Genomic DNA, 55506 nt, shown 5'->3' with positions numbered 1-55506 from the left:
GCCCCGCAGACCGACATCGACAAGATCCGTCTGTGGAAAGAGAAAGTCATCAACCAGCTGACCGGCGGTCTGGCTGGCATGGCCAAGATGCGTAAAGTACAGGTTGTTAACGGCTTCGGTAAGTTTACCGGCCCGAACACGCTCGAAGTGACCGGGGAAGACGGTAAGACCACCGTTACCTTCGACAACGCCATCATCGCTGCCGGTTCCCGTCCGGTGAAGCTGCCGTTCATCCCGCATGACGACCCGCGCGTATGGGACTCTACCGATGCGCTGGAGCTGACTACCGTTCCTGGCAAACTGCTGGTTATCGGTGGCGGCATCATCGGCCTGGAGATGGGTACCGTGTACTCCTCCCTGGGTTCCGAGATCGATGTGGTTGAATTTGCCGACCAGCTGGTACCGGCTGCCGACAAAGACATCGTCAAGATCTACACCAAGCGCGTGGCCAAGAAGTTCAACATCATGCTGGAGACCAAGGTCACCGCAGTTGAAGCCCGTGAAGACGGCCTGTACGTCTCCTACGAAGGCAAGCACGCCCCGGCCGAGCCGGTGCGTTACGACAACGTGCTGGTTGCCGTAGGTCGTGTGCCGAACGGCAAGATGCTGGATGCCGAGAAGGCCGGCGTTGCCGTGACCGAGCGCGGTTTCATCGAGGTGGACAAGCAGCTGCGTACCAACGTGGCTCACATCCACGCCATCGGTGACATCGTTGGTCAGCCGATGCTGGCTCACAAGGGTGTGCACGAAGGCCACGTGGCTGCCGAAGTCATCGCCGGCAAGAAGCACTACTTCGACCCGAAAGTGATCCCGTCCATCGCCTACACCGAGCCAGAGATGGCCTGGGTTGGTCTGACCGAGAAGGAAGCCAAGCAACAAGGGCTGAACTTCGAAGTGGCCACCTTCCCGTGGGCGGCTTCCGGTCGCGCCATCGCGTCCGACTGCTCCGACGGCATGACCAAGCTGATCTTCGACAAGGAGAGCGGCCGCGTCATCGGTGGTGCCATTGTGGGTACCAACGGTGGTGAACTGCTGGGTGAAATCGGTCTGGCCATCGAGATGGGTGCCGACGCCGAAGACATCGCGCTGACCATCCACGCTCACCCGACTCTGCACGAGTCTGTGGGTCTGGCTGCCGAAGTGTTCGAAGGCTCCATCACCGACCTGCCGAACGCCAAGGCCAAGAAGAAGAAGTAATTCGCTTCTGCCTGTAAAAAAGCCGCTCAATCGAGCGGCTTTTTTGTTTTTGTATATAGCTGAGATTTGTTCGGGGCTGATTGCTATGCTAATGACTTCCATATCACTTGCTGGAGTCAGCCATGCAAACACCGGCTATCCCTGACAATGAAAGATTGCGCCTCGACGCATTGCGCCAGATCTCCATTCTCGACAGTTCCGCCGAAGAGCGTTTCGATCGGATCACCAGGATGGCGCGCAGCATGTTTGATGTGCCCATCTCGTTGGTGTCGCTGGTGGATGAAAACCGGCAGTGGTTCAAATCCTGTTGTGGTTTGCCGGTGCAGGAGACACCGCGCGACGTCTCTTTCTGTGGGCATGCCATTCTCGGTGATGGTCTGTTCGTGGTGGAGGATACCAGGCAGGATCTGCGCTTTGCCGATAATCCACTGGTATCCGGTGAACCCCATATCCGCTTCTATGCCGGCTGCCCGTTACAGATTGGCGAAGGCTACAAGCTGGGTACTCTGTGCATCATTGATCGCAAGCCGCGACTGCTGGATTCCCGCCAACAGGACTTGCTGACGGATCTGGCCGGCATGGTGGAGCGCGAGCTGGCCGCGATCCAGCTGGCTACGCTCGATGAACTGACCGGTATTACCAATCGACGCGGCTTCATGCTGCTGGCGCAAAAATGTCTGCAACTGGCTCACCGGCAGGAGCGGGAGGCTACCCTGCTGTTCATCGATCTCAACCGTTTCAAGGAGATCAACGACCGGCTTGGGCACGATGTGGGTGATGATGCCTTGCAACAGATGGCCGGTCTGATGTGCCGGGTTTTTCGGGAGGCGGATATTTTTGCCCGGCTGGGAGGTGATGAATTTGCGGTGCTGCTGCTGGGTTCAGGCCCTCTTGAGATAACAAGGGTATTGGCCCGTTTTGCCGAGGCTCTGGCCGTCTTCAATCAGGAGGGTGGCAAACCCTATCAGCTGACCTGCTCGATCGGCGTGGGACATTATGACGGACGCTCGCCGCCTGCGCTGGAACAGCTGCTGCAGCAGGCGGACCAGAAGATGTATGACTGTAAAAAAGGGCGCTAGCAGCGCCCTTTCTTGGCCTGCCCCGGCGGACAGAAGGTACCATAACCCCCCCGATCCCCGTCGCTGACCCGTATCCGGGTATCGTCCACGCTCACGTCGGCGCCGTGTACCCGTACCGGCCCGCTGCTGCAGGCGCTGAGCAGACCGCTCAACAAGATCATCACTACCAGCTTGCCCATAACTCCTCCTCTCATTTTCCTGATTATGGGGCATTTTCAGAGGCGGGTGGAGGCGGCGCAAAGCCCCTGCGTCACGGCCTGCCGTGGTGGCGACAGAGGGCGCCGCAGCGCCCTCTGGCAAGTCGTGCCGAGGCAGCCAAAAGCTACAGACGGAAGTTGCCGACCAGCTTGTCCAGCTCGCCGGAGAGCTGCTGCAGGCCGCGACTGGCATCGGTCAGCTGGTGGGCAATGTCGGCGGTTTCCATGGTGAGCTGGTTGATGTCCTCCACGTTGCGGTTGAGTTCGCCGACCACGCTCGACTGCTCTTCGGTGGCGGTGGCGACCTGGATGTTCATGTCGTTTATCTGGGTGATGTGGGCGGTGATCTGGCCGAGCGCGCCGTTGGCCTCGTCAGCCTGGGTCACGACGGCCAGGCTCTGGCTGCGGCCCTGGGTCATGGCGCTGACGGCGCGGGCACTCTGCTCCTGCAGCCGGTTGATCATGCCCTGGATCTCGGCGGTGGAGGCGGCGGAGCGGTTGGCAAGGTTGCGCACCTCATCCGCCACCACGGCGAAACCACGACCCTGCTCCCCGGCGCGGGCGGCCTCGATGGCGGCGTTCAGTGCCAGCAGGTTGGTCTGCTCCGAGATGCTGCGGATGGTTTCCAGAATGCTGCCGATGGAGTCGGTCTGGGTCGCCAGCGACTCGATCACCCCGGCGACCTGTGCAATCTCGTCGGAGAGACCGACGATGCCGTGGCGCGCCTGGGCGACCACGCCGGCACCCGCATCCGCCTGCTCGTTGGCCTGTCTCGCCACTTCTGCGGCGAGGGAGGCGTTGCCGGCGATCTCGGTGACGGTGGCGCCCATCTGGTGGATGGCGGTAGCCACCTGCACGGTGCGATCGCGCTGGGCGGTACAGTTCTGCTGGGTCAGCTGGGCCTTGGCGGCCACCTCGTCGGCCGTGGCGGCCAGTTGGTGGGAGTTACGGGCCACCTGCTCGATGGCGCTGTGGATCTTGCTGACGAAGTGATTGAAGCTCACCGTGATCTCCGCCAGCTCGTCATTGCCGTTCAGCTGGGCACGGGAATCCAGCGCCAGGTGTTCGGCGGCATAGCCGATGTACTGCTGCAGGAAGCCGACCCGGCGCTTGAGGTTCATCAGGATGAGTACCGAGACCAGCAGCGAGATGAGGATGGCGCCGGTGATGATGCTGATCATCTGCAGCCGCCCGCTGGCATAGCTCTGTTCACCGAGCTGATGACGCTGCTGGGCCTGCTGGATCAGGCCGTCGAGCAGGGCGTTGGCATCCTTGCGCATGGTGCCGTAGGTGACGGTATAGCGATCCCGATAGATGCCCCTTGCCGCTTCCATGTCGCCCTGTTCCAGCGCCTGCAGCATGGGAGCCAGCTCGTTGCTCGCCATTCCCTCGAACTGGCTGAGCAACTGCTGGGCATTGGCTTTGGCGGCGGGGTCGGTCTGGGCGGTGACGGCCTGTTGCATGGCCTGACGCATCTCGGGAATGTCCTCCTCCCGGCTCTCCTTGACCCGGGTGATCACCCCCTTCGCATCCTTGAGAGAGGTATCCTGCAGCAGCATCATGTCGATGCCGACCCGCATGCGGGGAATGCGCGACACCACCTCCGCCATGGCGCGCATGGGGGTGGCGGTGTTCTGGTAAAGCTCGGTGGATTGCTGCTGGATGGTGCCCATGCTCTTGAGGCTGGCACCGCCCACCAGCAGCAGGGCGAGACAGGGCACGGTGACAGCCAGGATCAGCTGCAATTTGAGCGTCAGTTTACCTTCTAGCATGGGTTTTCCTCGCTGATCATGACGATGTGAATTGTCAGAGTATAAATCGACGGATTTGGCGCCAACTTGAGTTGTTGTTAACAAACAACCAACAAAAAGGGGCGCCATAGCGCCCCTCATGATGCCAGAAGTCTTAAAGCCGGAAGTTGCCGACCAGCTTGTCCAGCTCGCCGGAGAGGTGCTGCAGGCTGCGGCTCGACTCGGTCAGCTGGTGGGCGATGTCGGCGGTCTCCATGGTGAGCTGGTTAATGTCTTCCACGTTGCGGTTGATCTCGCCCACCACGCTGGACTGCTCTTCGGTGGCGGTGGCGACCTGGATGTTCATGTCGCTGATCTGGGTGATGTGGGCGGTGATCTGGCCGAGGGCGCCGTTGGCCTCATCAGCCTGGGTCACCACGTCCAGGCTCTGGTTGCGGCCCTGGGCCATGGCGCTGACGGCGCGGGCGCTCTGCTCCTGCAGCCGGTTGATCATGCCCTGGATCTCGGCGGTGGAGGCGGCGGATCGGCTGGCGAGGTTGCGCACCTCGTCGGCCACCACCGCGAAGCCGCGGCCCTGTTCCCCGGCGCGGGCGGCCTCGATGGCGGCGTTGAGCGCCAGCAGGTTGGTCTGCTCCGAGATGCTGCGGATGGTGTCGAGGATGCTGCCGATGGAGTCGGTCTGGCTGGCCAGCGACTCGATCACCCCGGCCACCTGCTCAATCTCGCCGGAGAGGCCGACGATGCCGTGACGGGCCTGGGCTACCACCAGGGCGCCGGCGTCGGCCTGTTCGTTGGCCTGCTTGGCCACATCGGCCGCCAGCGAGGCATTGCCGGCGATTTCACTCACGGTGGCGCCCATCTCGTGGATGGCGGTGGCCACCTGCACGGTGCGATCGCGCTGGGCGGTACAGTTGTGCTGAGTCAGCTGGGCCTTGGCGGCCACTTCGTTGGCGGTGGCGGCGAGCTGGCGGGAGTTGCTCGCCACCTGCTCGATGGAGCCGTGGATCTTGGCGACGAAGTTGTTGAAGCCGGTGGCCACCTGGGCCAGTTCATCCCGCCCCTCCACCTTGAGGCGCTGGGTCAGATCGCCGTCGCCGCTGCCGAGTTCGCGGAACAGACGGGCCAGCTGGTTGAGCGGGCGGCTCACCGAGCCGGCCAGCAGCATGCCGAGCAGCCCCATGCCGGCGGCGATGGCCAGGCTCACCAGCAGGATGTGCAGGCGGGCACGGTCCAGTTCGGCATAGATCTCCGCTTCCGGCACCTGGGCCACCAGATACCAGTCGAGCAGCGGAATGTAGCTGCTGGCCAGCACCACCGGCTGGCCGTCGATCTCGGCGTGGGTGGCGGCAAAGGGCTGCTTGTTCAGCAGGTTGCCGCTGCCGCTTGCCAGCTGGGCCAGGCTGTCACGGTCGATGCGGCTGGCGTCTGGGTGCAGTTTCACCTTGCCGCTGCCGTCGGTCATGAACACGAAGCCGCTGTCGCCGATGCGGAAGTTGGCGAGCATGCTGACCATGCTGTCGAGGGACTTGGCGAGGCCAGCGAGGCCGCGGCCATTGAGCTGCTGGAAGTTGACGAACAGCTTCACCTCGCCGTTGCTCTCGCGAAAGATGCTGAGCATTAGGTCTTGCTGGCTCTTGGTGTAGCCATAGAACCAAGCATCCTGCTCCGGGGTGAGGTTGCGCAGGAAGCCATCCTGGTTGTAGTAGGCGGCGCTCTGGCGATCGGCGAATGAGGCGGTGACCAGCCCGTACTGGGCTGCCATGTCCTTGAGCTGGTCGATCAGGATCGACTCCTGCTCCTTGGGCATGCCGCGGGCCACCCAGTCCAGCACGAAGCGATCGTTGGCCAGCTGTCTGGCGGCGCCGGCGACCGAGGTGAGATCCTTCTCGATCTCCTTGCCGATGCGCTGGGTCAGGTTGGGCAGCTCCTGCTCGAACATACGGCTTTCGATCAGCTGCTGCGCCGAGCGCTGGCTGAAGTAGCCAACCAGCAGGCAGGAGAGCACCACGGCCAGGGTGACCGTGGCCAGAATTTTCTGTTTGAGTGTCAGGCTTGCAAGCATAGGAGTGACTCGGGTGTGTGAACACGGGATTGAGGACATATTAGCGGCAGCCCGGCGTCACCCTTGATAGGCCGACCCACTTTATTGACGGATTACGTTTGCGCTCACATCGCCGCATGGGCGGCCAGCATCGCAATGCGTGCCGATATCCCCTGCCAACTGTTGCGGTTCGCCGGCCGCCCCTTATAGTAGGCTTCACTGCCTAGCTGGCTCGCCCTGGATTCAATGGAAAATCATATGCGCATCTTTCGTCGAGGATGGAACCCCCTGTTCCTGATATTGCTGGCCTGTCTGCCGCTGATGGCGGCGGCCCAGTCCGAGCGGCCCAAAATTGCCCTGGTGCTCAGCGGCGGTGGTGCCAAGGGGGCAGCCCACATCGGCATCCTCAAGGTGCTGGAAGAGAAGCGCATCCCGGTCGACATCATAGTGGGCACCAGCATGGGCTCCTACGTGGCGGGCATGTACGCCATGGGGCTCAGCGCCGAAGAGGTGGAGCGCACCACCCTGGCCATCGACTGGAACAAGGGCTATCAGGACAAGGTGGGGCGTGACGAGCTCTCCCTGCGCAAGAAGCAGCAGAGCGAGCAGTATCAGCTGCGCACTGACATCGGCGTCAATGGCGACTCGGTCCAGTTCCCCGACGGCTTCTTCCAGGGCCAGTCCATGGCCAGCCTGCTGCGCCACGCCACCTCCAACCTGCCGGTGCAGAAGAGCTTCGACGATCTGCCCATTCCCTATCGCGCCATGGCCACCGACATGGAGACGGTGACCCCCTTCGTGCTGGACCACGGCAGCCTCGCCAAGGCGATGCAGGCGTCCATGTCCATTCCCGGCGCTCTCAAGCCGGTGGAGTGGGAGGGCCACATCCTGGCCGATGGCGGCACCGTCAACAACATGCCGGTGGACGTGGCCAAGGCGATGGGGGCCGACGTGGTGATCGCGGTGGACATCAGCGCCAAGCTGCGCACCCGCGAGTCCTTGAAGTCGGGGCTGGCCATGATCGATCAGCTCACCACCTACATGACCCAGGTCGGCACCGAGAAACAGAAGGCGCTGATGGGGCCCAGAGACGTATTGCTGACGCCTGAGTTCGGCAACATGGGTATCGCCGACTTCGCCCTGATGCCGGAGGGGATCAAGCTCGGGGAGCAGGTGGCCAACCGTGCCTCGGCCCAGCTGGATGCGCTCTCTCTGTCGCCCGCCGCCTATGCCGCCTATCGCAACCAGAAGCTGAGCCGGCGCGCCGAGCGCAGCGGCCAGCCCGCCTACTACATCGACAAGGTGGAGATCATCAACAAGTCCCGTCTCTCCGACGAGACGGTGCATGCCATGCTGAAGGTGCGGCCTGACAAGATCCAGACCAACGAGAGCCTGGAGGCGGGCATTCGCCGGCTCTATGCGCTGGAGTCGTTCGATCGCATCACCTACGAGGTGGAGGAGCGGGGCGGCGAGAACGTGCTGGTGGTGGACGCCAGCGAGAAGAACTGGGGGCCGGGCTACCTCAACTTCCAGTTCGGCTTCTCCGATGACTTCGAGAGCAGCTCCAACTACAACGTGGGCATGTCCTACACCCTCACCAACGTCAACGACTGGGGGGCCGAGTGGCTGACCGAGGCATCGCTCGGCACCGCCAAGCACTTCAAGACTGACTTCTACACCCCGCTGGAGCCCTCCCAGACCTTTTTTGGCGAGGCGAGCCTGGCCTATGACAAGACCCAGCGTCGTATCTTCATCCCCGAGGAGACGCGGGCGGCGAATGAGGTGAGCTATGTCGACGCCGAGTACAACTTCACCAACGTCGATCTGGCGGTGGGCTGGAATCGCCAGCCCTGGAGCCGCCTCTCGCTCGGGTTGGAGGGGAAGGTGGGCGACATCGATGTGCGCAACGTGGCGGATGCCAAGGTGGATGCCTCCTCCTGGGGCCCCTATGTCCGCTTCGAGCACGATACCCTCGACAGCCGCTACTTCCCCTATCAGGGCGCCTACTGGGACATCAAGGGGGGGTACTCCGCCGTCCGGCTGGATAATAACAGTGACATAGATGATCGCTATGAGGGGGTCAACTATCACCTGGCGATGGTCAAGCCCTGGTCCTGGGACAGACACAGCCTGAACCTGTTGCTGGAGGGTGGGGGCTCTACCTCCCAGGAAGAGCTGCCGCTGTTCGTGCAGGATCTGGGCGGGTTGTTCCGCATGTCCGGCTTCCAGCGCTATCAGCTGAGCGGCCGTTACAGCCTGTTTGGCGGGCTGCGCTACATCTACCGGGTGGCGGACAACGACTTCGGCGCGCTGCGGGCGCCGCTCTATCTGGGCGGCTCCCTCGAGCAGGGCGGGGTGTGGGACAAGGGCGAAGACATCAGCATGGAGAGCTCCTTCACCGCCGGCTCCGTCTACGTGGGGGTGGAGAGCTTCCTCGGCCCCATCTTCCTCGGCTACGGCATGGCGGAGGGGGGCAACGACATGTTCTATCTGCAATTGGGCAGCACATTCGAATAGCGGTCAAATGCTGCCTTTTTGTTAACTTATTTCTGGTGTGCCATTTATCTGTTTGTAAAACACCAGCAACTTTAGATGGTTATGTTGTTTTGATGAATATCTGTACAGGCTTTGGATTTTAATTAGTCGTTAAAACTTATATAGTGGGGGGCACCCTACGGGTGTCCCGCAAGGACGATCGCCGCGAGCGTGGGCGAACCCCAAAAAAAGACCAAAGAGGAATTAGTCGTGCTTGAAACATACCGTAAACACGTCGCAGAACGTGCCGCCGAAGGCGTGGTTGCCAAACCTCTGGACGCAGAGCAGGTCGCCGCCCTGGTCGAGCTGCTGAAGAACCCGCCCGCCGGCGAACAAGACTTTCTGAAAGAGCTGTTGTCCTCCCGTATTCCCCCTGGTGTTGATGAAGCGGCCTATGTCAAAGCCGGCTTCCTCACCGCCGTCGCCAAGGGCGAAGCCCACTCTCCCATCCTGAGCGCTGCCGAGGCCGTCGAGCTGCTGGGCACCATGCAGGGTGGTTACAACATTCAGCCGCTGATCGACCTGCTGGACCACGGGACCCTGGCTCCTCTTGCCGCCAAGGGCCTCTCCCACACCCTGCTGATGTTCGATTCCTTCCACGACGTGGAAGAGAAGGCCAAGGCGGGCAATGCCCACGCCAAGCAGGTGATGCAATCCTGGGCCGACGCCGAGTGGTTCCTCTCCCGCCCTGAACTGGCCGAGAAGATCACCGTCACCGTGTTCAAGGTGACCGGCGAAACCAACACCGACGACCTGTCGCCGGCGCCGGACGCCTGGTCCCGCCCGGACATTCCGCTGCACGCGCTGGCCATGCTGAAGAACGCCCGTCCCGGCATCACCCCGGACAAGGATGGCGTCATTGGCCCCATCAAGACCATCGATGCCCTGAAAGAGAAAGGTTTCCCGCTGGCTTACGTGGGTGACGTGGTCGGTACCGGTTCTTCCCGTAAATCCGCCACCAACTCGGTGCTCTGGTTCATGGGCGACGACATTCCGCACGTGCCGAACAAGCGCGCCGGCGGTGTCTGCCTCGGTGGCAAGATTGCCCCGATCTTCTTCAACACCATGGAAGATGCCGGCGCTCTGCCCATCGAGGTGGATGTCTCCAAACTGGAGATGGGCGATGTCATCGACATCTACCCGTTTGCCGGCAAGATCTGCAAGCACGGCACCGACCAGGTGCTGGCGCAGTTTGAACTGAAAACCGACGTGCTGATCGACGAAGTGCGCGCCGGTGGCCGTATCCCGCTGATCATCGGCCGCGGCCTGACCGACAAGGCCCGCGAAGCGCTGGGTCTGCCGTTCTCCACCGTGTTCCGTCGTCCGCAGCCTGTCGCCGACACCGGCAAGGGCTTCACCCTGGCCCAGAAGATGGTGGGCAAGGCGTGCGGCGTGAAGGGCATCCGCCCGGGCACCTACTGCGAACCCAAGATGACCACGGTCGGTTCCCAGGACACCACGGGCCCGATGACCCGCGACGAGCTCAAAGATCTGGCCTGCCTCGGCTTCTCCGCCGATCTGACCATGCAGTCCTTCTGCCACACCGCGGCCTATCCCAAGCCCATCGACGTACAGACCCACCACACCCTGCCGGACTTCATCATGAACCGTGGCGGCGTGAGCTTGCGTCCGGGTGACGGCGTCATCCACTCCTGGCTGAACCGCATGCTGCTGCCGGATACCGTGGGTACCGGTGGTGACTCCCACACCCGTTTCCCCATCGGCATCTCCTTCCCGGCGGGCTCCGGTCTGGTGGCCTTCGCCGCCGCCACCGGCGTGATGCCGCTGGATATGCCGGAATCCGTGCTGGTGCGCTTCAAGGGCGAGTTGCAGCCGGGCATCACCTTGCGTGACCTGGTCCATGCCATCCCCTACGCCGCCATCCAGAAAGGGCTGCTGACCGTCGAGAAAGCGGGTAAGAAGAACATCTTCTCCGGCCGCATCCTCGAGATCGAAGGTCTGCCGACCCTGAAGGTGGAGCAGGCGTTCGAACTGGCCGACGCCAGCGCCGAGCGTTCCGCCGCCGGTTGCACCATCAAGCTGGATAAAGAGCCGATCATCGAGTATCTGAAGTCCAACATCGTGATGCTGAAGTGGATGCTGTCCGAAGGCTACGGCGATGTACGCACCATCACTCGCCGCATCAAGGGGATGGAAGAGTGGTTGGCCAACCCGGTGCTGATGGAAGCGGACAAGGATGCCGAGTACGCCGAAATCATCGAGATCGATCTGGCCACCATCAAGGAGCCGATCCTGTGCGCGCCGAACGATCCGGACGATGCCCGTCTGCTGAGCGACGTGGCTGGCGACCAGATCGACGAGGTGTTCATCGGTTCCTGCATGACCAACATCGGTCACTTCCGCGCCGCCGGCAAACTGCTCGAGAAGTATCAGGGCGAGCTGCCGACCCGCATGTGGATCGCCCCGCCCACCAAGATGGACAAGGATCAGCTGACCGAAGAGGGCTACTACGGCATCTTCGGCCGGGTCGGTGCCCGCATCGAGATCCCGGGCTGCTCCCTCTGCATGGGCAACCAGGCGCGGGTAGCGGAAGGGGCCTCCGTGGTTTCCACCTCCACCCGCAACTTCCCGAACCGTCTGGGCAAGGGTGCCAACGTCTATCTGGCCTCTGCCGAGCTGGCTGCGGTTGCCGCCATCATCGGCAAGATCCCGACCGTGGCCGAGTACCTGCAGTACGCCAAGACCCTGGACGCCACTGCGGCCGACACCTATCGCTACCTCAACTTCAACGAGATCGCCTCCTACACCAAGAAGGCCGATGCGGTGATCCTGCAGCAAGCGGTGTAAGGGTCGGCGCCGTCATGGCGCTCCCGTGCTGATGCAAAGCCCCGGTCCGTGCCGGGGCTTTTGTTTTTGTTCTGGGCATGCTTGGTTGTTTTTTGCACACATTAGGGCTGGGTTCAGCATCGGCTGTTAAGGTGGGCTGCCATGTTTGCTGTCTGGTCCCGCTATGTCGATGTCGCTGCCCAATCTGGATTTCTCCCGTCCCTGGCTCCGTCTTGGCTGCACCCTGTTGCTGTTCAGCCTGCCTTTCTCGCTCGGCGGCTGGGCCATCTACAACAGTCATATGCACGCTCTGGATCGTCAGTCCGAGCACTCCGCCAGACAGGCGGTGACCCTGATGGAAACCATGCTGGCCCACGCCGAGAGTGCGAACCGCTCGCTCTTTCCCTTCATCGATCAGCCGTGCGAGCAGGCCCTGTTCACCCTGCGCCAGCAGGTGGCGTTGGTGCCCTTCGTGCGCACCGTCAACCTGGTGGGGGAGAACGGGATCTACTGCAACTCGCTGTTCGGTGCCATCCAGTGGCCGGATCGGCTCGAGCGCTACAGCGGTGGACGGCTGCTGCTGTTGGCGGGCAACCAGGTGCGGGCCCACCACCCCCTGCTGGCCCTGCGCGACAGCCATGGCAAGGGGGCCGCTTTCAGCACCATAGACGGCGAGTACCTGCGCTTCATGCTGGTGCTGAGCGGACGGCCCTGCACCCTGCTGCTGCACGTGGGGCAGCAGTGGCTGGATGAGCGGGGCGTGCTGAGCGAAGGGGGACAGCCGCAGCCGATGCTGGCCAGCCATGAGATCCACTCCAGCCGCTATCCGCTCTCGATCTATGCCGGGCACGAGGTGCCCTCGTTCTGGAACTCCCTGTGGCAGGCCAGGCGCTGGGCCATTTTGCTGTTGCTGGGGATCTCCCTCGGCTTCGCCCTGCTCATCTGGTGGCTGCTGGGACGGCCCCGTTCACCGGAGGTCGAGCTGGCGCGAGCCCTGCGCAATCGGGAGTTTGTGCCCTATTTGCAACCGCTGGTGGCGGCGGGGAGCGAGCGGGTGATCGGGGCCGAGGTGTTGATGCGCTGGCAGCACCCGACGGCCGGGCTGATCCGCCCGGATTTCTTCATCCCCCAGGCGGAGGCGAGCGGTCTGATCGTGCCGATGACCAGCCTGCTGATGGAGGAGGTGGCCCGCGAGCTGAGCATGGAGCGCGACCTGGTGCCCGACGGGTTTCACATCAGCTTCAACATCAGTGCCGCCCACTGTCGCGACATGGCGCTGCTTGCCGAGTGCCGGCGCTTCCTCGATCACTTCGCGCCGGGCCAGGTAGTACTGGTGCTGGAGCTGACCGAGCGGGAGCTTCTGGTGGCGGATCCCCAGACCCTGATGCTGTTTCGCCAGCTCGACCAGATGGGGGTCAGGCTGGCCATGGACGATTTTGGCACTGGCCACTCCAGCCTGCACTACCTGCAGCAGTTCCATGTGGACTATCTCAAGATAGATCAGTCATTTATCGGCAGGATCGGCACCGAATCCCTGTCCGAGCACATAGTCGACAACGTGATCGATCTGGGGACCCGGCTCGGCCTCGCGCTGGTTGCCGAGGGGGTGGAGACGCGCCAGCAGGCCGACTACCTGAAACGCAAAGGCGTCGACTACCTGCAGGGCTATCTGTTTGGCCGTCCGCTGCCGCTGCGCGACTTTCAGGCTGCATTGGCCCAGCCTCAGGTCGACCGCACGGCGCAGCTGGCTTCTGCCTGAGCCATCAGGTGAGGGATTGCAGCCACTCCGCCAGCCTGGCGTGGGCGCTGCCGGGAGCGGGCGGGGCGGGGGCGAGCAGGTGGTAGCCGGTGCCGTCGGGACAAAAGCCGAGCGGCGCCACCAGCAGGCCGGCCTCGATGTCGTCGCACACCTGCCGGTAGGGGCCGATGGCGACCCCCAACCCGGCGACGGCCGCCTGCAGGCTGAAGTAGAAATGCTCGAAGGTCTGCCCCGGCGCCTCCTCGCCGGCGGACTGGCCGGCGTGCTGCAACCACTCCTGCCAGGCTCCCGGCCGGGTCTTGGTGTGCAGGCGGGGGGCTGCAGGGCGCAGGGCCGGGCCGTTGGCCCCCGTCTCGAAGAACTGTGCCACCTTGCCCGGCTGGCAGACCGGCCCGGTCAGCTCCTCGAACAGCGGCTGGCTGTAGAGCTCGGCCGGCCACTGGAAGTCGTTGCGCCGGATGGCGAGATCGATGCCGCTGCCGAAGCTGAGGGCACCGCCACCGGCCATCAGGTGCACGTCCAGCTCGGGATGCAGGGCCTGGAAGGCGGGCCAGCGCGGGATCAGCCAGCGCATCAGCAGGGTTGGCTCGCAGGAGATGACCAGCGACGTCGGCCGCCCCTGCCGGCGCAGCGCCTGCGCCGTCTGGCGGATGCCGCCCAGCCCCTCCCTGACCGCCTGATAGAGCCGATCCCCCGCCTCGGTCAGAAAGACCCGGCGCTGGCGCCGCTCGAACAGCATGACCCCGAGATCCTCTTCCAGCAGGCGTACCGCCCGGCTGACCGCGCCGTGGGTGAGGTGCAGCTCGTCGGCGGCGCGGCTGAAGTGTTCGGTACGGGCCGCCACCTCGAAACAGCGCAGCGCGGTCAGGGCCGGCAGCGACAGGCTTTTCTGTGAATCATTCTCACCGTTCATGTCAGAAGTTATCGTTCGTTATTGGTGCTATGGCCAAATAAAATAGCCGATATTCCATGTGATCAGGACTATTTTCATGACCGAATTGTTAGCCGTAGTAGCCATTACCTTCTTTGCCGTCATCAGCCCGGGGCCCGACTTCGCCATGGTGTCGCGCAACAGCCTGCTGCTCTCGCGTCGCAGCGGGGTGCTGACGGCGCTCGGCATCGGCGCCGGGGTCTGCGTGCACGTCACCTACACCCTGCTCGGGGTGGGGCTGCTGATCCAGCAGTCGCTCTGGCTGTTCAGTCTCATCAAGCTGGCGGGGGCTGCCTACCTCATCTTCCTTGGCATCAAGATGCTGCGGGCCAAACCGGTGACCGCCGAGGTGCTGGCCGAGCAGCCCGCCCTCTCCAGCCTAGGGGCGCTGCGCACCGGTTTTCTGACCAATGTGCTCAACCCCAAGACCACCATCTTCATCGTCAGTCTGTTCATGCAGGTGGTGCAGCCGCAGACGCCGCTGGCGGTCCAGCTCGGTTACGGCGCCTTCATCGTGCTGGCCCACGCCGTCTGGTTCAGTGCGGTGGCGATCTTCTTCTCCACCGACTCGGTGCGGGGTCGGCTGCTGGCGGTGCGCCACTGGATTGATCGGGTGTTTGGCGGGCTGCTGGTGGGATTCGGCATGCTGCTGGCACTGACTCAGCAGACGCGCTGAGGCGAGGGGAGAGGCGCTCTCCCCTATCCACCCCCGACTGTAGGGGCTTGTTTTTCATGCCTTGCGCCCCGCTTTTCGGTAGAATTGGCGCTCATTTTGACGTCAATAAAGATGAGGGGCGGTATGACGGTCAGGTTCCAGGCATTTCACAGCATCAAGGCGATAGGTCAGCGGGAGGTGCTGTTCAACTGGTCCAGGACCAATCCGCTCGGCGCACTGGAGCAGGTGTGGCGTCCGAAGAATCGCGACGAACTGCAGCAACTGCTGCGGGAAAACCCCGAGCGCAAGCTGCGCCTCATCGGCTCCGGCCTCTCCTTCGAACCCATCCACAGCGTCTATGCCGAGGGCAGCCAGGCGCTGCTGGTGGACTTGCACCACCTGCGTGGCCAGCTAGGGCAGACCGCCGACACCGTCATCTATCAGGCGGGCACCCCGCTCGACACCGTCTACGCCGATCTCATCGCCATGGAGCGGATGCTGCCCGCATCCCCCGGCGTCATCGGCATCCAGACCCTGGGCGGCGCCCTCAGCACCGGCACTCACGGCCAGGGGCTGCACCAGTCCGCACTGTGCGATGCGGTAGAGGCGATGACGGTGATGCTGGCGAGTGGCGACATCATCCGGGTGGACCGCAGCGATCCACGCTTCGGCGCCTTCGTGATGGGCATGGGCATGCTCGGCATTTTGCTCGACGTCACCCTGCAGACCGTGCCCAACCGCATCATGCGCTGCACCAAGTTCACCACCGACTATCCCTTCCTGCTGGCGCACAACGAGCGGCTCAACCGCGAGCACGCCTTCGTGAAGAGCTGGTGGTTCGCCTGGACCGGCGAGAGCCACATCTGGCTGGTGGATCCCGCCTCCGAGGAAGAGGTGGCCCGCTACCGCGCCGGTGGCAGCGAGCCGCTGTTGCTGGAGGGCGACATCGACGCCCGCATGAATGCCACCATAGATGCGACTCTGCAGAAGATGGCCAAGGACACCAAGGATGAGGCGCTGGCCGGCGAGCACTTCGAGACGGTGCGCCGCTTCAAGGATGCCTCCGATCTGGTGGGCAACGTCTACCAGATCCTCTGCAAGGGGATCCCGGCGCCCCAGATCAACTGCGAGGTGGCGGTGCCGCTGCATCGCATGAACGAGGCGCTGGAGGCCCTGCAGGCGTGGCAGCAGGCCAACCCCGGCGTACTGCATTATCCCTTTATCCTGCGCTGCACCGGCCCCTCCAAGGCCTGGCTCAGCGCCGCCTATGATCAGTCGGTCTGCTGGATCGGGTTCCTGGTCTATCTGGCGGCGGACGGCACCTTCGTCAACGGCTCCATGGAGCAGATGCGCGAGCTGCAGCAACTGCTGGTGCCGCTCGGCGGCATCCCGCACTTCGGCAAGCACCTGGCGATGGATCTCTACGACTTCCCGGCGCTGCTGCCGCGCTGGCACGACTTCCTGGCCCTCAAGGGCGAGCTCGACCCCCACGGCCGCTTCGAAAACCGCTGGCTCGCCGACCTGTTTGCCAACCGGTAAGGATCTGACATGACCGATATGCAAGACACTCGCTTACTCATCACCCTGCCGACCAGAGGGGAGTCATCCCTATGACGGACATGCAAGATACGCGTATCCCTGTGACCCTGCTGACCGGCTTTCTCGGCAGCGGTAAGACCACCTTGCTCAACCACTGGGTCAAGCAGCCCGAGCTTGGTGAGTGCGCGGTGCTGATCAACGAGTTCGGCTCGGTAGGGCTGGATCACCACCTGGTGCAGCAGGTGGACGAGCAGGTGGTGCTGCTCGATTCCGGCTGTATCTGCTGCTCGGTGCAGGGCTCCCTGGTGGAGGCGCTGCAGGGGCTGTTTATGAAGGCCATTCAGCGCAAGATCAAACCGTTCAAACGGCTCATCATCGAGACCACTGGCCTCGCCGATCCGGCCCCCGTGCTGTTCACGTTGAGGGAGGAGGGCTTTATCGCCCAGCGTTACCGTTTCGACGGCACCGTCACCGTGGTGGATGCCGGCCATATCGAGCAACAGCTGGCGGCTCAGTATGAAGCGGTGAAACAGGTGGCGCTGGCGGATCTGCTGGTAGTGAGCAAGGGCGACCTGGTGGATGGCGAGCAGCTGGAGCGGGTCGAAGCCCAGCTAGCGGCCCTCAATCCGGCGGCCCCGATCGAGCGGGTCAGCAACGGGGTGCTCTCGCCCGCCGTGCTGGAGAAGCTGGGGGCCTACAACGAGGCGGCCGGGCGCGACGTGCGCCAGCTGCTGGCCTGGCTGCGCACCGAATCCCCGAAACAGGGGCTGGCCTCGCCGATGCAGCCGAAGATGAAGCCGTTCGCCGCCAAGGTGGGCACGGCCGCGCCGACCCACTTCGAGCACGGCAATATCGAGAGTTTCGCCCTGCGTATCGGCGAGCCGCTCAAGCCGTCCCGCCTGCTGGCCGCCATCGATGCGGTGCAGGCGCAATACGGCGATGCGCTGCTGCGGCTCAAGGGCATCTTGCAGCTGGAGGGAGAGAGCCAGCCGGTGGTGATCCACGGCGTGCATGGTCAGCTCTATCCGCTGCAGGCGCTGGGAGAGTGGCCGGAAGGCAAGGCCCAGTCCCGGCTGGTGTTCATCGTGAAAAGTCAGGACAAGGCGGGCATAGAGCGGTTGTTCCTTGATACGCTCAAGGCGCCCGAGCCCAGCCTGGAAGAGCAGCTCAGAGCCATGCTCGGCCAGCCTGATGCCTGATGTAATGAGATGACCCGCGCTTGTGCGGGTCTTTTTTTGTCTGAAGAGGAGGTGGCTGCAGATGCCCGATAGCACACACATGGTGACCCCTGCCCAGCGCAAATGGCTGCCGCCGCTCACGGCGGTCGGTTTCTTCATGCAGACGCTGGATGGCACCATCCTCAACACCGCCCTGCCGAGCATGGCCGAGACTCTGGGCGAGAGCCCGCTGCAGATGCAGTCGGTGATCATCGCCTACATGCTGACGGTGGCGCTGCTCATTCCCGCCTCCGGCTGGCTGGCGGACAGATTTGGCACCCGCCGCATCTATCTGGCCGCCATCCTGCTGTTTACCTTGGGGTCTTTGGCCTGCGCGGCCGCCAACTCCCTGCCGCTGCTGGTGGCGGCGCGGGTGCTGCAAGGGATCGGTGGCGCCTTGCTGATGCCGGTGGGCAGGCTGGCGGTACTGCGGGTTTACAGCAAGCACGAGTTGCTCCGGGTGATGTCGTTCGTCACCATCCCCGGCCTGGTGGGGCCGCTGATCGGCCCGGCACTGGGGGGCTGGCTGGTGGAAGTGGCGAGCTGGCACTGGGTGTTTCTCATCAACCTGCCGGTGGGGTTGCTCGGCTTTATCGCGAGCTGGTACTTCATGCCGGATCTGCGCCAGAGCACGGCCAAGTTCGACTGGCAGGGATTCGTGATGTTCAGCGCCGGCATGGTGCTGGTGTCGGTGGGCCTGCAGGGGCTGGGAGAGCACAGCATCTCCACCGGCTGGGCGCTGTTTGCCCTGCTGTTCGGGCTGGCCGCCATGGCGAGCTACTGGCTCTACGCCGCCAATGCCGAGGAGCCGCTGTTCGGGCTGGGGCTGTTCAAGACCAGCACCTTCGCCATCGGTATCTGGGGCAACCTGTTTGCCCGGCTCGGCAGCGGCGCCATGCCGTTTCTCACCCCGCTGTTTCTGCAACTGGGGCTCGGCTTCTCGCCTAGCAAGGCGGGGATGACCATGATCCCCACCGTGCTGGGGGCCATGTTGACCAAGACGCTGGTGAACAAGCTCATTCCGCGCATCGGGTATCGCCGCATCCTGATCGGCAACACCCTGGCGCTCGGGGTGATGATCGCCAGCTTCTCCCTCATCGACAACCAGCTCCCCTACGGGGTGCTGCTGGGCTGGCTGATGGTGTTCGGCGCCATCAACTCGCTGCAGTTCTCCGCCATGAACACCCTGACCCTGCAGGATCTCAGCCCAGAGTTTGCCAGCAGCGGTAACGGCCTGCTGTCGGTGGTGATGCAGCTCTCCATGAGCCTGGGGGTGGCCATCGCCGCCAGCCTGCTGGGGCTCTTCTCTGCCGGCTCGTCGGCGGCGGATGGTCAGTGGCTGGGAGGCTTTCACCTCACCTACCTCTGCATCGGCCTGATGTCGATGCTGGCGGCGCTGATCTTCGCCCAGCTGGCGCGGGACAAGCGCTGAGCCGTGGGCTCAGGGGGCTGGCAGGTAGCTCACCTGGCAGGGCAGCTGGGTCAGCAGCCCGGCCAGGTGGGCGGTTTCCAGCAGGAAGGTCTGCTCGGGGTGGCCCGGCGTCCAGGTAAAGGCGTGGTGGGCCATGAGAGTGGGATCCACCAGCAACGGAATGTCGGCGCGGGGCAGGAAGGGGCAGACCGCGCCCGGCAGGCAACCGATCTGGGCCTGCATCTCGTCGGCGGTGCAGATGGAGGGCTTGGCGCCGAGCGCCGCCTTGACCGCCTTGTTGTCGAGTCGGCCGTCCCTGTGGGTCAGCAGCAGGGCGAAGCGACCATCCTTGAACTTGAGAAACAGGGTTTTGCTGAACTCGGCCTGCCAGCCAAGGCGGGCTCTCACCTTTTCATCGGTGGCGTAATCGAGGATGGGTTCGTGCTCGAAGCGCTGATGGGGCAGCCCGGCCAGCAGCCGGCAGTTGAAGTCGTGAATGGTATCGAGTGGCATGGGGTTCTCCTGTGATGGCGGCCATCCTGCCACTTGCACCGGCGCAGGCCCAATCACGGTTTCTTATCCGTTATCAGCTCCGTCCATCAACAACAAGGGCACCCGTGGGTGCCCTTGTTGTTCAGTGGTGCTGCAATTCGCCCGCAGCCCAGTGAAAGGGGATGGGGCAGAGCCGCTGGGAGGCCTTGTCATAACCCTCCCACAGCTCACCGAGAGTGCGGCCATCCAGCGGATGGCGCAGGGCAGGTGCCAGTTCGGCCAGCGGCCAGAGCACGAAGGCGTTGCTGAGGATCTCGCCGCGCGGCAGCACCAGCGGCGTCTCGCAGACCAGCTCGCCATAGAGCAGCAGATCGAGATCCAGGGTGCGCGGGGCGAACTTCTTGGCGTCCGGCTCGCGGCCGTGGGCAAACTCCATGGCTCGCAGTCGCTGGCACAGGGTCGCCAGCGGCAGCTCGGTATCGGCGCCCACCACCAGGTTGTAGAAGGGGCGGCCGTTGAAGCCCACCGCCTCGCTCTCGAACACCCGGGAGACCTGCAGCTCGCCAAACTCGGCCTGCAGCGCATCGAGGCCGGCGCGGATATGACGCTCCCGCTCGATGTTGGATCCCAGGCTGATATAGACACGAGTCATGCGGTGCTCCCTGTCATCTGGTTGGAACCCAGGCTGATGTAGATACAGGTCATGCAGCACTCCCTGTCATCTGGCTGGAACCCAGGCTGATATAGATGCGGGTCATCAGTTGGCGCTCGCGGCCGGGGTGCGGTGACGCAGGATCTCGACACCGACGCCGGCGGCGTTGGGGACGGCGCCCGGTTTGGTCAGGGTGACTTTGACCCACTGCACTCGTTCGTCGGCCAGCACCAGCATGGCGACCTGTTCGGCCATGGTTTCGACCAGCTCCACTACCTTGCTGGAGGCGTGATCACAGATCTTGCGAGAGAGGGTGGCGTAATCCAGTGCCAGCTTGATATCGTCGGTTGCGGCGGCGGGGCGGTTGTCGAACCCCATCTCGAGGTCGAAACAGAGCTTCTGGCGAATGCCTTTCTCCCACTCGTATACACCGATAGTGGTCAAAACCTCGAGTCCGCGAATAAACACCTTGTCCATGACAGTACTTCTTCTTTACTCTTGATGGGCTGTGATGACAGCGCAGGGATGCAGGCCTGGCCAGCGGATGAGTGCCGGCGGCCGGTTTGGGCGACACGCGTTGGGCAACCCCACGTCGGCGCCAGAGAATGTGGCCCGCATCATACCCCATTCATATCGTGGTAAAAACGACCAAGATGACGGCCCTGACGATTTTGATGATTATTCTGGCCTACCTGGGCGGCTCGCTGTCCAGTGCGGTGCTGGTTTCCCGCATCACGGGTCTGCCGGATCCCCGTGATCACGGCTCCCACAACCCGGGGGCCACCAATGTGCTGCGCCTCGGTGGCCGGCTGGCGGCCGTGGTGGTGTTGCTGCTCGATGTGCTCAAGGGCACGGCTCCCGTCTACCTCGCCTGGTATCTGCAGATCAAACCCGTCTACCTCGGCTTTATCGGGGTGGCTGCCTGTCTCGGCCACATGTACCCCATCTTCTTCCACTTTCGTGGCGGCAAGGGAGTGGCCACGGCGCTCGGCACCATGATGCCCATCGGTTTCACCATGGGGGGCGCGGTGATCGGCACCTGGTTGCTGGTGCTGCTGGTGAGCGGCTATTCGTCGTTGGCCTCCATCATTACCGTATTGCTGACCCCGCTCTTTACCTACCTGCTCAAACCGGAATACACGTTGCCGGTGTCGCTGCTCTCCTGCCTCATTCTGATCCGCCATCACGAGAACATTGCCCGCCTGCTGAAGGGGGAGGAACCCAGAGTCTGGGGCCGCCAGAACCGTGCCGAGCAGGAAGAAGTGCTGGAAATGGATGATCCTGAGCAAAAAAGAGACGAACGAGACAAAAAGTGAAATTTCCCGTTGACCACCTGCCTTAAAATCCGTTTAATAGCGCCCACGCCCAGATAGCTCAGTCGGTAGAGCAGGGGATTGAAAATCCCCGTGTCGGCGGTTCGATTCCGTCTCTGGGCACCAAATTTTGGTGCCATGAAATAAAAACTTGTTCATGCACAATGGTTTAAAGTGTGCCGGCTTAGCTCAGTAGGTAGAGCAACTGACTTGTAATCAGTAGGTCACCAGTTCGATTCCGGTAGCCGGCACCATTTGCCCAGATAGCTCAGTCGGTAGAGCAGGGGATTGAAAATCCCCGTGTCGGCGGTTCGATTCCGTCTCTGGGCACCACAATAAAGGCGACGAGATAGCGATATCTGGTCTCCGATAGTTAATTCCTCCTTAGTTCAGTCGGTAGAACGGCGGACTGTTAATCCGTATGTCACTGGTTCAAGTCCAGTAGGAGGAGCCAATTCAAAAGCCCAGCAGCAATGCTGGGCTTTTTCTTTGCCTGTTTGCCGCTATTTGGCACTCACTGCGGACAATAAATGGGCCAACCGGCGCCAAGTTGTCGCATGGCTCACCCTGTCCCCTCCCCATCAGTGACTTCGTCGGCTCGGCTAGTATGATGGCTTGCTGAGTCCGTCTCCTGCCCGGTTCGGGTCATGCAGGCTTATCGGGTACCAGGCCCGGAGCAGGTAAACGGAACCGTTTTTTGAGCGAGGTCATCCATGAATGCTACAGAGCTTTGGCAGCTTTCCCCCGAACAGTTCAACGAGTGGCGCCGGGCCAACGACTATCCCCTGATCTGGGATCTGCTGGTGGCGTCGCTGCCCCATTTCGACGACTGGATGACGGAGCAGAAGATCGACAAGCAGGTGATCTTCCAGATCGGCATTGCCCGCTTCATCAGCTCCCGCTGCGTGCTGAGCCTGTGTCTCTACATGAGCGACGACAAGATCAGGCTCTATGAGACAGCCTCGAGCGCGCTGGAGTCCCTGCGCAAGAGCGGGTTGATCCGCGCCGAGACGCGCTTTGAACCCTACTGCATGTGGCTGGCCGGCAAGCACGGCAAGGACGAGGTGAAGCGGGTGCAGAGCCTGCTCTCGGTCTCCGAGAACAACAAGGGGGAGGCCCAGGTGCTGGGCAAGCACCGCCTGCTCAACATCGGCGGCGTCGAGCTGAAAAGCCCCATCATCTCCGGCCGGTTGCTCGACTTCACCTGCCTGGACGAGCTCTCGCTGGATGGCGCCGTCAACAACTCCAAGGTCTATCTGTGGCACTGCTCGGCCAAGGGGGTGAGGGTCAACGGCGGGGTGATCGGGCTCGATCTGTTCGACTCCCTGCTGTGGGACCACAGGGCCTGGGCCAAGAAGCGGGAGCTGGCGCTGGAGGACGGGGTGTTTCAGGACTTCACCATCGAGTGCGAGGAGATCCGTTTTCACTCCTCCCGGGCGGTGCTGAAAAACTTCAACGTGCGGGCCAAGAACTTCGACGCCACCATGGAGCACACCAACCTGGACAAGGTGCAGGTGGCCTACAACGAGAATGGCCGGGTCGATCACAGCGAAGCCAGCAAGCTCTACCGCAACGCCAAGCGGCTCTTCTCCAGCGTGGGCGATACCGTCGATGCCGGCGAGTGTTACTACAAGGAGAAGCTGCACGAGATGAAGTCGCTGGCGAGCCCCAGAGAGCTGTTCAAGGAGTGCTGGCTGCGCAGCGGCTGGCTCAAGAAAGGCTGGCTCACCCTGCTGTGCTACCTGAAGTGCGCCGCCAAGTTCATCAGCTTCATCACCTGGGGTTTTGGTGAGCGGCCGATCCGCAGCCTGTTGCTGTCGATGGGGGTGATCCTGCTGGCGACCCTGACCTATTTTCTGGCGCCGGCCTCGGTTACCTACCACCATCTGGGCCGCTCGCTCTACTTCAGCATCGTCACCTTCGTGACCCTGGGCTATGGCGACATCTCCCAGACCTCCTCCCCGCTCCAGCTGTTGTCGGCCATCGAGGCCTTCTGCGGCATGTTCCTGACCGGGCTGTTCCTGGCGGGGTTTGCCTCCAAGACCAAGCAGTATTGATGGGGAGTTGGTTACCGGTAGAGCGGGTCAGCCGGCTGGCGTGATCTGCTGCATCTTGAGCCAGAAGGCCTCCTGGCAGGGGTTGTGGAACAACTTGCGCGCAGGTGTGATGGGAATGGGGCTGGTGACCACCCAGTAGCTGATCCAGCACTCCGGGCAGATCTGCGGAGAGGGCTCTTCGTCCAGCTCCAGCTGGTGGCAGATGACCACGTCGTTGGCAAACCAGTAATGGGTCTGCCGGTGATGAGTCAGGGTGCCGCTCTCGTCCTGCTCGCTGTACTGTTCACTCTGCTGGCGGACGATGATCGCCGGCCCGGCCTGGCGATGGATGGCCCTGATGTAGGTCACGAGGTCGTTCATGGTGCTGCTGGATGAGTAGATGGATGGCCGATGGGGCGAGCTTACCCGCGCCGGCCGTGGACGGCAATCTCGCCCGCCGCTTGTCGGGTGGCGGGCATTCAGGAGAAAAGTGATGGGGATCCCTGCTGACAAGGCCGAGCTGCTGCTCGCCATCGAGATGAACTTCGGCAAGCTGCTCAAGGCCTTGCAGGCCGTCCCCGAGGGCCTGACACGGCAGCCGGTGATGGAGGGGCACAGCAAGGGCACCCGCATGAGCGTGGCCAATCTGGTGGCCTACCTCATCGGCTGGAATGAGCTGCTGATCAAGTGGATCGAGCGGGATGCGGCGGGTCTGCCGGTGGATTTTCCCGAGACCGGTTTTAAATGGAACGAGCTGGGCGGGTTGGCGCACAAATTCTATCGGGACTATGAGGGGCTGACCTACCCGCAGCTGCTGACCCGGCTGGTGGCGGCCAGGGCCCGCATCGTCGAGCTGATCGGGCAGCGCAGCAACGATGAGCTGTACGGTCGCCCCTGGTATGAGCGCTGGCCGCTGGGGCGGATGATCCAGTTCAATACCGCCTCGCCCTATCACAATGCCAACGGCCGGCTGCGCAAGTGGTTGAAGAGCGAAGGGGTGAAGCCGTAGAGCTCGTTGGCGGCCAGCACAGGCGAGGGGGTGGCAAGGCGCAGGTCTCCCCCCTTGTTTCGCTGGCAGGCCCCAGTTGTTATACTGCCGCCCCGTTTCGTCGCCGGGCTGGCCGTGGGCCGGCGCGCTGGCGCGAGACGGACAGACTGGACAGGATCGTCCGGCCACCCGTGTTTCTTCCCTGGTTCAGCCGCTGGCGCGGCGAAGCGTCAATCCGTATGGCACGGGTTCGCGGCCAGCAGGAAGAGTCATTCAAGGAGCCCTTGTCGCAAGACAAGGGCTCCTGCTTTATGGGTGCCATAACAACAATACTCACCACACAGCGACAGATTTCAGGATTGGTATGGAAAATCAAGTAGTTAAAGATTCTCACCAGGGAGCGGCCTCCCTTCGCCGCTGGCTGGAGCCGGTATTGGTGCTGGTTATCCTCGGCAGCCTGTTTGGCTACCTCGGCAGCCAGATGGGCCTCTCCGCCCTGGTCAACACCCTGTTCAACACCGCCCACCAGCTGTTGCTCAACACTGTGCTCTTCATCATGGGCATTACCGTGCTGTCTGGCGCGCTCAGCCAGCTGCTCAGCGAGTTCGGGGTGATCCGCCTGCTGGAGGTGCTGCTGGCTCCGCTGATGAAGCCGGTGTTCCGGCTGCCGGGGCGCACCGCATTGGCGGCCCTGATGACCTTCTTCTCTGACAACCCGGCGGTGATCAGCCTCGCCAAGGACAGCCGCTTTCGCAAGGGCTTCACCCCCTGGCAGCTGGTGTCGCTCACCAACTTCGGCACCGCCTTCGGCATGGGGCTGATCGTGGTGACCTTCATGGCGACCTTGCAACTGCCGGGCGGCGAGTCCACCGCCAGCGCGGCGCTGATCGGTCTGCTCGGCGCCCTCATCGGCTCCGTGGTGTCGACCCGGCTGATGCAGCGGATGATCCGCCCGCTGGTGGGGGAGGTTCCGATCACCGACGAGGTGGCGAGTGTGGGGGCCAAACCGGGTCTGAGCCAGGAAGTCGCCCCTACCTGGCTGCGGGTGCTCAACGCCCTGCTGGACGGTGGCAAGTCCGGGGTGGAGCTGGGGATGGCGGTGATCCCGGGGGTGCTCATCATCAGCACCTTCGTGATGCTGCTGACCTTCGGCCCGGGCGAGCAGGGCTACAGCGGTGAGGCTTTTCAGGGGGTAGCGCTGCTGCCGGTGCTGGCGGCCAAGGTGGGCTGGCTGTTCGAGCTGCTGTTCGGCTTCACCCATGCCGAGCTGGTGGCCTTCCCGGTCACCTCGCTGGGGGCGGTCGGGGCCGCCATGTCGCTGGTGCCCCCCTTCATCGGCAAGGGCTGGATCACTGGCAACGAGGTGGCGGTGTTCACCGCCATGGGCATGTGCTGGAGCGGCTTCTTGAGCACCCACACCGCCATGCTGGATGCGCTCGGCTATCGCCATCTCACCTCTCGCGCCATCGTGGCCCACACCATCGGCGGCCTGTGCGCCGGGGTGGCGGCTCACCAGCTCTATCTCTGGCTGGGCTGAGCCATCAAGCAGCAAAAGGGCGCCTCGGCGCCCTTTTGCTTGCGTGGCCGTCCGGCGGCCTCACAGGTTGCCGGGTCTGGGGATGGGGATACCGAGCAGGAAGTTGTCCATCATGCCGACCATTCGGCCCAGCTCCGGTTTGGTGATGGTGTCGTTGGCGCCCAGCTGCAGCGCCTTGTGGCGGTTGTCATCGCTCATCAGCGACGAGAACATGACGATGGGGGTGGTCTTGAAGGCGGGGGTATCGCGCAGCCGCTTGAGCAGGTGCATGCCGTCCATGCGGGGCATCTCCACGTCGGTGATGATGCCGCTGACGAACTCGGCCACCGGGATCTTCTCCTCCTGCGACAGGCGATCGAACTCCATCAGCATCTCCAGCCCGTCACCCCCGTCCTTGGCGGTCACCACGTTGTAGCCCGCGGTGCGCAGGGTGGTCTCGATCATCTTGCGGATGAAGGCGGAGTCGTCCACCACCAAAATGGTTTTGGCCTGGCGCATGGCCATCATGCGATCGTCGATGATGACCTTGCGATCCTGGGTCACATCGTACTTCTCCATGCTCAGCTCTGGGTTGATGTCGGCGATGATCTTCTCGAAGTCGAGGATCATGATGAGGTTGCCGTCGCGCCTGACCACGGCCACCACGCAGTCATTCTCGCCCGCCTCCAGGAACTGGCTGGGGGACTCCACATCCTCCCAGGAGACCCGGTGGATTCTGCTGACGCTGTCGATGAGGAAGCCGTTTGCCATCTTGTTGAAGTCGGTGACGATGACCACCTTGTTGCTGTTGTCCGGGTTGGTGCGGATGCCGAGCCAGCCGGCCAGATCCACCAGCGGGATCAGCCGCTCGCGCAGGGAGAAGACCCCCACCATGTGGCGCTGGGCATTGGGGTAGTCGGTGGTCTCCGGCACCCGGATCACCTCGCGCACCTTGGCGACGTTGATGCCGTAATAGGCTATTTTCTCGCGGCCATCGGGCAGCTGCTTCTTGAGGTGGAATTCGATGATCTCGAGCTCGTTGGTGCCGCTCTCGGTCAGGATGGATTTACGCTCTTCCCCGTCTTTGGACATCATGGTCACTCTCGTGCTTCTGGTTGCGCTGGCAGCACCCGCTGCGGTTTTCCCTCAGTATAGGAATGGATCCGCCGACGACGGCGGGATCCACACAAGATCGCCTCCATAACCGCTTGATCCCGCAGGCTGGAAGGCGCGTATCAGCCTATCAGGAAAAGCGCGGGGCGATGGAGAAGGCCATCACACTCGCCACAAGGGGGCTCGTCATGGAAGAGAGTGTCGTGGTGATCGGCGCCGGCGGTGGGCTGGGAAGCGCCCTGGTCGAACACTGGCTGGCGGCGGGCGCCGCGCCCGTCATCGCCGTGAGTCGCCAGCCGCAACCGGCGGAGCTCAACAGCAGCAAGCTGCACTGGCTGCGCTGCGATTACAGTGATGAACAGCTGGCGCAGGTGGTGGCCCGCATCGGCGAGCTGGCACCGAGGCTGCGCTGGCTGGTGATCTGCAACGGCCTGCTGCAACAGGGCGGCATCCGGCCTGAGAAGCGGTTCGAGGCGCTCAACCTCGAGGCCATGACCGAGCTCTACCAGACCAACGCCCTGCTGCCGCTGCGCTGGATCAGCCAGCTGCTGCCCCTGCTGGGGTCGAGCCCCTGTACCCTGGCGGTGCTCAGTGCCCGGGTCGGCAGCATCGGCGACAACCGCGCCGGGGGCTGGTATGGCTATCGCGCCGCCAAGGCGGCCCTCAACATGCTGCTCAAGTGTGCCGCCATCGAGCTCGCCAGACGAGCGCCCGGCGTCAAGTTGCTGGCGTTTCATCCGGGCACAGTGGATACCGCGTTATCTCGTCCATTTCACGGCAACCTGGCCGCCGGCAGTCTGCACAGCCCGCAACAGGCTGCCGCGCATCTGGTCACGCTGATGGCGCGGCTGACGCCGGATGGCGAGCTGAGCTACCTCGACTGGCGTGGTGAGCCTATCGAGTGGTAGCGGGCGGCAGCAGCCGGGCCAGCAGGCTGCGCAGCGCCTTGATGACTGCCGGCTTGCCTGCCAGTTGCAGCCTGGCCGCCAGCGATCCCCAGTCGGCATATTGCCAGATGGTGGCGATCAGCAGTTGCCGCTCGGCGGGGTCAAGCTCTGCCAGTGTTGTCAGGTTGCCCGCCAGCCAGCGCTGCAGGCTGGGCTGGCACAGCTCGAACGGTTTGTGGTGGTGGGCAAAGCAGACCAGCTCATTCTGATCAAACTCATCGAGCCCGCTCGAGGTGGCCTCACCATCCTGCAGGCACTGCCACACCAGCTCGGATTCAAGATTTTTCAGCTCGCCCGCCAGCAGGGTCGGCAGTTGGCGCACGAAGCGTTGGTGCCAGTCGGCCAGCTCGGCGGCCCGTGTTGGTTGCAGCGCCTTGAGCAGCAGGGCGGCGTGGCTGCCGCTGGCGGCATCCCGCTGCAGGCCGATGCGCAGCACTTTGAGCCCGGCCTTGCACCAGAATGGCAGCAGATCGGCGCTGGCCGAGAAGGCCGAGCCCAGATAGTCGAGCCCTGCCGCCTGATAATGCTGTTCGAGGTGGGCCAGCAGGAGCGACCCCAGCCCGTGGCGATGCAGCGCCGGGTGGATGGCGATGCGCATCACCCGGGCGTAGCTGCGTGCGCCTGCGGTTTTGAAGCCGGCGTGCGCCAGCAGCGACTGGGGCAGCAGATGGCCGCGCGGGCGCCGTCGCCCGGCCCAGATCGCCTCGGCCAGCTCGTCTGCTATCTCTCCTTCCCGGGCCACCAGCGCCACCCCGAGCAGATGTGTGCCCTGCTCCAGCAGGTGGATGTCGAGGGCCGGGCTCTCCAGCAGGTAGCGCAGATCGCTCGGCGTGGTCTGGTAGTGGGCCAGCACCAGCAGGCCGAACACCCGATGGAGCAGTCCCTCGTCGGCAGCCAGTGCATCCTGTTCGAGCAGGCGCCAGCCAGGGTGGGTGGGTGCTGGCGGCGTCTCGACCTCGGCATTGAGGCCGAGCAGCCGGAACACCAGCGGCTCCAGCGGATCCCGGCTACTCCAGCGGATCGGCTCGGCCAGGTGGATCTCCTGCCAGCCGGGCGTCTCGCGATCGAGCACCCGCTTGAAGCGCAGGTGAAAACCGCGCCCGGTGCCCTCGTAGCCGTGTTCTGTGGTGGCGAAGACGATGCGGCCGTGCCGGGCCAGCATGGCTTCCAGCAGCGGGGTCGGAATGGCGGCCGCTTCGTCCACCAGCAGCAGGTCGGGTTGCAGCGGTTCGTGTACCAGCCGATCGGGCGAGCAGTAGCTGAGTCCTGTCAGCAGCTGCGGCGCGTCTTCAAGGGCGCGGGCGGCGTGAGCAAACAGGGTGGCGACCGTGGCCTGGGAGGGCGCCGTCACCACGATCTGCAGATCGGGTTGCTGGCGCAGCAGCTCGGCGGCGGCCAGCCCCAGCAGGCTGCTCTTGCCGCGGCCCCGATCCGCGCTCAACACCAGCGGGCGGCGGCGGTGACCGTGCAACACCTTGTGGATGGCGGGCAGGGCGCGCGCCTGATCACAGCTCAATGGCCGCGCTGGCCCAACCGGCTGCCACGGGGTCGTTGTGGCAGGGGGCGTCAGCTCGAGGGCGGGGTCACCCACCAGCAGCCGCACCAGCCTAGCGAGAAAGCCGTGACCCGCCAGCACCATGTCTTCCGGTTGTGCCACCAGCCGTACCCGGTCTGGATCCGGCCAGGCTGGCCATTGGGTCCGCGGCGGGGTCAGCAGCAGCAGCAGACCGCCTGCCCGCAAGGTGCCTGCCAATGCCCCGAATGCGTCGGGGTGAAAACCGCTGAACGTATTAAATACAAGCGTGTCGCATTCCTGACCGAGCCGCTGCAACGCCTTGGCCGCCGGTTGCGGGTGGTGCTCGCTCGGGCCATTCCCCAGCCAGTAGCTGACGCCGCTCAGCAGCGCCTCGGCTCGGGCGATGCAATCGGCCTCATCACCTTCCAGCCAGATCAGCCGCCGTTCGCCGGTGCGGGCCAGCACCTGGCGCAACTCGTCGAGCGCAGCCGGCATCATGAGGCGGTGCTGTCGGCCGGTTTGCGGGGCTCGAACATGCGATCTCCCATCTGGTCGATGAAGGTGTGTGCCTTCTGCACCATGAAGCGCTCTGCATCGGCGGGGTTGGCAAACAGATCGGAGCGGATGAAGCGGTGGGTCTGCAGCACGCCATCCAGCTCCTTGGTGATGCGGCCAGCCAGTCGATACTGACCCCCTTCGGCCATGGGCTCGGGATAGATGAGGTAGCCGGCGTATTCGGTGGGCGTGACTTCGGCGACCGCAGCGGGCTGGCCGCCAAACAGGGCAGTGAACAGTTTCTTGAGCATGATGTTTCCCTCAGTGACAGGGCATTGTCACCAAGGGGTTGATGGCTGGCAAGCGGGGGATCTTATTACCAATCGTTATTTGCACTACGAACCATTCTCATTTAGATTTCATGGCAATCCAGCATGAGGTAAACACTATGTACGTCTGTTTGTGCCGCGGCATCACAGATTCCCAGATCCGCAAGGCGGTACAGGCAGGCAAGACCGAGTTTCGCCAGCTCAAGCAGTCGCTCGAAGTGGGTGCCCAGTGTGGCAAATGCGTGCGCATGACCATGGAGATCATCGCCGCCGAACTCGACAAGGCCGAGCTGGAACAGGCGCCGCTCTACTACGAGGTGGCCTGAGCAGGGCCTGTCGCCGGTAAAACCGGCCCGTCTTTTCAATTTCTCCCCGCAGGCGAGCTGGCTCGCCGGACCTCTTGTTGTCACTTTTCTGGACTAAGCTCTAAGGATCTCAGCCTCAGGCACGAACCAAGGAGCACTGTCGATGAAAGGAGATCCCAAGATCATTGTCCACCTCAACAAGGTGCTGGCCAATGAGCTGATAGCCATCAACCAATATTTTCTGCATGCCCGCATCTACGATGACTGGGGCCTCAAGGCGCTTGGGCACAAGGAGTATCACGAGTCCATCGACGAGATGAAACACGCCGACGAGCTGGTCAAGCGGGTGCTGTTTCTGGAAGGGCTGCCCAACTTGCAGGATCTGGGCAAGCTGCGCATCGGCGAGACGGTGGAGGAGATGCTGCGCTGCGACCTGTCGCTGGAGATGGACGCCATCCCGGACCTGAAGGTGGCCATCGCCTACGCCGAGTCGGTGCAGGACTACATCAGCCGCGACCTGTTCCAGGAGATCCTGGAAGACGAGGAGGAGCACGTGGACTGGCTGGAGACCCAGCTCGATCTCATCGATCGCATCGGGCTGGAGAACTATCAGCAGTCCCAGCTGCATCACGGCGGCTCCTGAATAGTTATGGCATGAAAAAACGATTAAAAAACCCGCTGCGGCGGGTTTTTTAATGTCTGGCTGCATAGCTTTTCATGAGGCTTATCATCATGAAAAGTAAGCTTATTTTTGTTAATCAGGTCGCAAAAAAGTACGCGGGAGAGATGCACTATTGGAACCCCTTATTGGGGACAAACAATAACAACGGTTAAAGGACTACACCATGCACTTCTTGCCCAACAAGCTGGCGCTGGCTTGCGCCATCGCACTCTCGCTCGCTGCCTGCAATGACAACAGCTCCAACGCCCCGGCGGATCCCGCCGCCACCAAGGCCTCTCTGATGCAGACCATGGACGAGGCCCTGCGCGAGGGCCAGGCGCTCGACCCCTACGGCTTTGCCATCGATGCCGCCAGCATCGCCAAGCGCAAGGCCCTCGACAGTTCCCTGCTCAAACGGCTGGATGCCCTGGACTCGAGCGTGCTGAGCGAACGGGACCGGTTGTTCTACGACATGATCCGCTGGGATCTGCAGATTAACCTGGCGGGTTACGATCTGCCCCAATCCCAGATCCCGATCCATCACTTCCGCAACCGGGTGGTAGATCTGGCCGATGAGGTGGGGGCCGCCCCGGCCAGTGGCAGGGCCGCCCGCACCGTCGAGCGCGGCTTCGATTACTTCGAGCAGAGTTCGGCCGAGCGGGTCGCACCGGGGGATACCGCCTGGCGGCGCGACCTCGATCGCCCGGCTGCGGCACCGGTGCTGGCGAGCAAGGCGAGGGCCGCCACCGCGCCACTGGCCTGGTATCAGGAGCACCTCACCTGGCTCAAGGCCTATGACGGCTACCTTGCCGAGGTGAAGCACCAGTTCGAACTGGGCAGCGCCCAGGGCAACACCCTGCCGGACGAGCTGGTGGACCGGCTGCTGGCCCAGCTCAACAGCAAGCTGGATGGGGAGGCGATCGCCGGTTCCTACCTTGGCTGGCAGCAACTGCCGGGAGAGACGGACGAGGCGCTGCGCAGCGAGTACAAGGGGGTGCTGGACAGCATCAACGGCCGCTATCTGGCGCTGCGCGACTACCTGGATTACCAGCACGGCGGCGCCTATGCGGTGCGCCTTGGCAGCGGCGAGTGCGACGACGGTTTCTGCGGCATGACCAACGGGCGCGACTGGTATCGCTGGCTGCTGAAGAAGCACACCACCACCGACATGACGCCGGAGCAGGTGCATGCGCTGGGGCTGAGCGAGGTGGAGCGGATCTTCGGCGCCATGGTCAAGGTGTGCCATACCGTCGGCAAGTGTGACAGCGACGACGTAGTCCAGAGCAAGCAGAGCGGCCAGATCTACGCCTTCTTCCGCTATCTGAACGAGCCGGCCTTCTTCTATCAGAATCCGCTGGCTGTCTGGTCGGCCGGCCTCAACCCGGACAATGCAGCCGGGGCGACCCTGAGCGGGCCGCAGCAACAGGCGCTGGCCGAACACGAGCGTGCACTGCAGGAGTACAACGCCTTCAAGAGCAAGGCGGCGCTGGTGCTGCCGGACTTCTTCGATGCCGAGCGTACCATTCCCAAGCTGGATTACGAGGTGGTGCCCGTCTCCTATGAAGATGCGCCATACGGCGGGGTGGCCTGGTATCAGGACGGCAACCCGCAGACCGGTCGCAAGGGGCAGTTCTTCCTCAACACCTACTACCCCTATGGTCTGCAGAGCTGGAACATCAGCACCCTGCTGGCCCACGAGGCGGCGCCGGGTCACCACTTCCAGATCACCATAGCCCAGGAGCTGGCCGCCAAGGATCCCGACTTCCCGCAGTACGTGGCGAACGCCTCCTACACCGCCTATGCGGAGGGCTGGGCGCTCTACACCGAATACCTGGCGGATCACGACATGGGGCTCTATCAGGGGCGCGGTCTCTATGATCCGGCGGTGGGGGACGTGAAGGTCGAGGGCTCGTCCGCTTTCAACAACCAGCTGCAGTATTTCGGCCGCCTCAACGAGGAGATGCTGAGGGCCATGCGGCTGGTGGTGGATACCGGCATTCACTGGTATGGCTGGAGCCACGGCCAGGCCGTCAACTACATGAAGGAGAACTCGGCACTGGGGGCGGGGGACATCAGCTCCGAAGTGCCGCGCTACATGGCCTACACCGGCCAGGCGACCTCCTACAAAGCGGGCCAGCTGGCGCTGATCCGGATGCGGGAGTCGGCCGAGCAGGCGCTGGGCACAGGCTTTGACCTCAAGGCGTTCCACCACCATGTGCTGGAATACGGCATGCTGCCCATCTCGGTGCTGGAGCAGAAGAACAAGCTGTGGATTGAACAGTCGAAGTGATCACAGTTACGGCGCCCGGCAAGGCAACGGGCGCCGCTTTCGATTAGGATACGGCTCTATTCAAACAACACTGCTACGGATGATGTCCATGGAACAGATCGCCCGTGAGATGGCGGCCCACAAGCGAGTGGCGCTGGTGGCTCACGACAACATGAAGACCCCCCTGCTGAACTGGGTGATGCGGCGCAAGGAGGAGCTCAAGCTCCACCACCTCTACGCCACCGGTACCACCGGCACCATGCTCGGCAAGCAGGCACAACTGCCCATCACCTGTCTTTTCTCCGGCCCCATGGGGGGCGACCAGCAGCTTGGCGCCCTGATCGCCGAGGGCAAGATCGACGTGCTGATCTTCTTCTGGGATCCCCTCAATGCGGTGCCCCACGATCCGGACGTGAAGGCCTTGCTGCGCCTCGCGGCAGTCTGGAACATCCCGGTCGCCACCAACGAGGCGACCGCCGATTTCATCATGGACAGCCCTCACATGCGCCAGGCGTTCAGCGTGCAGATCCCGGACTACGCCGGATATCTCAAGGCGAGAACCCAGTAACGGGGCAGAAACGACAGAGCCGGCCACAAGGCCGGCTCTTTTTATTGGCGGGAACGAAGATCAGCGCTGGAAGCTTTTCTGCGCGAACTTGGGTCTGGCATTCATGATCTGCTCCACCTGCTCGTCGCTCATCTTGCCGCGCGACAACCCCAATACCTTGTAGGTGAGCAGCGGCCGGGCCGGTAGGGCGATCATCAGGGCGCGGATCTGGTTCTCGTCCTCTTTCTCGCGCACCGGCTTGCCATAGGCATAGGTCAGTACGCCGGCATCCATCAGGTTTTTGACGGCAGGCTCGGTGATCGGCAAGTTTATGACGCTTTTGCGTTGCAGCACGAACTCGCGCAGCACTGCCTTCTCGTTGAAGTCGAGAAAGGAGATCATCTGGGCCAGCTGATCCTGCTGGCGGCGGGACTGCCACTCGTCGCAGGCCCACTCCCAGGCGATCAGGAAGCCCTGACTGCAGAAGTAGGAGATGGCGATCAGCATGCCGACGCCGAGCCAGGCGGCGTGTGTGGCGGCCCACTGGCTGACGGCCCCCTTCATCAAACCGGCCGGAAACAGCAGGATGATGCTGCAGCAGAGCAGCAGCCAGACCATCAGCCAGTTGAGGCGGTTCAGTTGATAGAAATGTTGGATCCACCGTTTCATCGTTCACCCTTCCCAAATCAGTGTGGACAGTAGTCATCTCATAGCAAACGGTGTGCCAAGGCGAAGCGTTCAGCGGCAGGGGAGTGGGTCCGGACGGCAGAACCGGTGGAGGGCACGGTTACATTCCCTTACAACTTGTTGAGCGAATGATCATTAGTTTGCCTTGTGAGGCGGCACTCAACTTGGTAAAAAGCCCGCACTGTCATAGGGGAGTAGCAACCCGCCCGTGATCCGGGCAGGGCTCATGTCAACATTCTTGGATCCTCAGGTCCATGGCATGGGCGGCGATGGCATCCATCGCTCTGCAAGACCTTTGGCCTCGATATGCAAGCCAGCCGGGCGAGCCGTATCGGGTCCATTGGTTGTTCTGCTCGCCTGGCGGTTACTCATCATGCTGATCACCCTGCTATTATTTCTGCTCTCTGCCGTCACCATCTATCTGGCCTGCGAATATTTCGTCAACGGCATCGAATGGACCGGCCACCACTTCAAGTTTTCCCAGAGCGCCACCGGCTCCCTGCTGGCGGCCCTCGGCACGGCTTTGCCTGAATGCATCGTCACCCTGACCGCATTGCTGATGGGGAATGCCCCCGCTCAGCAGCAGATCGGGATAGGCGCCGCCCTCGGTGGTCCGCTGGTACTTTCCACCATTGGTTATGCCGCCGTCGGCGTGACCCTGCTGCTGTGCCTGAGCCGCGAGCACAGGGCCATCGATGGCGAGGTACAGCGCGAGATAGGCCGCGATCAGGCCTGGTTCGTCGGCATCTTCCTGGTGGCGGTGGCCCTCGGCATGGTGGCCTTCACCGGTAAAACCTGGCTGGCCCCGCTGTTCGTGCTGGTGTATCTGGTCTATGTGCGGCGCGAGCTGAAACAGACCGACAGCCACGAGGTCGAGTTGCCAGAGCCCCTCAAGCTGGATCCGGGCGCCGAGATCCCGGCGCTCGGCAAGGTGCTGCTGCAAACCCTGGTGGCGCTGGTGGTGGTGGCGCTGGCGGCCCAGCTGTTCGTTCACCAGCTGGAGAGCATGGGCGAGCTGTTCGGCCTCTCGCCGGTGCTGGCGGCCCTGTTGCTGAGCCCGGTGGCGACCGAGATGCCCGAGCTGATGAACGTGCTGATCTGGGTGCGACAGGGCAAGCACCGGCTGGCGCTGGCCAATATCTCGGGGGCCATGATGATCCAGGGCACCATTCCCAAGGCGTTCTGCCTGTTGTTCACCCCCTGGCTGCTGGACAGCACCATGATGGTCTCCTCGCTGGTGACGCTGCTGGCTGTTGTGCTGTTGTGGTGGGGGTTCAGTCGGGAGCGGATGACGGCGGGCAGGCTCGCCTGGGTGGGGCTGATCTATCTTGGCTTCTGCGGCTGGCTGATGGCGAGCTGAGGCACCAGCCACACCAGATGCAAAAGGGCGGGACCTGGTCCCGCCCTTTTTGTTGTCATCACCCCGTGCCGGCCGATGTCGGCAAGGAGGTCAGAACTGCTGGAACCAGCGCTGGATCTGGGCCGGATCCTTGCTCTGGGTGAGCGAGAGCATCAACAGGATGCGCGCCTTCTGCGGGTTGAGGGTCTCGGCGGCGACGAAGCCGTACTTGGCGTCATCGATCTCGGCATCCAGGGTGGTGGAACCGGTCGGTACGCGGGCGGAGCGCACTACCCGGATACCGTCCTTGCTCGCCTTGGCCAGGGTGTCGAACAGGGTGTGGTAGAGGTTGCCGTTGCCCACCCCGGCGCTGACGATGCCGTCGAACTTGGCATCCACCATCGCCTTGGCCGGCAGATCGGTGGCGTTGGCGTAGCTGTAGACGATGCCGACCTGCGGCAGCTTGTCGAGCTTGCTCACGTCAAACGGGGTCTTGCTGGTGTGCAGACGGGCCGGGCTGCGCTGATAGTCGATCTTGCCGTTGTGGATGTAGCCCAGCGGGCCGAAGTTGGGGGAGGCGAAGGTCTGCACCCCTGTGGTGTTGGTCTTGGTGACGTCGCGGGCATCGAGCACGGTGTCGTTCATCGCCACCATGACACCCCGTCCCTTGGAGGCGGGGTCAGAGGCGGTCACCACGGCGTTGTAGAGGTTCATCGGACCGTCGGCGCTCATGGCGGTGGAGGGGCGCATGGCGCCGACCAGCACCACCGGCTTGTCGCTCTTGACGGTCAGGTTGAGGAAGTAGGCGGTCTCTTCCATGGTGTCGGTGCCGTGGGTGATGACGATGCCGTCCACGTCATCCTTGGCCAGCAGCTCGTTGACCCGTTTGGCCAGCTTGAGCCACACCTCGTCGTTCATGTCCTGGGAGCCGATCTTGACCACCTGCTCACCCTGCACGTCGGCCACGTTCTTCATCTCGGGCACGGCGGCGATCAGCGTCTCGATGGCCACCTTGCCGGCCTCGTAGTTGGACTGGGTGGCGGACTGTCCCGCCCCGGCAATGGTACCGCCGGTGGCCAGGATATGGACGTTGGGCAGGGCCATGGCCATCGGGGAGAGGGTCAGGCCGAGGACGGCGGCGAGCAGGGTCTTGCGGATCGGGAGAGTCATGCAGCAAATCCTTCTGAGGTGAGAAAAATTGCAGCAAGTTTGCGCTTTCTGTTGCCGGGGTTTGTGATGACTCTCACCAAAAAACAGCTGGGTACAGAATTTTAACCTGTTTTATACCTATATAGAGATAATTTAACTCGCCGAGAAGCCCTTGGCTTCGATCAGGGCGATCAGCTCGGCCTTGCTCAGTTCGCTCTCGATGACGGCCTTGCTGCTGGCAAAGTCGACGCTGGCGCTGCTGACGGCAGGCTGGGCCAGCAGAGCTTTTTGCAGGCTGGCGGCGCAGCCACCGCAGGACATGCCGGAGACGGTGAGTTCGATGGTCATGGGATATCTCCTCTGTTGGTAGGCAGTCAGCGTAAAGCTGCCGCCCGCGGCAAGGTCAAGTCATCCGTCGCGTCGTCGTTGCTGCTGGCTAGCCCATCAGCCCCAGGTAGTTCATCAGGGCGGCGCCCAGGCTGGTGCTGACCAGCGAACCCAGCGTGGTGGTGGCGATGATTGCATGGAGGGCCAGCATGTTTGCTGCTGGCTAGCCCATCAGCCCCAGGTAGTTCATCAGGGCGGCGCCCAGACTGGTGCTGACCAGAGAACCCAGCGTGGTGGTGGCGATGATGTTGGCTGCCAGCACGCTATCGCCCCCCATGGCGCGGGTCATCACATAGCTGGCGGCAGCGGTGGGGGTGGAGCTGATGAGAAACAAGATGCCGAGTGCCTGCGGGCTGAAGCCCAGCGCCCAGGCCCCCATCACCAGCAGCACCGGGATGCAGAACAGCCGGTTGACGGTGGCCCAGCCGGTCAGCAGGGCGCCCCCGCGCAGGGCCTTGAGGTTGAGGCTGGCACCGGTGCAGAGCAGGGCCAGCGGCAGGGTCATGTTGGCGAAGTAGTTGCCGGTGGTGATCACCAGCTGGGGCAGCTCGATGCCGAGCAGGCCGAAGGGCAGGGCGGACAGAATGGCGATGATCAGCGGATTTTTGGCGATCCCCTTGAGGATCGGCTTGAGCCCCTTGCTGCCCCCCAGGCTGCGGGTCAGGGTGATCACCGCGAGCACGTTGTAGAGCACGGTGACCGAGCCCACCAGCAGGGCGGCGGCGCCGATCCCCTCGGCGCCGTAGGCGTTCTGTACATAGGCCAGCCCCATGATCCCCATGTTGCCGCGAAAGCTGCCCTGCACGAAGATGCCGCGCTGGCGCCGTTCGGGGATGAAGCGGGCCGCCAGCAGCTCCAGCACCAGAAAGCCGGTGAGGGTACCGAGCAGGCCGTAGAGGATGAGCCAGGGGCTCGGCATGGTTGAAAAGTCGGTGCGCACCATGCTGAGGAACAGCAGGGCGGGCAGGGTGACCTGGAACACCAGGCGGGAGGCGGACTCGACGAAGCTGTCGGGCAACAGACCCAGCTGCTTGAGCCAGATGCCGAGCAGCAGCACCACGCAGATGGGGCCTGTGATGGAGAGGGAGAAGTGCAGACTGGCCAGCAGAGTCATGATGGATCTCCTGTGCGATAGACGGGGCCCGTGACGGAGAGAGATGGAAGCAGACTGGCGAATAGACCCATGATGCGCGTCCTGTGCGATGGCGAATGGCACGGCGTTCGCCGGGGCCAAAGGGGCATTCTAACGCCATGGGCTTGTATTCACAGGGGTTAATCACAACAATGTGGGCAATTCCACCGCCGAGCCCCTGTGAGCCACTTCATGGACAAAAAACTGACCATCCTCGATATCGCCCGACTCAGTGGTGTCGGCAAGTCGACCGTCTCCCGGGTGCTCAATCAGGATCCCAAGGTGAAGCAGGCGACCCGTGACCGGGTGGAGCAGATCATCGCCGAACACGGCTTCGTGCCGAGCAAGTCGGCGCGGGCCATGCGCAGCCAGAGCCAGCAGGTGGTGGGGATCATCGTCTCGCGGCTCGACTCCAGCTCGGAAAACCAGGCGGTGCGCGGCATGCTGGAGACCCTCTACCAGCGCGGTTACGACGCCGTGCTGATGGAGAGCAAGTTCTCCCCCGCCAAGGTGCAGGAGCATCTGGCGGTGCTGGAACGGCGCGGGGTGGATGGCATTATTTTGTTCGCTTTCAACGACCTGGACTATGCCGCCATGGCGCCGCTCAGGGATAAGCTGGTGCTGGTGGCCCGCGATCATCCCGGCTTCTCCTCGGTCTGTTTCGACGATGCCGGTGCGGTGCACACCATGCTGGACCAGCTCGCCGCCCGCGGCATTCGCGACATCGCCTACCTGGGGGTGGATACCAGCGACCTCACCACCGGTCAGCGCCGGCTCGACGCCTACCTCGGCTACTGTGCCGAGCAGGGGCTGGCGGCGCACAGCGCCCTCGGCGATCTCAGCCTGCAGAGCGGCTACCGGCTGGCGGGGGAGCTGCTCACCCCGACTACCGGCGCCCTGGTCTGCGCCAGCGACACCCTCGCCATCGGCGCGGCGAAATACCTGCAGGAGCAGGGGCGCAGCGAGGTGCTGGTGACCGGCCTTGGCAACAACCCCATGCTCAGCTTTCTCTTCCCCAACGCCCTCAGCCTGGATCTCGGCTACAAGGGGGCGGGCGAGCAGGCGGCCCGTCAGCTGCTCGGCCAGATCGAGCAGGATCTGCCCCCGCTGGCGACCATAGCCCCCAGCCACCCTCTGTGATTACCATCACCTAGTCCTGCACAAAAACTGTGCTTTTTGTGAGCTCGGCCACGAAATGGGAACGTTCCCATTTTGATCTGGCCAGATTGTCGGCATGCTAAATGGGAACGATACCAAAAACGCTCGGGCCCACTGACTGGCCCAAAAGGGCGACGCAGACCAATATCAATGGAGTCACAGAGGGAAGACTCATGTCCAAGATCAACGCACAACACCTGGCCACGCTCATCGACAAGATCGGTGGCAAGGAGAACATCGCCACCGTCAGCCACTGCCTGACCCGGCTGCGCTTCGTCCTGAACGATCCTGCTAAGGCCGACAGCAAGGCCATCGAAACCATCCCGGCGGTGAAGGGGAGCTTTACCCAGGGTGGCCAGTTCCAGGTGGTCATCGGCAACGAGGTAGAGCAGTGGTACAAGGCGCTGACCGAAGAGATCGGCGTCAGCGGCGGCAGCAAGGAGGCCGCCAAGCAGGCGGCGCGCCAGAACATGAATCCGCTGGAGCGGGGCATCTCCCATCTGGCGGAGATTTTCGTGCCGCTGCTGCCCGCCATCATCACAGGCGGTCTGATCCTGGGCTTTCGCAACGTCATCGGCGACATCAAGATGTTCGACGATGGCACCCATTCCCTCACCGAGATAAGCCAGTTCTGGGCGCAGGTGCATGCCTTCCTCTGGCTGCTGGGTGAGGCGATCTTCCACTTCCTGCCGGTGGGCGTCTGCTGGTCTGCGGTCAAGAAGATGGGCGGCTCCGAGATCCTGGGTATCGTGCTCGGTATCACCCTGGTCTCCCCGCAACTGATGAACGCCTACGGCATCGGCCAGCAGACCCCCGAGGTATGGGACTTCGGTCTGTTCGTCATCCAGAAGGTGGGTTATCAGGCCCAGGTCATTCCGGCCCTGCTGGCGGGGGTATTCCTGGCCTGGGTGGAAACCAACCTCAAGCGCATCATTCCGGCCTATCTCTATCTGGTGATCGTCCCCTTCATCTCCCTGCTGCTGGCGGTGATCGTGGCCCACGCCTTTATCGGCCCGTTCGGTCGCTGGTTGGGTGACGGCGTCGGCTTTGCTGCCAAGGCGGCCATGACAGGTTCGTTTGCCCCCATCGGTGCCGCCCTGTTCGGTTTCCTCTACGCGCCGCTGGTCATCACCGGCATCCACCACACCACCAACGCGGTGGATCTGCAGCTGATGCAGAGCATGGGTGGCACCCCGATCTGGCCGCTGATCGCCCTCTCCAACATCGCTCAGGCGTCTGCGGTCGTCGGCATCATTCTGATCAGCCGCAAGGAGAACGAACGGGAGATCTCGGTGCCTGCCGCCATCTCCGCCTACCTCGGGGTGACCGAGCCGGCCATGTACGGCATCAACCTCAAGTACAAGTTCCCCATGCTGTGCGCCATGGTGGGCTCCAGCCTTGCGGCCCTCATCTGCGGTTTCGCCGGGGTGATGGCCAACGGTATCGGGGTAGGGGGCCTGCCGGGCATCCTCTCCATCCAGCCGCAATACTGGGCCGTTTATTCCCTCGCCATGCTGGTGGCCATCGTGGTGCCTGTGGTGCTGACCCTGCTGGTCTACAAGCGCCAGCAGGCGGCCGGCAAGCTGGCCCAGGCCAGCGCCTGATCCCACGCATCAGGGCGACCCGCAGGGTCGCCCTCTCCCTTTTTCATTCGAGACAAGAGCAAGACCCATGAGCCAAACACCCTGGTGGCAGAGCGCCGTGATTTACCAGATTTACCCCAAGAGCTTTCAGGATTCCGCTGCCCGTGGCACCGGCGATCTCAAGGGGATCATGGCCCGCCTCGACTATCTCAAGACTCTCGGTGTCGATGCCCTCTGGCTGACTCCGGTGTACGTCTCCCCGCAGGTGGACAACGGCTACGACATCGCTGACTACCTTGCCATCGACCCCGCCTACGGCACCATGGCCGACTTCGAGGCGCTGCTGGCTGCCGCCCACGCGCGCGACATCCGCATCGTGATGGATATCGTGGTGAACCACACCTCCACCGAGCACACCTGGTTCAAGTCGGCGCTGGGGGACAAGAACAGCCCCTACCGCGACTACTACATCTGGCGCGATCCGGTGGATGGCGGTGTGCCCAACAACTGGCAATCCAAGTTTGGCGGCAGTGCCTGGGAGCTAGATGACCTCACCGGTCAGTACTACCTGCACCTGTTTGCCCGCGAGCAGGCGGATCTCAATTGGGAGAACCCGGCGGTACGTGCCGAGGTGAAAAACATCATCCACTTCTGGGCCAAGAAGGGGGTGGACGGTTTCCGGCTCGACGTCATCAACCTCATCTCCAAGGATCAGGCGTTCCCGAACGACGAGGTGGGTGATGGCCGCCGCTTCTACACCGACGGGCCGCGTATCCACGAATTTTTGCAGGACGTGAGCCGCGACGTCTTTGCTCCGGTCGGTGCCATGACGGTGGGGGAGATGTCCTCTACTTCGCTGGAGCACTGCCAGCGCTACGGCGCGCTGGATGGCTCCGAGCTCTCCATGGTGTTCAACTTCCACCACCTCAAGGTGGATTACCCCAATGGCGACAAGTGGACCAAGGCGCCGTTCGATTTCCTCGAGCTCAAGCGCATCTTCAACCACTGGCAGAGCGGCATGCACGGCAAGGGGTGGTCGGCGCTGTTCTGGTGCAACCACGATCAGCCGCGCATCGTCTCCCGCTTCGGTGACGAGGGCGAGCATAGGGTGGTGGCCGCCAAGATGCTGGCCAGCACACTGCACGGCCTGCAAGGCACCCCCTACATCTATCAGGGGGAGGAGATCGGCATGACCAACCCCGGCTATCAGCGCATCGATGACTATCAGGATGTGGAGAGCCGCAACATCTTCGCCATCAAGCAGGCCGAAGGGATGAGCGAGGCCGAGATCCTCACCATTCTCGGCGCCAAGTCCCGCGACAACTCGCGTACCCCGATGCAGTGGAGCGCCGCGGCCAACGCCGGCTTCACCAGCGGATCGCCCTGGCTCAAGCCTGCCGCCAACTACCCGCTGATCAACGCCGAGGCAGCGCTGGCCGACCAGAGCTCGGTGTTCTGGCACTACCGGGATCTGATCCGCCTGCGCAAGACTCATCCCATCTTCACCCAGGGGGATTATCAGGAGCTGCTGGCGGGGCACCCGCAGATCTGGGCCTATGCCCGCTGCGCCAACGGCCAGACATTGCTGGTGGTGAGCAACTTCTACGGCGAGCCGGCCACCTTCGCCCTGCCGGACGAGCTGGCCACCGGCAAGGGGCGCCTGCTGCTTGGCAACTACCCGGATAGCCCGGCCCGGCCGCAGTCCTGTATGCTGCGCCCTTATGAATCCCTGATCTGGCTGGTGGAGTAGGCGATGAACGAGGTGATGACAAAGGCGGTAGTGCGTGGCGCCGAGTGGCAGAAGATGGTAGCGGGGGAGCCTTATGATGCAGGCGACCCCGAGCTCAAGGCGGCGCGCGAGCGTTGCCGCAGGCTCTATCACACCTTCAACACCAGCTGGCAGGAGAAACCGGCGCGGGATGCCCTGCTCCATGAACTGCTGGGCGGCCGTGGCAAAGCGTGCGCCATCAACCCGCCGTTCTTTTGCGACTATGGCGCCAACATCTTCGTGGGGGAGAACTTCTACGCCAATGTGGGCTGCACCATCCTCGACGTGTGCGAGGTGCACATCGGCGACAACGTGCTGCTGGCGCCGGGGGTGCAGATCTACACCGCCGCTCATCCGGTGGCGGTGGCGCCGCGCATCAAGGGGGTGGAGTTCGGCAAGCCGGTGCGGATCGGCCACAACGTCTGGATCGGTGGCAGCGTCGTCATCTGCCCCGGCGTCACCATAGGGGACAACAGCATCATTGGCGCGGGTTCGGTGGTGACCAAGGATGTGCCAGCGGGCGTGGTGGCGGCTGGCAACCCCTGCAAGGTATTGCGGCCGATGACGGCGGAGGAGCTGGCAGCGGTCTGACCCAGCCGGGGCGGGCAATCCCACCCCGGTTGAGATCTGGCGCCGCGTTCAAGGCGCCATCCTTTATCTCATTTCTTCCCAAGGACGTGCTGCGTTCTCACCTCAGGCAGGCAGCAAGGCTCCGCAGCGTTTGTGCTGTTTCATGACCACCAGGGTCTTGAAGCTGCGCACCTGCTCCCTGGCATGCAGCACCCGCCGGGTAAACAGGTCGTAGCTCTGCATGTCCCGTGCGGCGACCTGCAGCACGAAGTCCTGCTCCCCCGTGACGTACCAGAGGTCCATGACCTCCGGCTCCCCTTGCAGGCTGGCGATCATCCCATCGATGATGCGGCCGTGATCCCGCTCCAGCGTCACGAGCACCAGCATGGTGATGGGCCAGCCCATGGTGGCGGGTGCCACCAGCGCCACCTCCCGCTCGATGAGTTCAGCCTCCCGCAGCGCCCGCACGCGGCGGTAACAGGCCGGTGCCGAGAGGCCGACCCGGTGGGCCAGCTCGGGGGTCGGCAGGCGGGCATCCTGCTGCAGTTCGGCGAGGATGAGCAGATCGAATTTGTCGGTCATGGGGAGAGAGATAAAAATTATCGAATAGGGCCAGTTTTAGACCGAAATTACGGCCATCGCCAGATATATTTTACTTCTGATTGTCTGCTCAGGTTTGAACAAGATGCCGCCGAACACCACTGCTTTCTCCTCCCTGCTGGCGGTCATCCTTGCCATGCTGTCGATTACCCTCGGTGCCTCGCTGGCCAAGTCCCTGTTTCCCCTGATCGGGGCTGCCGGTACCACCTTGTTCCGACTGGGATGCGCCGCCCTGCTCCTCTCGCTGGTGTTTCGCATCTGGCGAATTCCCTTCGATCGACGCACCCTGCTGGGGGCCATCCCCTATGGGCTGTCGCTCGGGGCCATGAACCTGCTCTTCTATCTGGCGATCGAGCGGATCCCCCTCGGCGTGGCGCTGGCCATCGAGTTCATCGGCCCCTTGACGGTGGCGCTGCTCGGCTCGCGCCATCGGGCAGACTTCCTCTGGCTGGCGCTGGCCATCGTCGGCCTGCTGTTGTTGCTGCCGTTGCGGGCGGCCGAACAGACCCTCGATCCGTTGGGGGCGGCGTTGGCGTTCGGGGCCGGGGTGTTCTGGGGGCTCTATATGCTGACCGGCAAGCGTGCCGGTGCCCTGCTGGGGGCGCAGGCGCCGGCGCTGGGCATGTGGGTGGGAGCCTTGCTGGTGCTGCCCTTCGGCCTCGGTGGTGCGAGCGAGGCCACCTTCACCCTGCCCGTGGTGCTGACCATCGTGGGGGTAGGGCTGCTCTCCAGCGCGATCCCTTACTCCCTCGAGATGTTTGCCCTGCGCCGGCTGCCGCTCAAGAGCTACGGCATTCTGACCAGCGGTGAACCCGCCATGGGGGCCCTGATGGGGTTGCTGTTGCTGGGGGAACAATTGCCCCCGGCCCAGTGGCTGGGGATCGCGGCGATCATCGTCGCCTCCATGGGCACCACCTGGCAAGGCGGGCGCCGGCGCACCGAGCCGGCGTGATCTGCCGGGCCCGTACGGCAGCCGGATTACGCGCATGACCTCGCCGGTGGGGGTCTGCCGTTCGCTGAACCCGGGATGTACAGCCACTTCAGATTTTTTGAACATCTAGGCCAGTTTATCTCGCTAACAATGGCGGGCCTGGATGTTTAATATTCACTCAACGCTTAGGCAGGAACGCCAAGCGGCCAAATAACTGGTCGTTCAAGGCTGTGGCACTCTCAAACAGGGTGCCGGATGTCGGTGAAAGAACAACACACTATTTGAATAACCTCTTGCAAGGATGCATTGATTCGGGCCCGTCGGCCCAGGCAATGACATAAAAACCAAGAGAGTGAATGAACATGAAAAACGTAATCAAGATGCTGGCCGTTGCAGGCCTGATGACCGCAGGTTTCGCCCAGGCTTCCGTTCCGGCTGACTTCAACGCCGCCCCGGGCGTGCTGTTTGTGAACTGGCACGCGACTGCCGCCGTCGAAGGCAAGGCCAACCCCATGCTGGAAGTGCGTGACGAGTCTGGTGACGTGGTTGCCTCCGTCCATGCCAACCTGATGGGCACCCAGCAAGTGCAGATCCCGAGCCGCACCCAGGGCAACCTGACCGTGAGCCTGGGTGATCAGAGCAGCGACTACCGCATCCCGTTCGGTATCGGCAGCGGCAAGCAGCGCTAAGCCGACAACGCCCTGGCGTGATGGCCGCAGACCGCGCCGGTTCGACCGGTACCGTCCCCGGCCATGATCGCCAGCGTGGCGTGCAGATGCAGAGTGCTCAGAGAGAAGGCCCCGCCATGCGGGGCCTTCTGCTTTTCGTGTCCGGTTGGCCGGGCCTCACAGCTTGAGCATGATGTGGCGCGGCACCGTGTAGTCTTCGAGGGCGTAGAGGGAGAGATCCTTGCCGTAGCCGGACATCTTCATGCCGCCGTGGGGCATCTCGGAGGTGAGCATGAAGTGGGTGTTGATCCAGGTGCAGCCGTACTGCAGGTGGCTGGCCACCTTGCTGGCAAGGCTCAGATCCTTGGTCCAGACCGAGCTGGCGAGGCCGTAGTCCGAGTCGTTGGCCCACTGCACCACCTGCTCGGCGTCGCTGAAGCGGGTCACCGACACCACCGGGCCGAACACCTCGCGGCGCACGATTTCATCCTCCTGACGGGCATGGGCGATCAGGGTCGGCTCGAAGAAGAAGCCGTTGCCGGGGCGGATCTTGCCCCCCGCCGTCACCTCCACGTGGCCGCTGCTCTGGGCCCGCTCCACGAAGCTGGCCACCCGGTTGCGCTGCCGGTCAGAGATGAGCGGCCCCATCTCCACCCCCTCCTCGCGTGGGCCGCCCACCTTGATGGAGGCGACCGCCTCGGTCATGGCGGCGACGAACTTGTCGTAGATCTTGCCCTGGGCGTAGATGCGGCAGGCGGCGGTGCAATCCTGGCCGGCGTTGTAGAAGCCGAAGGTGCGAATGCCCGCCACCACGGCCTCCAGGTCTGCATCGTCGAAGATGATGACCGGCGCCTTGCCACCCAGCTCCAGATGGGTGCGTTTCATGGTGCGGGCGGCGCTCTGCAGGATCTTCTGGCCGGTGGCGATGTCACCGGTCAGCGACACCATGCGTACCAGCGGGTGCTCCACCAGCGGCGCCCCCACGCTCTCGCCTCGGCCGCAGACGATGTTGATGACGCCGCGCGGGAAGAGCTCGCTGGCGAGCTCCGCCAGGCGCAGGGCGGTGAGCGGGGTCTGCTCGGAGGGCTTGAGCACCACCGTATTGCCGGCGGCGAGCACGGGGGCCATCTTCCAGGCCGCCATCATCAGCGGATAGTTCCAGGGGGCGATACTGCCCACCACCCCGATGGGATCGCGGCGGATCATGCTGGTGTGCCCCTCGATGTACTCCCCCGCCAGCGGCCCCTGCAGGCAGCGGGCCGCGCCGGCGAAGAAACGGAAACAGTCCACCACCGCCGGCAGCTCGTCATTGAGCACCGCCAGATAGGGTTTGCCGCAGTTGAGGGATTCGAGCGCCGCGAACTCCTCGGCGTGGCGCTCGATGGCATCAGCCAGGCGCAGCAGCAGGTTGCTGCGCTGGGCCGGGGTGGTGCGGCTCCACTGGGCGAAGGCGCGCTGGGCACCGTTTACCGCCCGGTTGACCTGCTCGAACGAGGCTTCCGGCACCGAGGCGAGCAGCTCGCCGGTGGCCGGGTTGAGGATGGGCTCGGCCTGGCCGTCACCGGTGACGAACTGACCGTCGATCAAGAGTTGGGTAGAGAGTTTCATGGTTGCATCCTTGCGCACGCGTTGAGTCGTTATTTGCCACTGCCGGCGACGTCCTGGCCGTCGCGGGTGAGGTAGTAGGCAAGCAGAATGGGAATGGTGGTGAAGGCCACTATGATGAGCGCCACCACGTTGGTGACCGGCCTGTCCCGTGGCCGGATCAGCTCCTGATACATCCAGATCGGCAGCGTGGTCTGCTGGCCGGCGGTGAAGGTGGTGACGATCACCTCGTCAAAGCTGAGGGCGAACGCCAGCATGCCCCCCGCCAGCAGCGCCGTGGCGAGGTTGGGTAGGATCACGTAGCGCAGGGTCTGGAAGCCGTCGGCCCCGAGATCCATCGACGCCTCGATGAGGCTCTGGTTGGTGCGGCGAAAGCGCGCCAGGGCGTTGTTGTAGACCACCACCACGCAGAAGGTGGCGTGACCGATGACGATGGTCCAGAAGCTGAAGGGGATCTCCATCACCCCGTAGGCGGAGCGCAGCGCGATGCCGGTGACGATACCGGGCAGGGCGATGGGCAGCACCAGCAAGAGCGATACCACCTCCTGGCCGAAGAAGCGGCTGCGGGCGATGGCCCCCGCCGCCAGAGTGCCGAGCACCATGGCGGCCAGCGTCGCCAGCCCCGCTACCTCCAGCGACAGCTGGATGGCGCGCCACACGTCGGGGCGGTTGAGGGTCACCTCGAACCACTTGAGGGTGAGCCCGGGGGGTGGGAACTGGTAGCTCTTGCTCTCGCTGGTGAAGGCGTAGAGGAAGATGAACAGGATCGGAAAGTGCAGGAACAAGAGACCGCCGATGGCCGCGTACTTGAGCAGGCCGGAAGGCTGGTTGCCATGGTCCCGTTTCATGGGCTGATTAGAGCGCATCGAAGGCCCCCAAGCGTTTCGCGATGGTGAGGTATATGGCGATGATGAGGATCGGCACCAGCGAGAAGGCGGCGGCGAAGGGCAGGTTGCCCGCCGTGCCCTGCTGCATGTAGACCACCTGACCTATGTACATGGTGGAGTTGCCTATGATGCCGGGGATGATGTAGTCCCCCAGCGTCAGGGAGAAGGTGAAGATGGAGCCCGCCACCACGCCGGGCAGGGCCAGCGGCAGGATCAGGGTGCGAAAGGTCTGGGCCGGAGTGGCACCGAGATCGCCGCTCGCCTCAAGCAAGGAGCGCGGGATCCGCTCCACCGCCGCCTGGATGGGCAGGATCATGAAGGGCAGCCAGACGTAGACGAACACGATGAAGGTGCCGATGCGCGAGAACGACAGCGACGCTCCCCCGATCACCGGCAGCGAGAGGATGGCGTCCAGTAGCCAGTCCAGTCCCAGAGTATCAGCCAGCCAGCTGATGACCCCCTCCTTGGCCAGGATCAGCTTCCAGGCGTAGACCCGCACCAGATAGCTGGACCAGAGCGGCAGCATGATGCCGACGTAGAACAGGGCCCGGGTCTTGCCGCTGGTGTAGCGCGCCATGTAGTAGGCCACCGGAAAGCCGAGCAGGGCGCAGGCCAGGGTCACCAGCAGCGACATGCCGACGGTGCGCAGGATCACGTCCAGATTCTCCGCTCGCAGCAGGGCGACGAAGTTCTGCAGCCCCAGCTCGTGGCGGATCTGGCCGCTGAACTCGTCCAGCCCGAAGAAGGCGTTGGAGAGCAGCATCAGCAGGGAGCCGACATAGATGATACCGAGCCACAGCAGCGGCGGCCCGAGCAGGATGGCCAGCAACAGACCTGGCCGCCCGTAGAGCAGGGTGGAGAGGCGCCGCAGCGGCCGATAGGAGAGAGGGGCAGTGGGTTGGCTCATGGCAAGGCTCGCACTGTGGGGGGCGCTCATGGTTGAGCTCCCAGAGGGGCGGTGTGCAGGCGATGGATCGCCTGCTCCGGCCAGCTGAGGCTGACCCGGGCGCCACGGGGCAGGCGGGCCTGGCCCTCGTTGGGGTGGTTGACGATGAGCTCGAGCTGCTCGCCGAGATTGACTCGGTAGCGCACGAAGGGGCCGAGGTACTCCACCTCGCGCACCTCCCCGGACCAGCCCGGTGTGCCGGCCTCGGCGAGCCGGATCCGCTCCGGGCGCACCATCATCTGGCGAGCATCGCCGCACAGGCGGCGGGCCTGCTCCCCCTCGAACAGGTTGACGGTGCCGACGAAGCGGGCGACGAAGGGGGTGGCGGGGGCGTCGTAGATGGTATCCGGTGCGGCAATCTGCTCGATCTTGCCCTGATTGAAGATGCAGATCCGGTCGCTCATGGAGAGCGCCTCCTGCTGATCGTGGGTGACGAAGATGAAGGTGATGCCGAGCTGGCGTTGCAAAGCCTTGAGTTCGAGCTGCATCTGCTCGCGCAGCTTGAGGTCGAGCGCCCCGAGCGGTTCGTCCAGCAGCAGGATGCGCGGCTGGTTGATCAGCGCCCGGGCGATGGCGATGCGCTGGCGCTGGCCGCCGGAGAGCTGGCCCGGCTTGCGGTTGCCGACGCCGGGCAGGCGCACCAGCTCCAGCATCTCGTCCACCTTGCGGTAACGCTCCGCCTTGGCGACGCCCTTGAGCATCAGGCCATAACCGATGTTGTCGCGCACATCCATGTTGGGAAACAGGGCGTAATCCTGAAACACGGTATTGAGGTTGCGATCGTAGGGGGGCACGGTGGAGCAGGGCTCGCCGAACAGCCGGATCTCCCCCTCGCTCGGGTATTCGAAGCCCGCGATCATCCGCAGGCAGGTGGTCTTGCCGGAACCGCTCGGCCCCAGCAGGGTGAAAAACTCGCCGGCCGGGATCTGAAAGGAGATGTCGTCGACCGCCTTCACCTCGCCATAGTGGCGGCTGACCCGGTCAAATTGTACGGCATTCATGGGGCGTCCTTGTCTGTGTGGGAAGCGGGCCGGACTCCTGTCCGGCCCCATATCGGCATTTACTGAGGCACCTCAGCGACCACCCAGGATGGCGATATAGTCCGAGACCCAGCGGTAGTAAGGCACGCAGGTTCCCTGGCTCTTGCACTGGGTGACAGGGGTGCGCCAGAAGCGCACTCGATCGAAGTTGTCGATGCCGTTGGTCTTGCACCCCTCTTTCCCGAGCAGAGCATTGCCTTCGCAGGCGGCTGGCACTACGGGTACGGAGCCGAACCAGGAGGCGAGATCCCCCTGCAGCTTGTTGTTGAGGGAGTGCTCCAGCCACTTATAGGCACAGGTGAGGTTCTTCGCCTCGCTGTGCACCATGCTGGTGTCGGCCCAACCGGTGACGCCCTCCTTGGGCACCGTCGTGGCGATGGGCTGCTTGTCGGCGATCAGGGTGTTGGCCTGGAACGGCCAGGAGCCGGAGGCGACTACCCCCTCGTTCTTGAAGTCGTCGATCTGGACGAAGGCGTCGTGCCAGTAGCGCCCCACCAGCTGGCGCTGCTGGCGCAAGAGGTCGAGGGCGGCCTTGTACTGATCCTCGTTCAGCTCGTAAGGATCCTTGATGCCGAGCGCCGGCTGGTGGCTCATCAGATAGAGGGCGGCATCGGCGATGTGGATGGGGCCGTCAAACGCCTGCACCCGCCCCTTGTTGGACTTGCCGTCCGGCAGGGTCTGCTCCTCGAACACCACGCTCCAGGAGTCAGGCGCCTTGGGGAACACCTTGGTGTTGTACATCAATATGTTGCCGCCCCACTGGTAGGGCACGCCGTAGTGCTTGCCGTCCACCGTGTGCCAGGGAGCATTCTGCAGGCGGGGGTCTATCTTGCCGTAGCTCGGGATGAGCGCCAGGTTCAGTGCCTGCACCTTGCCGCCGGCGATGAGGCGCAGGCTGGCGTCGCCGGAGGCGGTCACCAGATCGAAGCCTCCCTCGTTCATCAGCGCCACCATCTCGTCCGAGGTGGCGGCCGTCTTGACGTTGACCTTGCAGCCGGTCTCTTTCTCGAAGCCGGTGACCCAGTCGTAGTTCTTGTCGGTCTCGCCGCGCTCCACGTAGCCGGCCCAGGCCACGATGTTGAGCTGGCCTTCACCCTTGCCGAGGGTGGTGGGGGCAGCCTGGGTCTGGCCTGCCAGCAGGGCGGGGATCAGGGCCAGGGTGAGGGGGGTCAGTTTCATCTTGCTCTCCTTGCTGGGGCGGGCACGGTTGTGATGCCACGCTGACAATTAACATCCTGTTAACCAGTCATGAGCGTAGGAGAAGCCGTGAGCAATGAGAATTTCAATTTTTAACGCCGGAGGTATCTGCTAAATCGATATCGAGTGCAGATGAATCTGAATTTCTGCGGCAGATACCACGACAGTTGCAGGGCAGGATCAGCGGGCGAGGGGTTGACGGGCCCGCAGCCGGCTCTGATCCCGCACTATGTCGATGAACTCGCGGGCGGTCCACTCCAGCCGCGAGCCGCGCCGCCACACCAGGCCGATGTCGATGGCGGGGATGGGCTCCTTGATGGCGCGGGCCTCGACCCGCTCCTGCTCCAGCGACCAGGGGCGGTAGGCAAAGTCCGGCAGCAGGGCGAGCCCGAGCTGGCTCGCCACCAGGCTGCGCACCGCTTCCACCGAGGCGGTACGCAGCACGATGCGCGGCGCTATGCCGTAGCGGCGCAGGCCACCGCCGATGATCTGGTCCAGCTGGTCGGCGGTCAGCGAGATCATCGGCTCCTCACCGAGCGCCTTGAGGGAGAGGGTCGACTCGGCGCAGAGCGGGTGGTTGGCGGCGAGCCAGACCCGCAGCGGTGAGCGGGTCAGCAGCTCGGTATCGAACGCCTCCTGGCGGATGGTGCGGTTGGTCATCAGGATCCCCACATCCACCTCGCCGTTGACGATCTGGTGTTCGAGGTAGGGCTGTTCATCCTCCTTCACCTCGATCTGCACCGCCGGGAAGGCGCGGCGAAAGCGGCCGAGCGCCTCCGACAGGTAGTAGCCGGCCACCAGCGTGGTCACGCCTATGGTGAGCCGCCCCTGATCCTGCTGGGCCACCGCCTTGAGGGACTGGCCGGCTTCGGTCATGGCGCCGAGGATGCGCCGGGCGTGCAGCAGAAACTGGTGACCCTGGGTGGTGAGGCTGACGCCGCGCGGATTGCGCTCGAACAGGGCGGCGCCGAGCTCGGTCTCCAGCTCGCGGATGGCACTGGTGACCGCCGACTGGGAGATGTGCAGCTCGGCGGCGGCGCGGCTGACCGAGAAGCTGTCGGCCACCGCCACGAAATAGCGGATCTGGCGAAAGGTGAAATTCATCTGGGCGTCCTGCCGCGTGTGATCAAGATGACAGTCAGCTTAACCTCGAATTGCGGCCAGACAAAAGGCGCCGTGCTGGCGCCTTTTGTCATGATTTTTCCGGCGGTTAGCGGGAGCTGGCCGCCTCGATCACCGGGATCCGGTTCACCGCCTTGCCGAGATAGGCGAGGGTGATGGTCACGATGATGCAGGTGAAGCTGAGCCACATGTAGGGCAGGTAGTCGAGGGTTGCCACCCCCAGAACCCCGGCCATGAAGATGCCGTTGTCGCTCCAGGGCACCATGCCGCAGGTGAGGGTGCCGCCGAACTCGGCGTTGCGGGAGAGGTTCTTGCGTGCCAGCCCCAGCCGGTCGTAGTTCTTGGCCATGATCTTGGGGGTCAGGATCAGCGACACATACATGGCGGAACCGAACACGTTGGCCAGGAAGGCGGTACCTATGGTGTGGGTGGTCAGGCTGCCGGCACCGTTGATGCGCTTCTCGAAGGCGCTGGCGATCACTTCCAGAATGCCGACCTTCTCCAGCAGACCGCCAAACCCCAAACCGAAGATGATGACGGCCACCGAGCCCAGCATGGACTCCATGCCGCCGCGGCCCAGGATGTTGTCGATGAAGTCGACGCCGGAGGTGATGGCAAACGGGCTGTAGGCGGAATGCATCGCCTTGACCGGATCCATGTCCTGGAACAGGATGGCCCAGATAAGACCCAGCAGGGCGCCGAAGCTGATCACCGGGAAGGCGGGCTTGCGGTTGGCCAACAGGCCCAGCACCAGCACCACCGGGACTATGGCCAGCGGGGTGATGTTGAACTGCTTGTCGAGCGCCTCCATCACCAGATTGACCTGCTCCAGGCTGACGTTGCCGGAGTACTGCATGCCGACCACGGTGAACAGGGCGGCGGTGATGACATAGGAGAACAGGCTGATGGGCAGCATCCCCTTGATGTGTTCCATCACGTCGACGTTGGACATGGTCGAGGCCAGCACCACGGAGTCGGAGAGCGGGGAGAGCTTGTCACCGAAGTAGACGCCGGAGAGCACGGCCCCCGCCACCAGCGGGGCGGGCACGCCGAGGCTGTGGCCGATCCCCATCATGGCGATGCCGGCAGTGGCGGCGGAGCCCCAGGAGGTGCCGGTGGCCAGCGAGGTCAGCGAACAGATAATCAGGGTCGCCAGCAGGAAGATGGACGGGTGAATCACCTTGAGGCCGAAGTAGATGATGCTGGGGACGATGCCGCCGGCAATCCAGGTGCCCACCAGCGCCCCGACGGAGACCAGGATCAGGATGGCCCCCATCCCCTTGGCGACGCCATCGACGGCGGCTTGTTCCAGGGATTTGTAATCATGGCCGAGCTTGATGCCGAGTCCCATGATGACGAACCAGGCGATGAACAGTGCCAACTGGATTGGCAGGTCGAGCACGCTGGTGAAGGAGAAGGCCAGGGCCAGGAAAATGGCCAGGCAGGCAAACACCTGTGACATGCCCGGCAATCGGATGTGGTTTTGTTGGTTTTGCATAGATACTTCCTAAACTCTTGCTCGCCAAGGTCAGTCCCTCTCGTCCTGTGGATACACGTATCCCGAGGGGCCCACCCAAAAAGAGGCCGCAATCTACCACAAACCTGGGGGGGCAAATCCCAACTGATTTAGCAAAAATGCAGTTTTGATTGAAAAACTTACAAATTAGTTGATCTCATAACCCGTTTTTGAGTGCTCTGTTTGCCCCGATGGGACATTCGACTCCGATAGAAAAGTCCGATTGCATACTCCAAAAATACAAATGATAATTGTTATCAATTGTTGAGAGGGAGTGTGTCATGAGATGGATAGTGAGAGCCATGCTGCTGATCGGGCTGCTGGCGATCCTGATCTGGGGTCAGGACAAGGCATACGGTATGTGGAGCCTGGGCTTCTTGCTGGCCGCCTGGGTCATGCTGGAACCCAGGCTGAGGCCTGCGCTGATCCTGCTGCCGGTGGCCGGTATGACGGGAGTCGCGGCCCTGATCTGGCAACAGCCCTGGTTATGACGAGGTGGCCGGGGCGCTTTGCACCTTCTCTTGCGCCAGCTTGAGCGACTCGATGACGTTTTTCTCCATCTCGGTACGCTTGGCATCGGTCAGGAAGTAGATCATGTCGACGTCGTGACGAATGTAGTGGGAGGGCAGCTGGTTCAGGGTCAGGCAGCAGAGATCGGCCATCTGGTTGGCGCTCAGCTTCTGGTTGAGCCCCTGTCTCTCAATCTCCTTGAGCACCAGATGCTCGTAGAAGTTGTGAATGTCGGTATCCAGTATCATATGCGTTCCTTGGCATGACGATGGGCGGTGAGTCGTCAAAAGCATAGTCATAACAAGGGCTAAAAACAAAAGGCCCATCACTTTCGTGATGGGCCTTTTGCATAATGAATGGTGCGAAGAGAGGGACTCGAACCCTCACATCCGTGGGACACTAACACCTGAAGCTAGCGCGTCTACCAATTCCG

General features: G+C 63.3%; 50 protein-coding genes, 4 tRNA genes and 1 riboswitch (1 of these 55 only partly in view). Of the genes, 30 read left to right on the top strand and 24 right to left on the bottom strand.

Going from position 1 to position 55506, the window contains the following annotated elements; genetic code table 11:
- Positions 1-1197 carry the 3' portion of a dihydrolipoyl dehydrogenase gene (gene lpdA / locus PG900_RS17950; protein WP_011707561.1) on the top strand. It extends 231 nt beyond the left edge of the window, so only the last 1197 of its 1428 coding nucleotides appear in the window; its start codon lies off the left edge, out of view; its stop codon occupies positions 1195-1197.
- Positions 1198-1319: 122 nt separating this feature from the next.
- Entirely contained in the window at positions 1320-2276 is a 957-nt protein-coding gene (locus PG900_RS17945; protein WP_270801127.1) for a GGDEF domain-containing protein, read from the top strand.
- On the opposite strand, the gene PG900_RS17940 is transcribed toward PG900_RS17945, so the two are convergent.
- The 3 genes from PG900_RS17940 to PG900_RS17930 form a co-directional block, all read right to left on the bottom strand.
- Positions 2273-2455, bottom strand: coding sequence for a hypothetical protein (locus tag PG900_RS17940; RefSeq protein ID WP_011707560.1), 183 nt, complete (start codon positions 2453-2455; stop codon positions 2273-2275). The genes PG900_RS17945 and PG900_RS17940 overlap by 4 nt on opposite strands.
- Before the next feature lie 143 nt (positions 2456-2598).
- Positions 2599-4245: a methyl-accepting chemotaxis protein gene (locus PG900_RS17935; protein WP_065475387.1), complete on the bottom strand. Its 1647-nt coding sequence runs from the start codon at positions 4243-4245 to the stop codon at positions 2599-2601.
- Positions 4246-4378: 133 nt separating this feature from the next.
- Positions 4379-6286, bottom strand: coding sequence for a methyl-accepting chemotaxis protein (locus PG900_RS17930; RefSeq protein WP_270801122.1), 1908 nt, complete (start codon positions 6284-6286; stop codon positions 4379-4381).
- Positions 6287-6523: 237 nt separating this feature from the next.
- Here PG900_RS17930 and PG900_RS17925 point away from each other — a divergent pair, with 237 nt between their 5' ends.
- From PG900_RS17925 to PG900_RS17915, 3 genes are all read left to right on the top strand, one after another.
- Entirely contained in the window at positions 6524-8782 is a 2259-nt protein-coding gene (locus PG900_RS17925) for a patatin-like phospholipase family protein (RefSeq protein WP_041216959.1), read from the top strand.
- A 228-nt stretch (positions 8783-9010) separates the two neighbouring features.
- The gene (acnB, locus tag PG900_RS17920) at positions 9011-11608 is read left to right on the top strand and encodes a bifunctional aconitate hydratase 2/2-methylisocitrate dehydratase (RefSeq protein WP_016352156.1); all 2598 of its coding nucleotides are present in this window, start codon (positions 9011-9013) and stop codon (positions 11606-11608) included.
- A 163-nt stretch (positions 11609-11771) separates the two neighbouring features.
- On the top strand, positions 11772-13346 hold the full coding sequence (locus PG900_RS17915) for a cyclic diguanylate phosphodiesterase (protein ID WP_270801117.1): 1575 nt from the start codon (positions 11772-11774) through the stop codon (positions 13344-13346).
- Between the two features lie 4 nt (positions 13347-13350).
- Here the strand turns inward: PG900_RS17915 and PG900_RS17910 are convergent, their stop codons facing one another.
- On the bottom strand, positions 13351-14259 hold the full coding sequence (locus PG900_RS17910) for a LysR family transcriptional regulator (RefSeq protein WP_270801116.1): 909 nt from the start codon (positions 14257-14259) through the stop codon (positions 13351-13353).
- A gap of 76 nt (positions 14260-14335) precedes the next feature.
- On the opposite strand from PG900_RS17910, the gene PG900_RS17905 reads away from it, so the two are divergent.
- The 4 genes from PG900_RS17905 to mdtD all read left to right on the top strand — a co-directional run bounded on the left by PG900_RS17905 (position 14336) and on the right by mdtD (position 19120).
- On the top strand, positions 14336-14953 hold the full coding sequence (locus PG900_RS17905; protein ID WP_270801113.1) for a LysE family translocator: 618 nt from the start codon (positions 14336-14338) through the stop codon (positions 14951-14953).
- Between the two features lie 123 nt (positions 14954-15076).
- Complete coding sequence (locus tag PG900_RS17900; protein WP_270831948.1) at positions 15077-16471, top strand: D-arabinono-1,4-lactone oxidase; 1395 nt, start codon at positions 15077-15079, stop codon at positions 16469-16471.
- A 71-nt stretch (positions 16472-16542) separates the two neighbouring features.
- Complete coding sequence (locus PG900_RS17895; protein ID WP_162498667.1) at positions 16543-17670, top strand: CobW family GTP-binding protein; 1128 nt, start codon at positions 16543-16545, stop codon at positions 17668-17670.
- A gap of 61 nt (positions 17671-17731) precedes the next feature.
- Positions 17732-19120 carry a multidrug transporter subunit MdtD gene (gene mdtD / locus PG900_RS17890; protein WP_029302083.1) on the top strand — a complete coding sequence of 463 codons (1389 nt, stop codon included), beginning with the start codon at positions 17732-17734 and terminating at the stop codon, positions 19118-19120.
- A gap of 9 nt (positions 19121-19129) precedes the next feature.
- Here mdtD and PG900_RS17885 read toward each other — a convergent pair whose 3' ends face one another.
- From PG900_RS17885 to folB, 3 genes are all read right to left on the bottom strand, one after another.
- Complete coding sequence (locus PG900_RS17885) at positions 19130-19612, bottom strand: YbaK/EbsC family protein (protein WP_270801107.1); 483 nt, start codon at positions 19610-19612, stop codon at positions 19130-19132.
- Positions 19613-19733: 121 nt separating this feature from the next.
- A complete protein-coding gene (gene folK, locus PG900_RS17880; RefSeq protein ID WP_270801104.1) occupies positions 19734-20243 on the bottom strand; it encodes a 2-amino-4-hydroxy-6-hydroxymethyldihydropteridine diphosphokinase in 510 nt (169 codons plus the stop codon).
- A gap of 105 nt (positions 20244-20348) precedes the next feature.
- A complete protein-coding gene (gene folB, locus PG900_RS17875; protein ID WP_011707547.1) occupies positions 20349-20720 on the bottom strand; it encodes a dihydroneopterin aldolase in 372 nt (123 codons plus the stop codon).
- 176 nt (positions 20721-20896) lie between these two features.
- On the opposite strand from folB, the gene plsY reads away from it, so the two are divergent.
- From plsY to PG900_RS17845, 6 genes are all read left to right on the top strand, one after another.
- Complete coding sequence (plsY, locus tag PG900_RS17870; protein ID WP_016352149.1) at positions 20897-21559, top strand: glycerol-3-phosphate 1-O-acyltransferase PlsY; 663 nt, start codon at positions 20897-20899, stop codon at positions 21557-21559.
- A gap of 47 nt (positions 21560-21606) precedes the next feature.
- Positions 21607-21682 (top strand) — tRNA-Phe (locus PG900_RS17865).
- A gap of 52 nt (positions 21683-21734) precedes the next feature.
- Positions 21735-21810: transfer RNA gene (locus tag PG900_RS17860), tRNA-Thr, on the top strand.
- A gap of 3 nt (positions 21811-21813) precedes the next feature.
- Positions 21814-21889 (top strand) — tRNA-Phe (locus PG900_RS17855).
- A 45-nt stretch (positions 21890-21934) separates the two neighbouring features.
- Positions 21935-22010: transfer RNA gene (locus PG900_RS17850), tRNA-Asn, on the top strand.
- A 259-nt stretch (positions 22011-22269) separates the two neighbouring features.
- Positions 22270-23613 (top strand): potassium channel family protein, encoded by a 1344-nt coding sequence (locus tag PG900_RS17845; protein WP_039213987.1) that lies wholly within the window; start codon positions 22270-22272, stop codon positions 23611-23613.
- A 27-nt stretch (positions 23614-23640) separates the two neighbouring features.
- Here the strand turns inward: PG900_RS17845 and PG900_RS17840 are convergent, their stop codons facing one another.
- A complete protein-coding gene (locus PG900_RS17840; RefSeq protein ID WP_270831945.1) occupies positions 23641-23973 on the bottom strand; it encodes a hypothetical protein in 333 nt (110 codons plus the stop codon).
- A 112-nt stretch (positions 23974-24085) separates the two neighbouring features.
- Between PG900_RS17840 and PG900_RS17835 the strand changes: the two genes are divergently transcribed.
- Positions 24086-24601 carry a ClbS/DfsB family four-helix bundle protein gene (locus tag PG900_RS17835; RefSeq protein ID WP_270801099.1) on the top strand — a complete coding sequence of 172 codons (516 nt, stop codon included), beginning with the start codon at positions 24086-24088 and terminating at the stop codon, positions 24599-24601.
- Between the two features lie 343 nt (positions 24602-24944).
- Positions 24945-26117 carry a CD0519/CD1768 family membrane protein gene (locus PG900_RS17830; protein WP_270801096.1) on the top strand — a complete coding sequence of 391 codons (1173 nt, stop codon included), beginning with the start codon at positions 24945-24947 and terminating at the stop codon, positions 26115-26117.
- A 60-nt stretch (positions 26118-26177) separates the two neighbouring features.
- On the opposite strand, the gene PG900_RS17825 is transcribed toward PG900_RS17830, so the two are convergent.
- Positions 26178-27191: a chemotaxis protein gene (locus PG900_RS17825; RefSeq protein ID WP_011707542.1), complete on the bottom strand. Its 1014-nt coding sequence runs from the start codon at positions 27189-27191 to the stop codon at positions 26178-26180.
- A 206-nt stretch (positions 27192-27397) separates the two neighbouring features.
- On the opposite strand from PG900_RS17825, the gene PG900_RS17820 reads away from it, so the two are divergent.
- Positions 27398-28117, top strand: coding sequence for an SDR family NAD(P)-dependent oxidoreductase (locus tag PG900_RS17820; RefSeq protein ID WP_270801093.1), 720 nt, complete (start codon positions 27398-27400; stop codon positions 28115-28117).
- On the opposite strand, the gene PG900_RS17815 is transcribed toward PG900_RS17820, so the two are convergent.
- Positions 28104-30170, bottom strand: a complete 2067-nt coding sequence (locus PG900_RS17815) for a tRNA(Met) cytidine acetyltransferase TmcA (RefSeq protein ID WP_270801091.1) — start codon at positions 30168-30170, stop codon at positions 28104-28106. The genes PG900_RS17820 and PG900_RS17815 overlap by 14 nt on opposite strands.
- On the bottom strand, positions 30167-30478 hold the full coding sequence (locus tag PG900_RS17810) for an HlyU family transcriptional regulator (protein ID WP_011707539.1): 312 nt from the start codon (positions 30476-30478) through the stop codon (positions 30167-30169). Before PG900_RS17810 ends, PG900_RS17815 begins: the two co-directional genes overlap by 4 nt.
- Positions 30479-30615: 137 nt before the next feature.
- On the opposite strand from PG900_RS17810, the gene PG900_RS17805 reads away from it, so the two are divergent.
- The 4 genes from PG900_RS17805 to PG900_RS17790 all read left to right on the top strand — a co-directional run bounded on the left by PG900_RS17805 (position 30616) and on the right by PG900_RS17790 (position 34299).
- The gene (locus PG900_RS17805) at positions 30616-30822 is read left to right on the top strand and encodes a bacterioferritin-associated ferredoxin (protein ID WP_016352142.1); all 207 of its coding nucleotides are present in this window, start codon (positions 30616-30618) and stop codon (positions 30820-30822) included.
- Between the two features lie 142 nt (positions 30823-30964).
- Positions 30965-31444, top strand: coding sequence for a bacterioferritin (bfr, locus tag PG900_RS17800; RefSeq protein WP_270801083.1), 480 nt, complete (start codon positions 30965-30967; stop codon positions 31442-31444).
- 202 nt (positions 31445-31646) lie between these two features.
- On the top strand, positions 31647-33752 hold the full coding sequence (locus PG900_RS17795; protein WP_270801081.1) for a DUF885 domain-containing protein: 2106 nt from the start codon (positions 31647-31649) through the stop codon (positions 33750-33752).
- A gap of 88 nt (positions 33753-33840) precedes the next feature.
- The gene (locus PG900_RS17790) at positions 33841-34299 is read left to right on the top strand and encodes a methylglyoxal synthase (RefSeq protein WP_010635987.1); all 459 of its coding nucleotides are present in this window, start codon (positions 33841-33843) and stop codon (positions 34297-34299) included.
- Positions 34300-34359: 60 nt separating this feature from the next.
- Here PG900_RS17790 and PG900_RS17785 read toward each other — a convergent pair whose 3' ends face one another.
- Positions 34360-34947 carry a superinfection exclusion B family protein gene (locus PG900_RS17785; protein WP_010635988.1) on the bottom strand — a complete coding sequence of 196 codons (588 nt, stop codon included), beginning with the start codon at positions 34945-34947 and terminating at the stop codon, positions 34360-34362.
- A 195-nt stretch (positions 34948-35142) separates the two neighbouring features.
- Positions 35143-35250, top strand: a riboswitch (yybP-ykoY riboswitch).
- Between the two features lie 88 nt (positions 35251-35338).
- On the opposite strand from PG900_RS17785, the gene PG900_RS17780 reads away from it, so the two are divergent.
- A complete protein-coding gene (locus tag PG900_RS17780; protein WP_270801078.1) occupies positions 35339-36325 on the top strand; it encodes a sodium:calcium antiporter in 987 nt (328 codons plus the stop codon).
- A 90-nt stretch (positions 36326-36415) separates the two neighbouring features.
- On the opposite strand, the gene ansB is transcribed toward PG900_RS17780, so the two are convergent.
- The 3 genes from ansB to PG900_RS17765 form a co-directional block, all read right to left on the bottom strand.
- Entirely contained in the window at positions 36416-37474 is a 1059-nt protein-coding gene (gene ansB, locus PG900_RS17775) for an L-asparaginase 2 (RefSeq protein WP_011707533.1), read from the bottom strand.
- A gap of 132 nt (positions 37475-37606) precedes the next feature.
- Positions 37607-37801 carry a heavy-metal-associated domain-containing protein gene (locus PG900_RS17770; RefSeq protein WP_024944793.1) on the bottom strand — a complete coding sequence of 65 codons (195 nt, stop codon included), beginning with the start codon at positions 37799-37801 and terminating at the stop codon, positions 37607-37609.
- 202 nt (positions 37802-38003) lie between these two features.
- On the bottom strand, positions 38004-38954 hold the full coding sequence (locus PG900_RS17765; protein WP_268013875.1) for an AEC family transporter: 951 nt from the start codon (positions 38952-38954) through the stop codon (positions 38004-38006).
- Between the two features lie 210 nt (positions 38955-39164).
- Between PG900_RS17765 and treR the strand changes: the two genes are divergently transcribed.
- The 4 genes from treR (at position 39165) to PG900_RS17745 (ending at position 44072) form a co-directional block, all read left to right on the top strand.
- On the top strand, positions 39165-40112 hold the full coding sequence (gene treR, locus PG900_RS17760; protein WP_124251705.1) for a trehalose operon repressor TreR: 948 nt from the start codon (positions 39165-39167) through the stop codon (positions 40110-40112).
- Between the two features lie 191 nt (positions 40113-40303).
- Positions 40304-41734 carry a PTS trehalose transporter subunit IIBC gene (treB, locus tag PG900_RS17755; protein WP_024944796.1) on the top strand — a complete coding sequence of 477 codons (1431 nt, stop codon included), beginning with the start codon at positions 40304-40306 and terminating at the stop codon, positions 41732-41734.
- Between the two features lie 67 nt (positions 41735-41801).
- Positions 41802-43463, top strand: coding sequence for an alpha,alpha-phosphotrehalase (gene treC, locus PG900_RS17750; RefSeq protein ID WP_270801069.1), 1662 nt, complete (start codon positions 41802-41804; stop codon positions 43461-43463).
- 3 nt (positions 43464-43466) lie between these two features.
- Positions 43467-44072 (top strand): sugar O-acetyltransferase, encoded by a 606-nt coding sequence (locus tag PG900_RS17745; RefSeq protein WP_270801067.1) that lies wholly within the window; start codon positions 43467-43469, stop codon positions 44070-44072.
- A 102-nt stretch (positions 44073-44174) separates the two neighbouring features.
- On the opposite strand, the gene PG900_RS17740 is transcribed toward PG900_RS17745, so the two are convergent.
- Positions 44175-44633, bottom strand: a complete 459-nt coding sequence (locus PG900_RS17740) for an Lrp/AsnC family transcriptional regulator (RefSeq protein WP_270801065.1) — start codon at positions 44631-44633, stop codon at positions 44175-44177.
- 103 nt (positions 44634-44736) lie between these two features.
- Between PG900_RS17740 and PG900_RS17735 the strand changes: the two genes are divergently transcribed.
- A complete protein-coding gene (locus tag PG900_RS17735; protein ID WP_270801063.1) occupies positions 44737-45603 on the top strand; it encodes an EamA family transporter in 867 nt (288 codons plus the stop codon).
- 335 nt (positions 45604-45938) lie between these two features.
- Positions 45939-46271, top strand: coding sequence for a hypothetical protein (locus PG900_RS17730; protein ID WP_016352131.1), 333 nt, complete (start codon positions 45939-45941; stop codon positions 46269-46271).
- A gap of 156 nt (positions 46272-46427) precedes the next feature.
- On the opposite strand, the gene PG900_RS17725 is transcribed toward PG900_RS17730, so the two are convergent.
- The 7 genes from PG900_RS17725 to nhaC form a co-directional block, all read right to left on the bottom strand.
- Positions 46428-47858, bottom strand: a complete 1431-nt coding sequence (locus PG900_RS17725) for a gamma-aminobutyraldehyde dehydrogenase (protein WP_270801057.1) — start codon at positions 47856-47858, stop codon at positions 46428-46430.
- 29 nt (positions 47859-47887) lie between these two features.
- Complete coding sequence (locus PG900_RS17720; protein WP_011707522.1) at positions 47888-48703, bottom strand: ABC transporter permease; 816 nt, start codon at positions 48701-48703, stop codon at positions 47888-47890.
- Between the two features lie 7 nt (positions 48704-48710).
- Positions 48711-49679, bottom strand: coding sequence for an ABC transporter permease (locus tag PG900_RS17715; RefSeq protein WP_270801054.1), 969 nt, complete (start codon positions 49677-49679; stop codon positions 48711-48713).
- A complete protein-coding gene (locus PG900_RS17710; protein ID WP_270831944.1) occupies positions 49676-50689 on the bottom strand; it encodes an ABC transporter ATP-binding protein in 1014 nt (337 codons plus the stop codon). The genes PG900_RS17715 and PG900_RS17710 overlap by 4 nt, the downstream gene beginning before the upstream one ends.
- A gap of 72 nt (positions 50690-50761) precedes the next feature.
- Positions 50762-51907, bottom strand: coding sequence for an ABC transporter substrate-binding protein (locus tag PG900_RS17705; protein WP_102987901.1), 1146 nt, complete (start codon positions 51905-51907; stop codon positions 50762-50764).
- A gap of 198 nt (positions 51908-52105) precedes the next feature.
- Complete coding sequence (locus PG900_RS17700) at positions 52106-53029, bottom strand: LysR family transcriptional regulator (RefSeq protein WP_011707518.1); 924 nt, start codon at positions 53027-53029, stop codon at positions 52106-52108.
- A gap of 106 nt (positions 53030-53135) precedes the next feature.
- Positions 53136-54545: a Na+/H+ antiporter NhaC gene (gene nhaC, locus PG900_RS17695; protein ID WP_016352125.1), complete on the bottom strand. Its 1410-nt coding sequence runs from the start codon at positions 54543-54545 to the stop codon at positions 53136-53138.
- A 299-nt stretch (positions 54546-54844) separates the two neighbouring features.
- Between nhaC and PG900_RS17690 the strand changes: the two genes are divergently transcribed.
- Positions 54845-55054: a hypothetical protein gene (locus PG900_RS17690; protein ID WP_011707516.1), complete on the top strand. Its 210-nt coding sequence runs from the start codon at positions 54845-54847 to the stop codon at positions 55052-55054.
- Here the strand turns inward: PG900_RS17690 and PG900_RS17685 are convergent.
- On the bottom strand, positions 55049-55321 hold the full coding sequence (locus tag PG900_RS17685; protein ID WP_016352123.1) for a late competence development ComFB family protein: 273 nt from the start codon (positions 55319-55321) through the stop codon (positions 55049-55051). The genes PG900_RS17690 and PG900_RS17685 overlap by 6 nt on opposite strands.
- Positions 55322-55506: the final 185 nt, after the last annotated feature.

Origin of the sequence: Aeromonas sp. QDB03 (genome assembly GCF_027707985.1) — a bacterium.
Lineage (GTDB): Bacteria > Pseudomonadota > Gammaproteobacteria > Enterobacterales > Aeromonadaceae > Aeromonas > Aeromonas hydrophila.
This window is presented reverse-complemented; position numbering and strand designations above follow the sequence as displayed.

What these genes read in the sequence shown, in the direction of transcription:
- PG900_RS17715 (WP_270801054.1), bottom strand. Translation starts at nt 49,679, where the DNA reads ATGAGCGCCCCCCACAGTGCGAGCCTTGCCATGAGCCAACCCACTGCC.
- PG900_RS17925 (WP_041216959.1), top strand. Translation starts at nt 6,524, where the DNA reads ATGCGCATCTTTCGTCGAGGATGGAACCCCCTGTTCCTGATATTGCTG.
- folK (WP_270801104.1), bottom strand. Translation starts at nt 20,243, where the DNA reads ATGACTCGTGTCTATATCAGCCTGGGATCCAACATCGAGCGGGAGCGT.
- PG900_RS17685 (WP_016352123.1), bottom strand. Translation starts at nt 55,321, where the DNA reads ATGATACTGGATACCGACATTCACAACTTCTACGAGCATCTGGTGCTC.
- ansB (WP_011707533.1), bottom strand. Translation starts at nt 37,474, where the DNA reads ATGACTCTCCCGATCCGCAAGACCCTGCTCGCCGCCGTCCTCGGCCTG.
- PG900_RS17825 (WP_011707542.1), bottom strand. Translation starts at nt 27,191, where the DNA reads ATGATGTCCAAAGACGGGGAAGAGCGTAAATCCATCCTGACCGAGAGC.
- PG900_RS17765 (WP_268013875.1), bottom strand. Translation starts at nt 38,954, where the DNA reads ATGACTCTGCTGGCCAGTCTGCACTTCTCCCTCTCCATCACAGGCCCC.
- PG900_RS17790 (WP_010635987.1), top strand. Translation starts at nt 33,841, where the DNA reads ATGGAACAGATCGCCCGTGAGATGGCGGCCCACAAGCGAGTGGCGCTG.
- nhaC (WP_016352125.1), bottom strand. Translation starts at nt 54,545, where the DNA reads ATGCAAAACCAACAAAACCACATCCGATTGCCGGGCATGTCACAGGTG.
- PG900_RS17930 (WP_270801122.1), bottom strand. Translation starts at nt 6,286, where the DNA reads ATGCTTGCAAGCCTGACACTCAAACAGAAAATTCTGGCCACGGTCACC.
- PG900_RS17700 (WP_011707518.1), bottom strand. Translation starts at nt 53,029, where the DNA reads ATGAATTTCACCTTTCGCCAGATCCGCTATTTCGTGGCGGTGGCCGAC.
- PG900_RS17710 (WP_270831944.1), bottom strand. Translation starts at nt 50,689, where the DNA reads ATGAATGCCGTACAATTTGACCGGGTCAGCCGCCACTATGGCGAGGTG.
- PG900_RS17935 (WP_065475387.1), bottom strand. Translation starts at nt 4,245, where the DNA reads ATGCTAGAAGGTAAACTGACGCTCAAATTGCAGCTGATCCTGGCTGTC.
- PG900_RS17915 (WP_270801117.1), top strand. Translation starts at nt 11,772, where the DNA reads ATGTCGATGTCGCTGCCCAATCTGGATTTCTCCCGTCCCTGGCTCCGT.
- PG900_RS17740 (WP_270801065.1), bottom strand. Translation starts at nt 44,633, where the DNA reads ATGACCGACAAATTCGATCTGCTCATCCTCGCCGAACTGCAGCAGGAT.
- treC (WP_270801069.1), top strand. Translation starts at nt 41,802, where the DNA reads ATGAGCCAAACACCCTGGTGGCAGAGCGCCGTGATTTACCAGATTTAC.
- PG900_RS17795 (WP_270801081.1), top strand. Translation starts at nt 31,647, where the DNA reads ATGCACTTCTTGCCCAACAAGCTGGCGCTGGCTTGCGCCATCGCACTC.
- PG900_RS17725 (WP_270801057.1), bottom strand. Translation starts at nt 47,858, where the DNA reads ATGAAACTCTCTACCCAACTCTTGATCGACGGTCAGTTCGTCACCGGT.
- PG900_RS17940 (WP_011707560.1), bottom strand. Translation starts at nt 2,455, where the DNA reads ATGGGCAAGCTGGTAGTGATGATCTTGTTGAGCGGTCTGCTCAGCGCC.
- PG900_RS17945 (WP_270801127.1), top strand. Translation starts at nt 1,320, where the DNA reads ATGCAAACACCGGCTATCCCTGACAATGAAAGATTGCGCCTCGACGCA.
- mdtD (WP_029302083.1), top strand. Translation starts at nt 17,732, where the DNA reads ATGCCCGATAGCACACACATGGTGACCCCTGCCCAGCGCAAATGGCTG.
- folB (WP_011707547.1), bottom strand. Translation starts at nt 20,720, where the DNA reads ATGGACAAGGTGTTTATTCGCGGACTCGAGGTTTTGACCACTATCGGT.
- PG900_RS17820 (WP_270801093.1), top strand. Translation starts at nt 27,398, where the DNA reads ATGGAAGAGAGTGTCGTGGTGATCGGCGCCGGCGGTGGGCTGGGAAGC.
- PG900_RS17735 (WP_270801063.1), top strand. Translation starts at nt 44,737, where the DNA reads ATGCCGCCGAACACCACTGCTTTCTCCTCCCTGCTGGCGGTCATCCTT.
- treB (WP_024944796.1), top strand. Translation starts at nt 40,304, where the DNA reads ATGTCCAAGATCAACGCACAACACCTGGCCACGCTCATCGACAAGATC.
- plsY (WP_016352149.1), top strand. Translation starts at nt 20,897, where the DNA reads ATGACGGCCCTGACGATTTTGATGATTATTCTGGCCTACCTGGGCGGC.
- PG900_RS17785 (WP_010635988.1), bottom strand. Translation starts at nt 34,947, where the DNA reads ATGAAACGGTGGATCCAACATTTCTATCAACTGAACCGCCTCAACTGG.
- PG900_RS17730 (WP_016352131.1), top strand. Translation starts at nt 45,939, where the DNA reads ATGAACATGAAAAACGTAATCAAGATGCTGGCCGTTGCAGGCCTGATG.
- PG900_RS17885 (WP_270801107.1), bottom strand. Translation starts at nt 19,612, where the DNA reads ATGCCACTCGATACCATTCACGACTTCAACTGCCGGCTGCTGGCCGGG.
- PG900_RS17810 (WP_011707539.1), bottom strand. Translation starts at nt 30,478, where the DNA reads ATGCTCAAGAAACTGTTCACTGCCCTGTTTGGCGGCCAGCCCGCTGCG.
- PG900_RS17770 (WP_024944793.1), bottom strand. Translation starts at nt 37,801, where the DNA reads ATGACCATCGAACTCACCGTCTCCGGCATGTCCTGCGGTGGCTGCGCC.
- PG900_RS17900 (WP_270831948.1), top strand. Translation starts at nt 15,077, where the DNA reads ATGACGGTCAGGTTCCAGGCATTTCACAGCATCAAGGCGATAGGTCAG.
- PG900_RS17840 (WP_270831945.1), bottom strand. Translation starts at nt 23,973, where the DNA reads ATGAACGACCTCGTGACCTACATCAGGGCCATCCATCGCCAGGCCGGG.
- PG900_RS17720 (WP_011707522.1), bottom strand. Translation starts at nt 48,703, where the DNA reads ATGAAACGGGACCATGGCAACCAGCCTTCCGGCCTGCTCAAGTACGCG.
- PG900_RS17745 (WP_270801067.1), top strand. Translation starts at nt 43,467, where the DNA reads ATGAACGAGGTGATGACAAAGGCGGTAGTGCGTGGCGCCGAGTGGCAG.
- PG900_RS17835 (WP_270801099.1), top strand. Translation starts at nt 24,086, where the DNA reads ATGGGGATCCCTGCTGACAAGGCCGAGCTGCTGCTCGCCATCGAGATG.
- bfr (WP_270801083.1), top strand. Translation starts at nt 30,965, where the DNA reads ATGAAAGGAGATCCCAAGATCATTGTCCACCTCAACAAGGTGCTGGCC.
- PG900_RS17815 (WP_270801091.1), bottom strand. Translation starts at nt 30,170, where the DNA reads ATGATGCCGGCTGCGCTCGACGAGTTGCGCCAGGTGCTGGCCCGCACC.
- PG900_RS17910 (WP_270801116.1), bottom strand. Translation starts at nt 14,259, where the DNA reads ATGAACGGTGAGAATGATTCACAGAAAAGCCTGTCGCTGCCGGCCCTG.
- PG900_RS17895 (WP_162498667.1), top strand. Translation starts at nt 16,543, where the DNA reads ATGACGGACATGCAAGATACGCGTATCCCTGTGACCCTGCTGACCGGC.
- PG900_RS17705 (WP_102987901.1), bottom strand. Translation starts at nt 51,907, where the DNA reads ATGAAACTGACCCCCCTCACCCTGGCCCTGATCCCCGCCCTGCTGGCA.
- treR (WP_124251705.1), top strand. Translation starts at nt 39,165, where the DNA reads ATGGACAAAAAACTGACCATCCTCGATATCGCCCGACTCAGTGGTGTC.
- PG900_RS17830 (WP_270801096.1), top strand. Translation starts at nt 24,945, where the DNA reads ATGGAAAATCAAGTAGTTAAAGATTCTCACCAGGGAGCGGCCTCCCTT.
- PG900_RS17690 (WP_011707516.1), top strand. Translation starts at nt 54,845, where the DNA reads ATGAGATGGATAGTGAGAGCCATGCTGCTGATCGGGCTGCTGGCGATC.
- PG900_RS17780 (WP_270801078.1), top strand. Translation starts at nt 35,339, where the DNA reads ATGCTGATCACCCTGCTATTATTTCTGCTCTCTGCCGTCACCATCTAT.
- PG900_RS17805 (WP_016352142.1), top strand. Translation starts at nt 30,616, where the DNA reads ATGTACGTCTGTTTGTGCCGCGGCATCACAGATTCCCAGATCCGCAAG.
- PG900_RS17905 (WP_270801113.1), top strand. Translation starts at nt 14,336, where the DNA reads ATGACCGAATTGTTAGCCGTAGTAGCCATTACCTTCTTTGCCGTCATC.
- PG900_RS17845 (WP_039213987.1), top strand. Translation starts at nt 22,270, where the DNA reads ATGAATGCTACAGAGCTTTGGCAGCTTTCCCCCGAACAGTTCAACGAG.